49 protein-coding genes and 1 pseudogene (2 of these 50 only partly in view) are annotated in these 57,671 nt (G+C 72.8%); 27 read left to right on the top strand and 23 right to left on the bottom strand.

Going from position 1 to position 57,671, the window contains the following annotated elements; genetic code table 11:
* A protein-coding gene (locus ML5_RS27005; protein WP_041784295.1) for an ABC transporter substrate-binding protein crosses the window boundary here: on the bottom strand, window positions 1-83 show its 5' portion. Its footprint begins 802 nt before the window's first position; 83 of the gene's 885 nt are visible here — the first part of the coding sequence; the start codon lies at window positions 81-83; its stop codon lies beyond the left edge, outside the window.
* A gap of 187 nt (window positions 84-270) precedes the next feature.
* Between ML5_RS27005 and ML5_RS27000 the strand changes: the two genes are divergently transcribed.
* From ML5_RS27000 to ML5_RS26990, 3 genes are all read left to right on the top strand, one after another.
* The gene (locus ML5_RS27000; protein ID WP_013286121.1) at window positions 271-969 is read left to right on the top strand and encodes a hypothetical protein; all 699 of its coding nucleotides are present in this window, start codon (window positions 271-273) and stop codon (window positions 967-969) included.
* Between the two features lie 119 nt (window positions 970-1,088).
* Entirely contained in the window at window positions 1,089-1,739 is a 651-nt protein-coding gene (locus ML5_RS26995) for a fasciclin domain-containing protein (protein ID WP_236619301.1), read from the top strand.
* A 116-nt stretch (window positions 1,740-1,855) separates the two neighbouring features.
* On the top strand, window positions 1,856-2,773 hold the full coding sequence (locus ML5_RS26990) for a diacylglycerol kinase family protein (RefSeq protein WP_369751993.1): 918 nt from the start codon (window positions 1,856-1,858) through the stop codon (window positions 2,771-2,773).
* Here ML5_RS26990 and ML5_RS26985 read toward each other — a convergent pair.
* Window positions 2,736-3,698, bottom strand: a complete 963-nt coding sequence (locus ML5_RS26985) for a DMT family transporter (protein WP_013476941.1) — start codon at window positions 3,696-3,698, stop codon at window positions 2,736-2,738. The two genes, ML5_RS26990 and ML5_RS26985, sit on opposite strands and share 38 nt — an antisense overlap.
* Before the next feature lie 57 nt (window positions 3,699-3,755).
* Window positions 3,756-4,520: an HAD family hydrolase gene (locus ML5_RS26980; RefSeq protein WP_013476940.1), complete on the bottom strand. Its 765-nt coding sequence runs from the start codon at window positions 4,518-4,520 to the stop codon at window positions 3,756-3,758.
* A gap of 85 nt (window positions 4,521-4,605) precedes the next feature.
* On the opposite strand from ML5_RS26980, the gene ML5_RS26975 reads away from it, so the two are divergent.
* Both ML5_RS26975 and ML5_RS26970 read left to right on the top strand, forming a co-directional pair.
* Window positions 4,606-7,386 (top strand): RNA helicase, encoded by a 2,781-nt coding sequence (locus tag ML5_RS26975; RefSeq protein ID WP_013286126.1) that lies wholly within the window; start codon window positions 4,606-4,608, stop codon window positions 7,384-7,386.
* Between the two features lie 165 nt (window positions 7,387-7,551).
* Entirely contained in the window at window positions 7,552-8,442 is an 891-nt protein-coding gene (locus ML5_RS26970; RefSeq protein WP_013476939.1) for an MHYT domain-containing protein, read from the top strand.
* Between the two features lie 8 nt (window positions 8,443-8,450).
* On the opposite strand, the gene ML5_RS26965 is transcribed toward ML5_RS26970, so the two are convergent.
* Window positions 8,451-9,374, bottom strand: coding sequence for a 5'-3' exonuclease (locus ML5_RS26965; RefSeq protein WP_013286128.1), 924 nt, complete (start codon window positions 9,372-9,374; stop codon window positions 8,451-8,453).
* A 99-nt stretch (window positions 9,375-9,473) separates the two neighbouring features.
* Between ML5_RS26965 and ML5_RS26960 the strand changes: the two genes are divergently transcribed.
* The 3 genes from ML5_RS26960 to ML5_RS26950 all read left to right on the top strand — a co-directional run bounded on the left by ML5_RS26960 (window position 9,474) and on the right by ML5_RS26950 (window position 12,290).
* Complete coding sequence (locus ML5_RS26960) at window positions 9,474-10,559, top strand: DUF4037 domain-containing protein (protein WP_013476938.1); 1,086 nt, start codon at window positions 9,474-9,476, stop codon at window positions 10,557-10,559.
* A 128-nt stretch (window positions 10,560-10,687) separates the two neighbouring features.
* A complete protein-coding gene (locus tag ML5_RS26955; protein WP_013476937.1) occupies window positions 10,688-12,040 on the top strand; it encodes a PHB depolymerase family esterase in 1,353 nt (450 codons plus the stop codon).
* 127 nt (window positions 12,041-12,167) lie between these two features.
* Complete coding sequence (locus tag ML5_RS26950) at window positions 12,168-12,290, top strand: 50S ribosomal protein L36 (RefSeq protein WP_013286131.1); 123 nt, start codon at window positions 12,168-12,170, stop codon at window positions 12,288-12,290.
* A gap of 24 nt (window positions 12,291-12,314) precedes the next feature.
* Here the strand turns inward: ML5_RS26950 and ML5_RS26945 are convergent, their stop codons facing one another.
* From ML5_RS26945 to ML5_RS26930, 4 genes are all read right to left on the bottom strand, one after another.
* Window positions 12,315-13,076 (bottom strand): glycosyltransferase family 2 protein, encoded by a 762-nt coding sequence (locus ML5_RS26945; protein WP_013476936.1) that lies wholly within the window; start codon window positions 13,074-13,076, stop codon window positions 12,315-12,317.
* Between the two features lie 83 nt (window positions 13,077-13,159).
* Entirely contained in the window at window positions 13,160-13,798 is a 639-nt protein-coding gene (locus tag ML5_RS26940) for a YdcF family protein (RefSeq protein ID WP_013286133.1), read from the bottom strand.
* 21 nt (window positions 13,799-13,819) lie between these two features.
* On the bottom strand, window positions 13,820-14,089 hold the full coding sequence (locus ML5_RS26935) for a DUF4873 domain-containing protein (protein ID WP_013476935.1): 270 nt from the start codon (window positions 14,087-14,089) through the stop codon (window positions 13,820-13,822).
* Window positions 14,086-14,802, bottom strand: a complete 717-nt coding sequence (locus tag ML5_RS26930) for a TetR family transcriptional regulator (RefSeq protein ID WP_013476934.1) — start codon at window positions 14,800-14,802, stop codon at window positions 14,086-14,088. Before ML5_RS26930 ends, ML5_RS26935 begins: the two co-directional genes overlap by 4 nt.
* Before the next feature lie 48 nt (window positions 14,803-14,850).
* On the opposite strand from ML5_RS26930, the gene ML5_RS26925 reads away from it, so the two are divergent.
* Entirely contained in the window at window positions 14,851-15,741 is an 891-nt protein-coding gene (locus tag ML5_RS26925; protein ID WP_013476933.1) for a diiron oxygenase, read from the top strand.
* Between the two features lie 44 nt (window positions 15,742-15,785).
* Here ML5_RS26925 and ML5_RS26920 read toward each other — a convergent pair whose 3' ends face one another.
* The 5 genes from ML5_RS26920 to ML5_RS26900 form a co-directional block, all read right to left on the bottom strand.
* The gene (locus ML5_RS26920; protein WP_013476932.1) at window positions 15,786-17,252 is read right to left on the bottom strand and encodes a cellulase family glycosylhydrolase; all 1,467 of its coding nucleotides are present in this window, start codon (window positions 17,250-17,252) and stop codon (window positions 15,786-15,788) included.
* Between the two features lie 139 nt (window positions 17,253-17,391).
* Window positions 17,392-17,682, bottom strand: a complete 291-nt coding sequence (locus ML5_RS26915; RefSeq protein ID WP_013476931.1) for a BON domain-containing protein — start codon at window positions 17,680-17,682, stop codon at window positions 17,392-17,394.
* A complete protein-coding gene (locus tag ML5_RS26910; protein ID WP_013286139.1) occupies window positions 17,676-18,242 on the bottom strand; it encodes an STAS domain-containing protein in 567 nt (188 codons plus the stop codon). Before ML5_RS26910 ends, ML5_RS26915 begins: the two co-directional genes overlap by 7 nt.
* Window positions 18,239-18,553, bottom strand: a complete 315-nt coding sequence (locus ML5_RS26905) for a GlsB/YeaQ/YmgE family stress response membrane protein (RefSeq protein ID WP_013286140.1) — start codon at window positions 18,551-18,553, stop codon at window positions 18,239-18,241. The genes ML5_RS26910 and ML5_RS26905 overlap by 4 nt, the downstream gene beginning before the upstream one ends.
* Before the next feature lie 9 nt (window positions 18,554-18,562).
* Window positions 18,563-18,928: an STAS domain-containing protein gene (locus ML5_RS26900; RefSeq protein ID WP_013476930.1), complete on the bottom strand. Its 366-nt coding sequence runs from the start codon at window positions 18,926-18,928 to the stop codon at window positions 18,563-18,565.
* 149 nt (window positions 18,929-19,077) lie between these two features.
* Between ML5_RS26900 and ML5_RS26895 the strand changes: the two genes are divergently transcribed.
* The 4 genes and pseudogenes from ML5_RS26895 to ML5_RS26880 all read left to right on the top strand — a co-directional run bounded on the left by ML5_RS26895 (window position 19,078) and on the right by ML5_RS26880 (window position 22,607).
* Window positions 19,078-19,752, top strand: coding sequence for a response regulator transcription factor (locus tag ML5_RS26895; RefSeq protein WP_013286142.1), 675 nt, complete (start codon window positions 19,078-19,080; stop codon window positions 19,750-19,752).
* Window positions 19,749-21,098 (top strand): annotated as a pseudogene (locus tag ML5_RS26890) (sensor histidine kinase). The gene ML5_RS26895 and the pseudogene ML5_RS26890 overlap by 4 nt, the downstream one beginning before the upstream one ends.
* Window positions 21,095-21,658, top strand: coding sequence for a GerMN domain-containing protein (locus tag ML5_RS26885; RefSeq protein WP_013286144.1), 564 nt, complete (start codon window positions 21,095-21,097; stop codon window positions 21,656-21,658). The pseudogene ML5_RS26890 and the gene ML5_RS26885 overlap by 4 nt, the downstream one beginning before the upstream one ends.
* A 139-nt stretch (window positions 21,659-21,797) precedes the next feature.
* Entirely contained in the window at window positions 21,798-22,607 is an 810-nt protein-coding gene (locus tag ML5_RS26880; protein WP_013286145.1) for a SigB/SigF/SigG family RNA polymerase sigma factor, read from the top strand.
* Between the two features lie 51 nt (window positions 22,608-22,658).
* Here ML5_RS26880 and ML5_RS26875 read toward each other — a convergent pair whose 3' ends face one another.
* Window positions 22,659-24,659: a glycosyl hydrolase family 28-related protein gene (locus tag ML5_RS26875; protein WP_143766959.1), complete on the bottom strand. Its 2,001-nt coding sequence runs from the start codon at window positions 24,657-24,659 to the stop codon at window positions 22,659-22,661.
* Between the two features lie 200 nt (window positions 24,660-24,859).
* Between ML5_RS26875 and ML5_RS26870 the strand changes: the two genes are divergently transcribed.
* From ML5_RS26870 to ML5_RS26840, 7 genes are all read left to right on the top strand, one after another.
* On the top strand, window positions 24,860-25,861 hold the full coding sequence (locus ML5_RS26870) for a LacI family DNA-binding transcriptional regulator (protein ID WP_013286147.1): 1,002 nt from the start codon (window positions 24,860-24,862) through the stop codon (window positions 25,859-25,861).
* A 369-nt stretch (window positions 25,862-26,230) separates the two neighbouring features.
* A complete protein-coding gene (locus ML5_RS26865; protein WP_013286148.1) occupies window positions 26,231-27,607 on the top strand; it encodes an ABC transporter substrate-binding protein in 1,377 nt (458 codons plus the stop codon).
* A 60-nt stretch (window positions 27,608-27,667) separates the two neighbouring features.
* On the top strand, window positions 27,668-28,627 hold the full coding sequence (locus ML5_RS26860; protein WP_013286149.1) for a carbohydrate ABC transporter permease: 960 nt from the start codon (window positions 27,668-27,670) through the stop codon (window positions 28,625-28,627).
* Window positions 28,628-28,630: 3 nt separating this feature from the next.
* The gene (locus ML5_RS26855) at window positions 28,631-29,518 is read left to right on the top strand and encodes a carbohydrate ABC transporter permease (protein ID WP_013476928.1); all 888 of its coding nucleotides are present in this window, start codon (window positions 28,631-28,633) and stop codon (window positions 29,516-29,518) included.
* Between the two features lie 77 nt (window positions 29,519-29,595).
* Window positions 29,596-31,221 carry a glycoside hydrolase family 13 protein gene (locus ML5_RS26850; RefSeq protein ID WP_013476927.1) on the top strand — a complete coding sequence of 542 codons (1,626 nt, stop codon included), beginning with the start codon at window positions 29,596-29,598 and terminating at the stop codon, window positions 31,219-31,221.
* Between the two features lie 148 nt (window positions 31,222-31,369).
* Window positions 31,370-34,252 carry a discoidin domain-containing protein gene (locus ML5_RS26845; protein WP_013476926.1) on the top strand — a complete coding sequence of 961 codons (2,883 nt, stop codon included), beginning with the start codon at window positions 31,370-31,372 and terminating at the stop codon, window positions 34,250-34,252.
* A gap of 99 nt (window positions 34,253-34,351) precedes the next feature.
* Complete coding sequence (locus ML5_RS26840) at window positions 34,352-38,638, top strand: discoidin domain-containing protein (RefSeq protein ID WP_013476925.1); 4,287 nt, start codon at window positions 34,352-34,354, stop codon at window positions 38,636-38,638.
* 169 nt (window positions 38,639-38,807) lie between these two features.
* Here ML5_RS26840 and ML5_RS26835 read toward each other — a convergent pair whose 3' ends face one another.
* The gene (locus tag ML5_RS26835; protein WP_013476924.1) at window positions 38,808-40,199 is read right to left on the bottom strand and encodes a PLP-dependent aminotransferase family protein; all 1,392 of its coding nucleotides are present in this window, start codon (window positions 40,197-40,199) and stop codon (window positions 38,808-38,810) included.
* Window positions 40,200-40,239: 40 nt separating this feature from the next.
* Between ML5_RS26835 and ML5_RS26830 the strand changes: the two genes are divergently transcribed.
* Window positions 40,240-41,235: a DMT family transporter gene (locus ML5_RS26830; RefSeq protein WP_013476923.1), complete on the top strand. Its 996-nt coding sequence runs from the start codon at window positions 40,240-40,242 to the stop codon at window positions 41,233-41,235.
* Here ML5_RS26830 and ML5_RS32995 read toward each other — a convergent pair.
* Both ML5_RS32995 and ML5_RS33140 read right to left on the bottom strand, forming a co-directional pair.
* Window positions 41,173-41,952: a hypothetical protein gene (locus ML5_RS32995; RefSeq protein ID WP_236619300.1), complete on the bottom strand. Its 780-nt coding sequence runs from the start codon at window positions 41,950-41,952 to the stop codon at window positions 41,173-41,175. The two genes, ML5_RS26830 and ML5_RS32995, sit on opposite strands and share 63 nt — an antisense overlap.
* Window positions 41,953-42,018: 66 nt before the next feature.
* Window positions 42,019-42,144, bottom strand: coding sequence for a hypothetical protein (locus ML5_RS33140; RefSeq protein ID WP_255348688.1), 126 nt, complete (start codon window positions 42,142-42,144; stop codon window positions 42,019-42,021).
* A gap of 573 nt (window positions 42,145-42,717) precedes the next feature.
* Between ML5_RS33140 and ML5_RS26820 the strand changes: the two genes are divergently transcribed.
* Entirely contained in the window at window positions 42,718-44,283 is a 1,566-nt protein-coding gene (locus tag ML5_RS26820; RefSeq protein ID WP_013476922.1) for a polysaccharide lyase family 1 protein, read from the top strand.
* Window positions 44,284-44,342: 59 nt separating this feature from the next.
* Here the strand turns inward: ML5_RS26820 and ML5_RS26815 are convergent, their stop codons facing one another.
* From ML5_RS26815 to ML5_RS26795, 5 genes are all read right to left on the bottom strand, one after another.
* Entirely contained in the window at window positions 44,343-46,067 is a 1,725-nt protein-coding gene (locus tag ML5_RS26815) for a cellulose binding domain-containing protein (protein WP_013476921.1), read from the bottom strand.
* Between the two features lie 28 nt (window positions 46,068-46,095).
* Complete coding sequence (locus ML5_RS26810) at window positions 46,096-47,520, bottom strand: non-reducing end alpha-L-arabinofuranosidase family hydrolase (RefSeq protein ID WP_013476920.1); 1,425 nt, start codon at window positions 47,518-47,520, stop codon at window positions 46,096-46,098.
* Window positions 47,521-47,808: 288 nt separating this feature from the next.
* Window positions 47,809-48,873 (bottom strand): SRPBCC domain-containing protein, encoded by a 1,065-nt coding sequence (locus ML5_RS26805; RefSeq protein WP_013476919.1) that lies wholly within the window; start codon window positions 48,871-48,873, stop codon window positions 47,809-47,811.
* 21 nt (window positions 48,874-48,894) lie between these two features.
* Window positions 48,895-50,226, bottom strand: a complete 1,332-nt coding sequence (locus ML5_RS26800) for a low temperature requirement protein A (RefSeq protein ID WP_013476918.1) — start codon at window positions 50,224-50,226, stop codon at window positions 48,895-48,897.
* An 80-nt stretch (window positions 50,227-50,306) separates the two neighbouring features.
* Window positions 50,307-50,897, bottom strand: a complete 591-nt coding sequence (locus ML5_RS26795) for a TetR family transcriptional regulator (protein WP_013476917.1) — start codon at window positions 50,895-50,897, stop codon at window positions 50,307-50,309.
* Between the two features lie 121 nt (window positions 50,898-51,018).
* Between ML5_RS26795 and ML5_RS26790 the strand changes: the two genes are divergently transcribed.
* Together ML5_RS26790 and ML5_RS26785 are read left to right on the top strand one after the other, a co-directional pair.
* Window positions 51,019-52,659, top strand: a complete 1,641-nt coding sequence (locus ML5_RS26790) for an MDR family MFS transporter (RefSeq protein ID WP_013476916.1) — start codon at window positions 51,019-51,021, stop codon at window positions 52,657-52,659.
* A gap of 74 nt (window positions 52,660-52,733) precedes the next feature.
* Entirely contained in the window at window positions 52,734-53,576 is an 843-nt protein-coding gene (locus ML5_RS26785) for a phosphatase PAP2 family protein (protein ID WP_013476915.1), read from the top strand.
* Window positions 53,577-53,583: 7 nt separating this feature from the next.
* Here the strand turns inward: ML5_RS26785 and ML5_RS26780 are convergent, their stop codons facing one another.
* On the bottom strand, window positions 53,584-55,641 hold the full coding sequence (locus tag ML5_RS26780; protein ID WP_013476914.1) for a cellulose binding domain-containing protein: 2,058 nt from the start codon (window positions 55,639-55,641) through the stop codon (window positions 53,584-53,586).
* Window positions 55,642-55,882: 241 nt separating this feature from the next.
* Between ML5_RS26780 and ML5_RS26775 the strand changes: the two genes are divergently transcribed.
* From ML5_RS26775 to ML5_RS26765, 3 genes are all read left to right on the top strand, one after another.
* Window positions 55,883-56,632, top strand: a complete 750-nt coding sequence (locus ML5_RS26775; RefSeq protein WP_013286166.1) for a lytic polysaccharide monooxygenase — start codon at window positions 55,883-55,885, stop codon at window positions 56,630-56,632.
* Complete coding sequence (locus tag ML5_RS26770) at window positions 56,617-57,249, top strand: DUF305 domain-containing protein (RefSeq protein WP_013476913.1); 633 nt, start codon at window positions 56,617-56,619, stop codon at window positions 57,247-57,249. Before ML5_RS26775 ends, ML5_RS26770 begins: the two co-directional genes overlap by 16 nt.
* A 327-nt stretch (window positions 57,250-57,576) precedes the next feature.
* Window positions 57,577-57,671 carry the 5' portion of a DHA2 family efflux MFS transporter permease subunit gene (locus ML5_RS26765; protein WP_013286168.1) on the top strand. It continues 1,495 nt past the right edge of the window, so 95 of the gene's 1,590 nt are visible here — the first part of the coding sequence; the start codon lies at window positions 57,577-57,579; the stop codon falls past the right edge of the window.

Raw genomic sequence — 57,671 nt, 5'->3', positions numbered from 1 at the left:
AAGGTGACGCCTACCAGGTCGTCGCCGAGGCCGAGCGCGTACGCGATCTCGGTGGCGGAGGGAAGCAGGGAGACCAGCCGCATGCCCGCCATCATGCCGGTCGCGCGGACCGCCCCGGTGCGCGGGCAGATCGGGTCGCCCTCGGGCCTTGCCGGGACGCCGTACCCGCTTAGACTCTGCTGACTCCGCCGAGCCCCCCGGGCGGTGTGCCGGGGTGCGTCGGCGCCCCCGTTCCGGTCAGCCCGTCTGACCTGCGCACCGGAGAGCCCGATGAAGAGCCGTACCGCCGCCGTCCTGACCGTCCTCTGCGCGGCCACCGCGCTCACCGCCTGCGGTGACGACGAGCCCGCGCCGAAAGGCCAGCAGGTGCCGGTGACAGCCACCGACACCAGCTGCGAGGTCACCACCACGCTGTTCACCCCGGGCACCGTCACCTTCACCGTCACCAACCGGGGCCGGCAGGCCACCGGGGTCTACGTCTACGGCCGGGAGGGCGACGCCTTCACCAAGGTGATCGCCGAGGTCGCGGACGTGCCGGCGGGCCGTACCGGTGACCTGCGCGCCTCGCTGCAGACCGGCACGTACGAGGTGGCCTGCAAGCCGGGCCGGCAGGGCGACGGCGTCCGGACCAAGATCACCGTCTCCGACGACGGCAACCTCGCCAGCGCCGCCGCCGAGGTGGCCTACGACCGCTCGGTGACGATCGAGCTGACCGACGACGCGATGACCGGCGTGGACGCCCTGATCGCCGAGCCCGGCGAGAAGATCGCGTTCAAGGTGACGAACAAGACCGCCGGGGCCCGGACGCTGTACGTGCTCAACCCCGAGGGCAAGCGGGTCGCCGAGATGAAGGCCGGGGCCAACGGCACCGCCGAGACGGTGGTGACGCTGGGCGCGGCGGGGGACTGGTCGCTGAAGGTCAAGGGCGACGGCGTGCCGTCGGTGAGCAAGCCGCTGGTGGTCCGCTGAGGCACAGGGACGTCGATCCGAAGTCGGTCGATCCGGGTGCATCCACCGGGGACGGTCCGGGCGAAGCAATGGTCGTGACGACAGTCACGGACCTGGTCGCTTCGACGAAAGGCTCCCCGATGAACATCGCTCGTCTCGCCGCCCGGCTGGCCGTGGGCGCCACCGCGGCGGCGGTGGCCACCACCGCCGTCGCCGTGCCCGCCCAGGCCGGTGCCAAGCAGCCGGGTACGCGGTCGCTGGCCGCCGTGCTCACCGCCGACAAGAGCGGCTTCGACCGCAACTCGCGGGACTTCGACGTCCTCACGAAGGCGGTCCTGACGGTGCTGCAGGCCAAGCCGGACTCGCCGGTGAAGGTGCTCACCGACGGCACCGTCGCGCTGACCGCGTTCGTGCCGAACGACTACGCGTTCCGCAAGCTGGTGCGGGACATCACCGCCGCGAAGAAGCTGCCCGGTGAGAAGGCCGCGTTCGAGGCGGTCGCCGGCCTGGGCGTGGACACCGTGGAGGACGTCCTGCTCTACCACGTCGTGCCCGGCGCGACGATCGACCGGAAGGCGGCGCTGAAGGCCGACGGCGCGGACCTGACCACCGCGCTCGGCGCCACCGTCGAGGTGGACGTGAAGCGCTGCTGGTACGGCCGCGAGGTGCGCCTGGTCGACGCCGACACCAGTGACCGCAACGCGAAGGTGGTGCGGTACGACATCAACAAGGGCAACAAGCAGATCGCGCACGCGGTGGACCGGGTGCTGCGCCCGATCGACCTCCCCTGAACCACCCCCGCCACGGCGCCCGGCACCCCCTGCCGGGCGCCGTCGGCGTGTGCCGCCCACCCGCCGTGCGACCTGGCTCTGGTGGGCGGCGCGAGGCGTGCCGTACGGTGCTCGCCGTGACCGCGCACGATCATGTCCCGTCCGGCCCCGTCGCCGTGCTCGCCAACCCGACCGCGGGCCGGGGGCGGCACCGCGGTCTGCTGCCCGGGATCCTGGAGCGCCTCGCCGGAGCCGGCCGCCCGGTCGAGCTGCTGCGCGCGCGTACTCCCGAGGAGGCGGAGGCGGCGTGCCACGCCGCGGTCGCCGGCGGCGCCGGGGCGCTCGTCGCGGTGGGCGGCGACGGCACCGTGCACCGGGCGATGCAGGCGGTCGCCGGCACGGCCGTGGCGTTCGGGCCGGTACCGGCGGGCACCGGCAACGACTTCGCGATGGAGACCGGCTTCCCGGCCGACCCGACGGCCGCCGTCGAGGTGATCACCGCGGCGCTCGCCGCCGGCCACACCCGCCCGGTCGACCTGGCGCGGCTGTCCCGGCCCGGCGAGGCGGACCGCTGGTTCGGCGCGGTGCTCGCGGCCGGCTTCGACGCGATCGTCAACGAACGCGCCAACCGGATGCGCTGGCCGCGCGGCCCGCGCCGGTACGACCTGGCGATCGTGGTGGAGCTGGCCCGGCTGCGGCCGCGCCGCTACCGGCTGGTCCTCGACGGGGTGGCGCAGGAGGTCGACGCGGTGCTCGTCGCGGTGGGGAACACGGCCAGCTACGGCGGTGGCATGCGGATCTGCCCGGACGCCGACCCGCACGACGGCCTGCTGGACGTGGTGGTCGGCGGCCGGTTCGACAGGCGCACGCTGATGCGGGTCAAGCCGCAGATCTACCAGGGCACCCACGTCACGCACCCGCTGGCGCGCGTCTACCGGGCGCGGACGGTGGAGCTGTCCGCCGACGGCATCACCACGTACGCCGACGGGGAACGCTCCTTCGACCTGCCGGTGACCGTCACCGCGGTCCCGGCGGCGCTGCGGCTGCTGCGCTGACCCCCGCCGGGTCCGCCTCGGACGGCACGCCGGGAACGGCCGGCGGCGCGGGAGAAGGCGGCGGCGCGGCGGCGCGGACCGCGCCCGCGCTCGCGGCGACCACGAGCGCGATGGCGAGCACCTCGACCGGGCGCAGCGCCTGGCCGAGGACCAGCCAGCCGGCCACGGCGGCGATCGCCGGACCGAGACTCATCATCACCGCGAACGTCGCGGTCGGCAGCCGCCGCAGCGCGGCCAGCTCCAGGCTGTACGGCAGCACCGAGGCGAGCAGCGCCAGCCCGGTACCGAGTCCCAGCACCACCGGGTCGGCGAGGCGACCGCCGCCGTCGGCCAGCCCGAACGGCAGCGTGAGCAGCGCCGCGACGGTCAGAGCGAGGGCCAGCCCGTCGGCGCCGGGGAACCGCGCGCCGATCCGCGCCGAGCAGACGATGTACGCGGCCCACATGGCGCCCGCCGTCAGCGCCAGCGCGGCGCCGGCCGGGTCGAGCCGGTCGAACCCGCCCTGCCCGAGCAGGACCACCCCGGCCAGCGCCAGCGCGGCCCAGCACCAGGCGGCCATCCGGCGCGCGGCGATCACGGACAGCGCCAGCGGGCCGAGCACCTCAAGCGTGACGGCCGGGCCGAGCGGGATCCGCTCGATCGCCTGGTAGAAGATCGAGTTCATGCCGGCCAGGGCCAGCCCGAATGCCAGCACCGCCGCCCAGTCGCGTCGCCCGTACCCGCGTACCCGGGGGCGGCAGACCACGAGCATCAGCAGCGCGCCGACGGTCAGCCGCAACGTCACCGCCCCGGCCACCCCGGTACGCGGGAACAGCAGCGCGGCGAGCGCGGAGCCGAACTGCACCGACAGCGCCCCGCCGAGTACCAGCGCGACCCCGCCGAGCCGTCCCGGCGCACGCGGCGGCAAGGGGTGGGCACCGGTCATGCCCCTGACGGTATCCGGTGCGCCGCGGCGGGTTCGCGCCGCTGGGCAGGTGAACGCTCAGCCGGCCCCGGCCAGGTCCAGCACCGCGCCGAGCCCGTTCGGGCGGCCCGCGTCGGCGCAGGGCAGCACCAGCACCCCGCACCCGGCCGCCACCGCGCCCGCGTCGGCCGGCGTGTCGCCCACCATGAGCGTGCGCTCCGGGTCCACGCCGAGCATCCCGCAGGCGCGCAGGAAGATGCCCGGGTCCGGCTTGCAGCGCCCCACCTCGTACGACAGCGCGTACGCGTCGACGAGCGCGTCGAGGTCCCAGGCGGCGAACAGCGGCCGCAGGTCGAAACCGATGTTGCTGACCACCGCCACCTTCACCCCGGCGGAGCGCAGGGCACCCAGCACCGGAGCGGTGTCCGGGTACGGCACCCAGCCCTCGGGCACCAGCACCCGCTCGTAGAGCGCGTCGGCGAACCCGTCGATGCCGGTGTCCACGGTCTCGGCCAGCCCGGTGTACGCGCCCCGGTGCGCGTGCGGGTAGAGATCCCGGTCGGCCCACAGCTCGGCCAGCCGGGGCGGCACCCGTGCAGGCAGCGGGCCACCGGCACGCCCGGCGGTGAGCAGCCGGTCGGCCAGCGACGTGGCCCGGATGCGGTCCAGCTCGACGCCGCAGGCGGCCGCGGCGGCGAGCACCCAGGCCAGCGGCTCCTCCACCTGGGCGAGGGTGCCGTGGAAGTCGAAGAGCACCGCCTCCACGGGCCGGCGGGACGGGCCCGGGCGGACGGCGTCGTCGGCGCCGCTCGAGACGTGGGGCAGTTCGGTACGGTCCGGCACGTCGTGCACCCTACCGACCGCTCCGACCGTCCTGCCGGATGGCCTTGACCGGTGCTCCTCGGCGGCACCGATTAATCTTGGATCCATGTCGAGCCCCGCCGAGCGGTACGCCGCGGCGCGCCGCCGGGCCGCGCAGGCCTCCGCCTTCCCGGCCCTGGACGAATTCTCCCTGGATCTCGGGTTCGATCTCGACGACTTCCAGCGCGAGGCGTGCGAGGCGCTGGAGCGGGGCAGCGGCGTGCTCGTCTGCGCGCCCACCGGCGCCGGCAAGACCGTGGTGGGTGAGTTCGCGGTGCACCTGGCGCTGCGGGGCCGGCCCGGCGGCGACGCCCCCGCGACCCGGCGCAAGTGCTTCTACACCACGCCGATCAAGGCGCTGTCCAACCAGAAGTACCACGACCTGGTGGACCGCTACGGCGCCGAGCAGGTCGGCCTGCTCACCGGCGACAACGCGATCAACGGCGACGCGCCGGTGGTGGTGATGACCACCGAGGTGCTGCGCAACATGCTCTACGCCGGCTCGGCCACCCTCGAAGGCCTGGCGTACGTGGTGATGGACGAGGTCCACTACCTGGCCGACCGGTTCCGCGGCGGGGTCTGGGAAGAGGTGATCATCCACCTGCCCGAGTCGGTCACGCTCGTGTCGCTGTCGGCCACCGTCTCCAACGCCGAGGAGTTCGCCGACTGGCTGGTCACCGTACGCGGAGAGACCGCCGTGGTGGTCTCCGAGCACCGGCCGGTGCCGCTGTGGCAGCACATGCTCGTCGGCAAGCGGATGTTCGACCTGTTCCACGACGCCGACGCGGCCCGCAAGCACGACGTGCACCCCGAGCTGCTGCGCTACACCCGCGACACGATGCGCCGTCTGGAGCTGGGCGAGGGCCGCAGCGCCGGCCCCGGGGGCGGGCGGCGCGGCCCTCGCTGGCGGGGCCCGATGCGCCCGGACATCGTCGACCGGCTCGACCGGGAGGGGCTGCTCCCGGCCATCCTGTTCATCTTCAGCCGGGCCGGCTGCGACGCCGCCGTGCAGCAGTGCCTCGCCGCCGGGCTGCGCCTGACCTCCCCGGACGAACGCGCCGAGATCCGCCGGGTGGTCGAGTCGCGGGTCACCGCCATCCCCGGCGAGGACCTGTCGGTGCTCGGCTACTGGGAGTGGCTCGACGGCCTGGAGCGCGGCCTGGCCGCGCACCACGCCGGCATGCTCCCGGCGTTCAAGGAGGTCGTCGAGGAGCTGTTCGTCCGCGGGCTGGTCAAGGCCGTCTTCGCCACCGAGACGCTCGCGCTGGGCATCAACATGCCGGCCCGCTGCGTGGTGCTGGAGCGTCTGGTGAAGTTCAACGGAGAGGCCCACGTCGACCTCACCCCCGGCGAGTACACCCAGCTCACCGGCCGGGCCGGCCGCCGGGGCATCGACGTGGAGGGCCACGCGGTGGTCGTCTGGTCGCCGGAGACCGACCCCCGGCACGTCGCCGGGCTCGCCTCCACCCGCACCTACCCGCTGCGTTCCAGCTTCCGGCCGTCGTACAACATGGCCGTCAACCTGGTCGGCAGCGTCGGCGCGGCGCCGGCCCGGGAACTCCTGGAGTCCTCGTTCGCGCAGTTCCAGGCCGACCGGTCGGTGGTCGGCCTGGCCCGGCAGGTGCAGCGCAACACCGAGACCATCGACGCGTACGGCGTGGAGGCGGCGTGCCACCACGGCGACTTCGACGAGTACTTCGCGCTGCGGGTGGCCATCGCCGACCGGGAACGGGCCATCGCCCGGCAGGGGCAGACCCAGCGCAAGGCGGCGGCCGTCGCCTCGCTGGAGCGGCTGCGGGTCGGTGACGTGATCCGGGTGCCGTCCGGGCGGCGGGCCGGCCTGGCGGTGGTGCTGGACCCGGCCACCGGCGGGTTCGGCGAGCCCCGGCCGCTGGTCCTCACCCAGGACCGCTGGGCCGGGCGGGTCACCCCCGGTGACTTCACCACCCCGGCCGAGGTGCTCACCCGCATCCGGGTGCCGAAGCACTTCAACCACCGCTCGCCCGCGGCCCGGCGGGATCTGGCCGCCGCGGTCAGCGGCACCGGCCTGGACCGGCACGGCGGCCGCCGGGGCGGCCGGTCCCGTCAGGCGGTGGGCGAGGACCACCGGCTCAGCCAGCTCCGCGTGGAGCTGCGCGCGCACCCGTGTCACGCCTGCCCGGACCGTGAGGAGCACGCCCGCTGGGCGGAGCGGCGGCGCCGGCTGGAACGCGACACCGAGGAGCTGCGTCAGCGGGTGTCCGGGCGGACCGGCTCGCTGGCCCGTACCTTCGACCGGATCGTCGCGTTGCTGACGGCACGCGGCTACCTGGCCGCCGACGGCGAGGTCACCGACGCCGGGCGGATGCTGGCCCGGATCTGGACCGAGGCGGACCTGCTGGTGGCCGAGTGCCTGCGCCGCCGGGTGTGGGACGGCCTGTCCCCGGCCGAGCTGGCCGCCGCCGTGTCGGTGGTGGTCTTCGAGGCCCGGCGGGACGTCGACGAGCGGGCGTCGCTGCCGCGCGGCGCGGTGGCCGACGCGGTCGACGAGACGCTCAAGCTGTGGGGCGACATCGAGGCGGACGAGGCGGCGCGCGGCCTGGCCGTGACCCGGGAGCCGGATCTCGGCTTCGCCTGGCCGATCTACCGGTGGGCGCGCGGCGAGGCGCTGGCGAAGGTGCTGGCCAGCGGCCACCAGATCGACGGGGAGATGCCGGCGGGCGACTTCGTCCGCTGGGCACGCCAGGTGGTCGACCTGCTCGGGCAGGTCGCCGACTCGGGTGGCGCCTCGGCCGAGCTGCGCGGCACCGCCCGGCAGGCCATCGCGGCGGTCAACCGGGGCGTGCTGGCCTACCACGCCTCCGCCTAACGGTCACTTTCGGTCATCGGTTGCCGGAGATCGACGCACCGCTGCGTCACGGCGCTGCCACCCCACGAATTGTCGGGGGGCCGATGTGCGCCCTGGTCAGGGCCTATCCCATCATTGCCCGGGGCGCCGTGGGTCGCGCTCGGCCGATGGTGAGGGAAGGGCGTCGTGGGCGAGATCAATCACTTTGAGTACGGGTGGATCACACCCGCGCTCAGCTACGCGTTGTCCGTGCTCGGCTCGGCGCTCGGGCTGGTCTGCGCCGGGCGGATCCGGACCGCCACCAGTGCCGGTCAGCGCGCCTGGTGGGGCCTGCTCGCCGCGTGGGCGCTGGGCGGCACAGCCATCTGGGCCATGCACTTCATGGCGATGCTCGGCTTCGCCGTCGGCGGCACCCGGATCCGCTACGACGTGCCGCTGACGGCCGCCAGCACGGCGATCGCGGTGGCGTCGGTCGGCATCGGGCTGGCGATCGTGGGCACCGGCCGGCTCGCCGCGCCCCGGCTGCTCGCCGGCGGGTTCTTCACCGGCGCCGGGGTGGCCGCCATGCACTACACCGGCATGGCCGCCATGCGCCTGGACGGCTCACTCGGCTACGACCCGCTGCGGGTGACGCTGTCGGTGGTCATCGCGATCGTGGCCGCCACCGTGGCGCTCTGGCTGGCGATGACCGTCCGGCGCGCGCTCGCCATCGCCGCCTCGGCGCTGGTCATGGGCATCGCGGTCAACGGAATGCACTTCACCGGCATGAGCGCGCTGTCGGTGCACCTGCACGAGAGCCGCGGCCCGGCATCCGGCACCGAGGTGAGCGGTCTGCTGGTGCCGATCGTGCTGGCAGTGGTCTTCGGCGTGGTCGGGCTCGTCTACGCGCTGCTCGCCGCGCCGTCGGACGACGACCGGGCCGGGGCCGCGTACGTCAGCTCGCGGCTCGACGAGGCGCCGTACGCGGCCGCCGCCGCCGAGCCCGCGCCGGACCCGGTCGGCCTGCGCGCCCGCTCGACGCTGGCGCAGCCCGGCGCCCAGTTCCCGACCCGCCGGAGCACCGACCGCCCCTCGTGATCAACTGATCACGATCGGTCGCCCGCCAGCGCGTCGACCAGGCGGCGGCACGAGCCGGCCAGGTTCCAGCGCTGCGCCAGCTCCAGTAGCCGGTCCGGGTCGGCGGGAGACGTCGGCAGTGCCGGGTCCAGCTCGGGCAGCGGCACGTCGGTGGCGACCCGGACCACCTTCGGCGCCACGGCCAGGTAGTCGCGGGCGGCGTCGAGCTTGGCCCGCAGCCCCGGCGCGAAACCGGAACGGGGGTCGTCCAGCGCGGCCAGGATGCCGTCCAGCCCGCCGTAGCGGTCGATCAGCCGGGCGGCCGTCTTCTCGCCGACGCCGGCGACGCCGGGCAGCCCGTCGCTGGGGTCGCCGCGCAGCGCCGCGAAGTCGGCGTACCGGTCGGCCGGCACGCCGTAGCGGGTGCGGACCGCCGCGTCGTCGCAGTCGTCCAGCTTGGCCACGCCCCGGCCGACGTAGAGCAGGCGCACCGGGTGCGCGTCGTCGACGAGCTGGAACAGATCGCGGTCGCCGGAGACCACCTCGACCGGGCCCGGCTGGGTCACCGCGAGCGTGCCGAGCACGTCGTCGGCCTCGTAGCCGGTGGCCCCCACGGCCGGGATGCCGAGCGCGTCCAGCACCTCCAGGATCATCGGCACCTGCGGGGACAGCGTGTCCGGCACGACCTCGCCGCCCTCGGGCGCGACCCGGTGCGCCTTGTACGACGGCAGCAGCTCCACCCGCCACGCCGGCCGCCAGTCGTGGTCGAACGCGCAGATCATGCGGTCGGGCCGGCGGGTGCGCACGAGCTGGGCGAGCATGTCGAGGAAGCCGCGTACGGCGTTCACCGGCTGGCCGTCGCCGGTCTTCGCGGCGGACTCGGGGATGCCGAAGTAGGCGCGGAAGTAGAGGCTGGGGGAGTCGATCAGGAGGATCGGCTGTCGGTGTGCCACGCGGACAAGCCTTCCACAGCCCTGTGACGGGATGGGGGAGGCGACCGCCGGACCGGAAACCGGGGCGCGCGACGGGCGTCCGATGCGCAGACTGGCGGGGTGAGCTTCGTACCCGGCCTGATCCTGGCCCGCCGGTTCCACGACGAGGTGGTGGGTCCGCTGCTGGCGCGGCGGCTGCCCGGCCTGCCGTACTCCGCCGGGCTGCTCGACGGCGGCTCCGAGCTGCTCGGCCTCGACACGCCCCGTTCCACCGACCACGACTGGGGTCCGCGTACCCGGGTCTTCGTGGGGAAGGCGCACGACGTCGCGCCGGTACGGGCGGTGCTGGACGCGGAGTTGCCGGCGCGGTTCCTCGGCTGGCCGACCCGGTACGCGGGCGGGCCGTCGGCGCGGCTGGGCACGGTCCGCGCCGACGGCGACCGGCACGGCGTCACGGTGGACGAACTCGGGGGATGGCTGCGGGAGCGGCTCGGCGCCGACCCGCGCGCCGGACTGACGGCGGCGGACTGGCTGGCGACGCCGACGCAGCGGCTGGCCGAGCTGACCGGGGGAGCGGTGTTCCACGACGGGCTCGACGGCGCGCTCACCGGCGTCCGGGCCCGGCTCGCCTGGTATCCGGACGACGTGTGGCGGTACGTGCTCGCCTCCGGGTGGCAGCGGGTCGCGCAGGCCGAGCACCTGGCCGGCCGGTGCGCCGAGGTCGGCGACGACCTGGGCAGCCGGGTCGTGGTCGCCGGTCTGGCCCGGGATCTGATGCGCCTCGGCCTGCTGCTGCACCGCCGCTGGCCCCCGTACGCGAAATGGCTCGGCACGGTCTTCGCGACGCTGCCGGACGCGGCGCCGGTGGTGGACGGGCTCGCCGCCGCGCTCGGCCCGGGTGACTGGGCGGCCCGCGAGCCCGGCCTGGTCCGGGCGCTGGAGACGGTGGCCGGCTGGACCAACGACGCCGCGCCGGCGCCGCCGGTGGACCCGGCCGCCCGGCCGTTCCACGATCGGCCGTTCCTGGTGCTGCACGCCTGCCGGTTCGTCGAGACGCTGCGTGCCGCCATCACCGACCCGGAGCTGCGCGACCGCCCGCCGGTGGGCGCTGTGGACCAGTACGTGGACAGCGTGGACGTGCTCACCCACGCCGACCGCGCCCGCCGGGTGGCCGCCGCGGTTGTCGGCCCGCCGGTGGGGGCCTAGACTCCGATTCGAGTCGCATCGATCCGCGACTGTCTATCTCGTCTCCGAGGGTCCGGGCCGCCCGTCGCAGGCGCCTCGCCGGCGAGAACGCCGCGACACGCGGCGTTCCCACCACCGAGGAGAACAGCATGCTGTCCAAAAGGAGCGGACTCCGGCTGCTCGGCGCGGCGCTGGCCGCCGCCGGGCTCGCCGTCGGGGCGGCGCTCGCCGTCCCGGGGCCGGCCTCGGCCGCCGCGCTGACCGAGGTGACGAACTTCGGCGCCAACCCGAGCAACCTGCGCATGTACCTGTACGTCCCGGACACCGTCGCGGCCCGTCCCGGGCTGCTCGTGGTGAACCACTACTGCACCGGCAGCGGCCCGGCCATGTACTCCGGCACCCAGTTCGCGTCGCTCGCCGACCGGTACGGCTACATCGTGGTCTACCCGTCGGTGACCCGCAGCAGCAAGTGCTTCGACGTCTCCTCGCCGCAGGCGCTGCGCCGCGACGGCGGCAGCGACCCGGTGGGCATCAAGTCGATGGTGGACCACGTGCGGCAGCGCTACCCGGTCGACTCGCAGCGGATCTTCACCACCGGCACCTCGTCCGGCGCGATGATGACGAACGTGCTGCTCGGCGACTACCCGGACGTGTTCCGGGCCGGCGCCGCGTTCGCCGGTGTGCCGTTCGGCTGCTTCGCCACCACCAACGGCTCGGAGTGGAACAGCGAGTGCGCCAACGGCCAGGTGCTGAAGACCCCGCAGCAGTGGGGTGACCTGGTGCGCAACGCGTACCCGGGTTACACCGGCCCGCGTCCGCGGATGCAGATCTGGCACGGCACCAACGACGAGACGCTGCGCTACCCGAACTTCGGCGAGCAGATCGACCAGTGGACGAACGTGAACGGGCTGGGCCAGACGCCCGCGTACACGGACAGTCCGCAGGCCGGCTACACCCGTACCCGCTACGGCGGCACCGGCGGCACCGCGACCGTCGAGGCGATCAGCATGCAGGGCGTCTCGCACAACCTGCCGGTGGACGCGGCGCAGGCGATCCGTTTCTTCGGCCTGGACTCCACCACGCCGCCGCCGACCACCGCGCCGCCGACGACGCCCCCGCCCACCACGCCCCCGCCCACGACGCCTCCGCCCACCACGGCGCCGCCGACCACGCCGCCGCCGTCGGGGGCCTGCCGGGTCGGGTACGTGGTGAACGCCTGGAACAACGGCCTGACCGCCGCGGTGACCATCACCAACACGTCCACCACGGCGATCAACGGCTGGAACCTCGCGTTCACGCTGCCGGGCGGTCAGACGATCACCGGAGGCTGGAACGCCACGTACAGCCCGTCCAGCGGAGCGGTGACGGCCCGCAACGTGTCCTACAACGCGTCGATCCCACCGGGCGGTTCGGTGGACATCGGCTTCCAGGCGACCCACACCGGCAACACCGGTAGGCCCGCCTCGTTCGCGCTCAACGGGAGCACCTGCACGACCGCCTGATCCGTCCCCGCTCGCACGCGGGTGGCGGCGTCCCGGACACGGTGACGCCGCCACCCCGCCGGGCATGGGCGCCGCCCCGGCGGGTACCCGTGCCGGACGGACACCGGCGGGAACCGAAGGAGCGGATATGAAGGTCCGAAGCTCCCTGCGCGGGCTCAAGCGCAAGGCCGACTCGATAGTGGTCCGGCGCCGGGGCAGGCTGTTCGTCCTCAACAAGGCCGACCGGCGGCAGAAGGCCCGGCAGGGCTGAGCCCGTCGTCGCCGCGCGACCCGCTCAGGGAGTCCGAGACGCAGGTGTGGGACGCGACGTCGTGACGGCGGCGGCCGGCACGTCGCCCACCTCGGCGCGCCCGGTCAGGCGGGCGAGCGCGGAGGCGGCCAGCGGCCGGTAGATCCGTACCGAGTCGGCGAGCGCGGAGAAGTGCGAGCCCGAGTTGTCGCCGTGGTAGCGGGTGGCGATCTCCACCTGCTCGACCGGCAGCCCGGCGCGGACCAGCCGCAGCAGCACCGTCATCTCGTACTCGAAGCGGTCACCGGGGACCGTGGTGAGCCAGCCGAGCAGCGCGGCCGGGTAGGCGCGCAGCCCGGTCTGGGTGTCGCGCACGTCCCGGCCGGTCGCCAGGCGGAACGCCACCCGGGTCGCCGCGTTGCCGAACCGGCTGCGCGCCGGGACCTCGCCGTCGAACCCGCGTACGCCGAGCGTCGGCGCTCCGGTGGCGCGCATCCGGTCCGTCACGGCGCACACGTCGGGCACACAGTGCTGGCCGTCGGCGTCCACACAGATCACGTCGCGTCCCGGGTGGTGCGTCGAGGCGTACCGGAAGCCGGTGCGCAGCGCCACGCCCTTGCCCCGGTTGACCCGGCGGCGCAGCACGGTCGCGCCCCGGGCGCGGGCCGCGTCCAGCACCCCGGCGGCGGCCGGGCCGCTGCCGTCGTCGACGACGAGCACGTCCGCCCCGGGCAGGGCGTCCCGCAGGTCGCCGACCAGCGGCGGCAGACGGTCACCCGGTCGGTACACCGGCACGAGCACGATCACGGAACCTCCCGGGTGGACTCGCCCGCCGGCACGGCCCGCCGGGTCGATCGAGGACGCTCGTACCCCGGGCCCGCCCCGGTGAATCACCGCCGGGGCGTGAGGCGTCCGATCCGGTCGGCGGCGCGGGCCAGCGCGCGCTCGCGGCGCAGCGACGCCTCCGGGGTACGCACACCGAGAAAGCCGATCCGGCTGAACGCCCGGGCGGCCCGCTCCCGCCGGACGGGCACCGGGTCGGGCGCGGTCACCGGCACGTCGGCCAGCGCCGGGCCGGACAGGCCGAGCACGCGCGCGGCGAGCAGCCGGACGCGGGGCAGGTGCCACGGGTGGGAGACCAGCCCGAGCGGGCGCTGCGCGGTGAACTCCGCCGCGTCGAGCAGCCCGTCCTGGACGGTGTGCGCCAGGTTCTGCACCGTGGTGCGGGAGCGGGTCTCGGCCGCCGACGAGGCGTACGCGTCGAGTCCCGCCTCGCGCGCCAGCGCCCGCATCAGCTCCGCCTCCCGGTATCCGGCGGGCGGGCCGGGCGCGCCGGCCGGGCCGTGCGGCCAGCCGCCGGTGAACACCACCCGGGCGTCCGGCGCGCGGCGGAACGCCTCGGCGTGCGCGCGGACGTAGGCCACCGCGGCCTCGGTGCGCGCCACGCTCTCCGCGGTGAGCCGGTAGCCGTCGTCCCCGGCCACCACCCCACGGCCGAAGACCAGCAGCACGGTGGCGGGAGACGTCATCCCTTCACGGTACGGCGCGGATCACTCGTCGTCCGGCGGCCAGGGTGGCGTGCCGACACCGGTGATGCGGACGCCGCCCCACGGGTCCACCTCGGCCAGCCGGGCCCGGGTGACCCGTTCGCCGATCCGGACCTCCACGTCGCGGCGGCCGGAGCGCAGCAGCCGGACCAGGCGCGGTTCCGGCTCGACCCGTCCGGCCCAGTGGTAGCGGCCGTCGACCGGCTCGAACCGCCCGCCGCCGTGCAACCGGACCGTGGTGCCGGCGATCTGGGCCGTGCCCTCCCAGGTCACCTGTCGATCCGTTCGTGCGCGCGGGTCAGCTCCGGTGGCAGGTCCGCGCCCCGGCGGACCCCCTCGATGCCGCTCCACAGCAGCGTGGTCAGGTATTCGGTGAGCGCGGCCCGGTGGATCGGCTGCCCGTGCGTGGTCCACCAGTCGCCGACCGCCTGCACGAACCCGACCAGCCCGTACGCCCACGGCTCGGCCGGGCCGGCGTCGAGGCCGAGCGCGCGCAGCCGGTCGCCGATGACCCGGGCCAGCCCGGTCGCGACCTGGCGGCTGGTGCCTGTCACCACCTGCTGGATGCCGGGATGCCCGGACTCGTGCACGAGGAACCGGTACAGCGACGGCTCGTACTCGACCACGCTCAGGTACGCGTCGATGGTCGCCTCGACCAGCGCGCGCTCCTCGCGTACCTGCTCCACGGCTGGGGCGATCGCGGCGACCACGCGCTCCGCGACCACCTCGCTGACCGCCAGCCAGAGTTGCGCCTTGTCGGCGAAGTAGCGGTAGAGCACCGGCTTGCTGACCCCGGCGGTGGCGGCGACCTGGTCCATGTCGACGCTCGGGCCGTGCTGCAGCAGTGCCTGCACGGCGGCGGCGATCAGTTCCTGCCGCCGCTGTTCGCGGTGGTCGGCCCAGCGGTCGCGCCGCCCGCCGGAACGGGGTGCGGCCGGCTCCGGGGGAGTGTCGGGGCCATTGACATCGGTGGTGGTCCGTCGCATGCTACCACTCGTAACAGTTACTCGAAGTTACGTCAATATGGAGGGGTCATGGCCGGATTCCCGCGCGAGGCGGTCGCCGACCGCCTGCTCTCCGCCTCGGTACGCACCAGCTACGACCCGGTGGTCGACATCGACTGGTCGGCGCCGCCGGTGCCCGGCGCGTACTGGCTGCCGCCCACGCGCAGCAGCCTCTACGGCACTCCCCTGTGGGAGGCCATGACCGAGGACCAGCGGGTCGAGCTGACCAAGCACGAGGTCGCCAGCGCGGCCAGCGCCGGCATCTGGTTCGAGACGATCCTCATGCAGATGCTGATCCGGCACTACTACGACGCCGACCCGACCAGCCGGCACGCCCAGTACGCGCTCACCGAGGTCGCCGACGAGTGCCGGCACTCCATCATGTTCGGCCGGCTCATCGAGGCCGCCGGCGCGCCGGTCTACCGGGCCGAGCCGTTCGACCACCTGCTCGGGCGCTGGCTCAAGTCCACGGCGACCGGCCCGCAGATGTACGCGGCCATCCTGATCGCCGAGGAGATCCTCGACTCGTTCCAGCGCGAGATCATGGCCGACGAGTCGTTGCAGCCGCTGATCCGGATGGTGTCGCGCATCCACGTGGTGGAGGAGGCCCGGCACGTGCGCTTCGCCCGCGACGAGCTGACCCGGCAGGTCGAGGCCGCCGGGCCGGTCGCGCTCGCGTACTCGCGACTGGTGATCGGCCGGGCCGCGTACTCGATCACGCGGCGCCTGGTGCACCCGCGGGCGTACGCGGCGGTCGGGATCGACCCGGCGGCCGGCCGGGCCGCGGCGCGGGCCAACCCGCACTGGCGGGCCACGCTGCGCTGGTCCGCGCAGCGGATCGCCGACCACCTGACCGAACTGGGCCTGGTCGCCGGGCCGGGCCTGGTGCTGTGGCGCCGGGCCGGGCTGGTGGAGGGCTGACCGGCGGCGACCCGAAGGGGAAAGGATCGCCGCCGGCCGCCCGGTCAGGAGGTGGGGAAGTTGTCGGCGGTACGGATGCGCTCGCGCATGAACGCGCCGGACTCGGTGAGCACCGACGTCCCGCCGAACGAGCCGGACGCGCAGGTGCCCGGCCGGAGCGCCGCCGAGCCCTCGGGCGCGTCGGAGAGCGTCCAGTTCGCGTAGCTGATCTTCAACCGGTCGAGCAGGTCGAGCCAGGCGTTGCTGCTGGCGGTGTCGACAGCGCCGTCACCGGTGTAGGTGACAGTGCCGAACTCGGTGACGAACAGCGGGAGCCGGCTCGCCGCCCGCTGCACCTCGTTGCGGTAGTTGTCCTTGTGCGACGCGGCGTAGAAGTGGAACGTGTACATGATGTTCTGCGCCCGCACCGGGTTGTTCACGATCTCGTCGGAGTTGCCGCCCTCGGAGACACCCAGCGAGGACCAGCCCCGGGTGCCGACGATGACCACCGCGTCCGGGTCGTTGGCCCGGATCACCGGGATGACCTGCTCGGCGTAGTTGCGGATGGTCGACCAGCTCACCCCGTTGGGCTCGTTGGTGATCTCGTAGATCACGTTCTTCTTGGCGGCGTTGCGCGCGGACACGTTGGCGAAGAACGTCTTTGCCCGGTCCAGGTTGTACATCGGGTCGCCGGGCGTCAGCGTGTGGAAGTCGATGAGCGCGTACATGCCCCGGGCCTCGGCCTTGTCCACGAGCGTGTTCACCTGGTTGGTGAAGCCGGCCGGGTTGGTCTCGTAGCCCTGCTCCTGCACGTACATGGAGATGCGCAGCAGGTCGGACCGCCACTCGTTCGCGAGCACGTCGAGCGAGGCGTCGGTGTAGCAGTTGGCGAACCACTGCAACCCGTGCGTGCTCATGCCGCGCAGCTGGATCGGCCGCCCGTACTGGTTGCAGAGGTTGACGCCGCACACCTGGAGCTGGCCGTTGATCGCCACCGGCGTGGTGCCGGTCGGCGGCGGGGTGGTGGGTGGCGGGGTGGTGGGCGGGGGAGTGGTCGGCGGCGGCGGGGTGCTCGGCGGGGGCGTGCTGGGCGGCGGGGTGCTCGTGCCGCCGGTGCAGACCGTGCCGTTGAGCGTGAACGACGTGGGGCTCGGGTTCGACCCGGTCCACGAGCCGTTGAAGCCGATCGTGGTGCTCGCGCCGGTGCCGAGCGCGCCGTTGTAGTCCAGGCTGCGCGCGGTGACCGCCGAGCCGCTCTGCTGCCAGGTGGCCGACCAGCCCTGGACCACGCGCTGGCCGCCGTCGGGGAAGGTGAAGCCCAGCGTCCAGTTGCTCACCGGGTCGCCGAGGTTGCGCACCGCCACTGTCGCGGTGAAGCCGCCTTGCCAGGAGTTGGTGGTGTAGGTGACGGCGCAGCCGGTCGCCGCCATCGCGTCCGGCGAGGGCAGGACGGCCGTCGCCGCCAGGGCGAGCGCGCCGACCGCGCCGCCGACGAGCAGGTGCCGCCGGGACGGGCGGGGAATCGAGAACATGCGGGAAGGTCCCATCGTCTGGATGGTGAACGGACGGTGCCCGTCGTGAACCTGCCCGGAAAGCCCGACGCGGCGGCCTGGGGGAGCGCTCCCACGGCCGAGCGTAGAGGTGGATGCCGATGCGTGCAACAGTCGCCGCTCAGCGGCCGCCGCGCCGCCCGCCGTAGAGCCGCAGCGCGTTGCAGACGTCGAACACACCCGGCACGTCCCAGGCCAGCTCGGCGGCGACCAGGCGCGTCTCCGGGTCGGCCACCAGGCCGGCGAGGATGACCACGCGGTTCTGCACGGTCACTGTGATCTGCTGCCGGCGGGTGGTCCAGTCGGCGCTGAGCCGCTGCGCGACGAGCGACGCGAGCCGGGTGTCCGCGTCGTCGGGCTCCGGTCCGCCGCCGGTGTACGGAAACTCGGGGTACGGCCAGGGCATCACCACGGGGAGGGCTCCTTCTGTTCGGTCAGGACCGGTTGCCGGGTTGCGGGGCCCGGCGCCGGGACGCGGCCGTCGACGACTGTGAAGACGCCGTCGAGCCGCATGGTGTGCAGCACGGTGAGCACGAACCGCGACGGGGACAGCAGGCACAGCCGGCGGCCGTCGCGCCGGGCGTCCTGGTGCGCGCGCACCAGCAGGCTGAGCCCGGCGGAGTCGATCACCTCCAGCCCGGACAGGTCGACCAGCTCCATGTCGTCGCGGAGGGAACGCTCGTCGAGAGCGCGGCGGACCGCCGTGGCCGGGTCGAGGTCGTGGGCGGCCGGGGTGCCGGCGACCTGTTCCAGCTCGTCCAGGCCCAGACCGTCGTCGGCGATGGCCGCCCGGGCGCTGCACCGGGGGCAGTGATGCGGTCCGGACGCGAACGGCGAGCCGACCCAGTCGTGCTCGAACACGAGCGTCCACACCACCTCGGCGTCGGGCAGCGTGGCGCCGGTGCCGGTGACGCTGTCGCCGCAGGCGTCGCAGATGAGCATCATGAGGTGGTCCGCGGGAACGACGGTCACACCTCCTCCTTCCGCCGGCCGCCCGTACCGGGCGGCGTCTGCCCCTCCGCCTCCGGCCGGCCCGCGGCGACCACCGCCAGCACGACCGCCACGGCGGCGAAGCCGGTCTGCACCATCAGCGGCAGCACGGGCGATCCGTCGGTGCGGTGGTCCACCAGCCCGACCACGATCGCGCCGAGCAGCGCGGACGCCACGCCGAGCGCGAGTGTCAGCCACACCGGGACGGCCTTGCGCCCCGGCAGGACGAGGCGTCCCAGCCCGCCGACGGCCAGACCCACCACGAGCGCTCCGACGAGCGTGCTGCCGGTCACCACTCCTCCTCAGCGTGATGCGGACGCGACCCGAGCCCGGCCGCGCGCGGCCGGACGGGGCGTGTCGACGACGGGTACGGCGCCGAGCCCGGAGTTCTCCAGGATGCGCCGGATCCGCGGATGTGGATTGCTCAGCGTGAGCAGGCCGCCCTGCCGCGCCAGCCGGCGGTGCACGTCCAGCAGCAGCGCGACGGCGGCGGCGTCCACATGCCGGCACCCGGCGAGGTCGATCGTCAGCTCGCGGGGCCGTAGCGCGAGGATGCGGTCCAGCACGTGGGCGACCTCGGGCAGCCCGGCGAGGTCCAGCTCGTCGGTGATGTCCACGCGCACGTGCGGCACGGCGGACTCCGGCGGGGACGGCAGGCTGGCAGGCATCTGGTCGCTTCCGTGGTGGGATCGGGTCAGACCCCACTCTGCGCAGGGATCTTGGAGGTCACCGGACGGTTGTATGACGGTTCGATGACAAAAACCACGAACGGCCCACGCGATTGGGCGACCCGTGCCGGGCCGGTCATGATGCCCATATGACGGCCGTACTGGTGATCGAGGACGACGACCGCATCCGGCTCGCGCTGCAGCTCGCCCTGGAGGAGGAGGGCTACGAGGCGTACGGCGCGCCGACCGCCGAGGACGGCCTGCGCCGGCAGCGGGAGAAGCCGGCGGACTACGTGCTCGTCGACCTGATGCTGCCCGGCATGAACGGGTTCGACTGCATCCGTCAGCTGCGCCGCGACGACGACGTGCCGGTCGTGGTGATCAGCGCCCGCGACGACACCCACGACATCGTCGCCGCGCTGGAGGCGGGCGCCGACGACTACGTGGTGAAGCCGGTCGCGATCAAGGAGCTGTCCGCCCGGCTGCGGGCGCTGCGCCGGCGCGTACGCACGGTGGCCGGGCCGGTGCCCGCCCAGTTCTTCGGCGACCTGGAGATCAGCGCGGAGGCCGGCGAGGTGCGGCGCTCGGGACAGCCGGTGCCTGTCACCCGCACCGAGTTCCGGCTGCTCTGCGAGCTGGCCGAGCACGCCGGGCGGGTGCTGTCGCGCCAGCAGCTGCTCAGCCGGGTCTGGGGCTACGAGACCGGCGACGAGCGGCTCGTCGACGTGCACGTGGGCCGGCTGCGGCAGAAGATCGAATCCGACCCGGCCAACCCGCGCCACCTGGTCACGCTGCGCGGCCTCGGCTACAAGCTCCAGCGATGACCCGGCCCGGCCTGCGCGCCCGGGTCACCGCGGCGTTCGCCGTCGGGGCGTTGCTGCTGTCCGCGCTGATGGCCCTCTTCTCGTACGACCTGACCCGGCGCTCGCTGCTCGACGAGCGGGAGCGCACCGCGGTACGGGCCGCCTACTACGACGCCGCCGTGGTCCGCTCCGGCCTGGACACCGGCACCCCGGACGTGGTGGCCGTGCTGCGCTCGCTCGACACCGGCAGCGCGCGCCGCCCGCTGCTGCACCTGCCCGACGGCTGGTACGCCCGTACCGCGGACGTGGGCGCCAGCTCGGTGCCGGTGGAGTTGCAGCGCGTGGTGGCCGACGGCAAGCCCGCGGTGCAGCGGATCCGGCTCGACGGGCAGCCCGTGCTGCTTGTCGGCGTGCCGCTGCCCGGCGCGCTCGGCTAATACGAGCTGACCTCGCTGCGGGAGGTCGAGGAGACGTTCCAGGTGGTGGGCCTGGCACTGATCGCCGTGGCGATCATGGTCGCCGGGGCGGGCGCGGCGCTCGGCTGGTACGCCACCCGGCACAGCCTGCGGCCGCTCACCGCGGTCGCCGACGCGGCGGAACGGATCGCGGCCGGCGACTTCGCCACCCGGCTCGACCCGACCACCGATCCCGACCTCACCCGCCTGTCCAGCTCGTTCAACGAGATGGTCGACAAGCTGGTGCACCGCATCGAGCGGGACCGGCGCTTCGCCGCCGACGTGAGCCACGAGCTGCGCTCGCCGTTGCAGACCCTGGCCGCTGCCGCGAGCGTGCTCCACCGCCGCCGGGAGCACCAGGACGAACGCACCGCGACCGCGGCGGGCCTGGTCGCCGACGAGGTGACCCGGTTCCAGCGCCTGGTCGACGATCTCATCCAGCTTGCCCGCACCGAGCAGCCGGCGCACCGCGAGACGGTCGACGTGCTGGAGCTGGCCCGGACCGTCTGCCGGGAGCGGTCGCTGCCGGAGAGCCTGGTGACGGTCGAGGGTGACGCCCCGCGCCTGTGGTGGGTCGACCGGCGCCGGTTCGCCCAGACGCTGCTGAACCTGGTGGAGAACGCCGAGCGGTACGGCGGCGGGCCGGTCGCCGTACGCCTCGGCGGGCGCGACGGCGTGGGCGTGCTGGAGGTCGACGACGACGGTCCGGGCGTACCGCCCGGTGACCGCGAGATCATCTTCGACCGGTTCGTGCGGGGGCGGGCGGCGCACGACCGGGCCGGCACCGACGGCACCGGTCTCGGGCTCGCGCTGGTGGCGCAGCACGCCGCCGCGCACGGCGGTACGGCCGCGGTGCTGGACCGCGAGCCCGGCGCCCGGTTCCGGGTCGAGCTGCCCGGAGCGCTGCGATGAGCCGCCGGCGGCTCCTGCCCGCCCTGCTCGCGGCCGTGCTGCTGGCCGGCTGCGGGGTGCCGGTGGACGACGAGCCCCGCCTGGTGCAGACGCCACCGGGCGCGTTCCCCACCCCCACGGTGTCCTCGACCGCCGACGGCGACGGGCGGGTGGACGAGCCGTTCTGCTTCGTCCGGGACGACGGGCTGGTCGTGGTCAAGCGCCGGGTGGACGGGCTGCCGGAGGTGGATGCGCACCTCCAGCACCTGCTGGCCGGTCCGGACGGCGGCGAGCGCCGTCAGGGACTGGCCACGGCGCTGCCCGGCACGGTCGCGGTGGCCGGGGCGACGCTGGCCGGCACGCTCGCCACGGTCGACGTACGCCAGGCCGGGGAGGAGACCGGCCGCAACGACGAGGTGCTGGCCTTCGGGCAGATCGTGTGCAGCCTCACTCAGCGGCCCGACGTGTTCAGCGTGGCCTTCCGCCGGGACGGTCAGCCGCTGGAGGTGCCACGCGCGGACGGGAGCCTCTCCGCGCTGCCGCTCACCGCCGCCGACTACCGGCCGCTGTTACCTCGCTGACACCCTTCCTCGCCGCTGTGTCCGTATATGAACCGAAATCTCCATCGTCCGTTCGGTTGATTTGGTGGTGACCTTTGGTCTAGTGTGGCTGGCACGACCGGTGGGAGGCCACCCGTTCTCCGAGGACAGGAAGGGCAGCATGACCACGATGACCATGGGATCGACCGCCACCGAGGTGCACCGCGCGCCGCAGACGGGCGAGGAGACCCGCGCCAGCGAGCTGATCGCGGCGCTCGCCGCACTGCCGGCCGACCACCCGCAGCGGGCCGCCCTGCGCAACCAGGTCATCGAGGCGTGGCTGCCGCTGGCGAACCACCTGGCCGCCCGCTACAGCGGTCGCGGCGAGCCGGCCGGTGACCTGGCCCAGACCGCGGCGCTCGGCCTGATCAAGGCAGTCGACCGGTTCGACGCCTCGCGCGGTGTCGACTTCGCCGGCTTCGCCATCCCGACCATCCTCGGCGAGATCAAGCGGCACTTCCGCGACCGCACCTGGAACATCCGGGTTCCCCGGCGCCTCCAGGAGCTGCGGCTGCGCATCTCCGAGGCCAACAGCACGCTGACCCAGACGCTCAACCGGGCCCCGACCGTCGCCGACATCGCCGCCCACCTCGACGTCACCGAGGAAGAGGTGCTGGAGGGCCTGGAGGGCGCCCGCGCGTACAACGCGGTCTCGCTGTCCACCCCGATCGGCGACGGCGACAGCGCCACCGAGCTGGGCGACACGCTCGGCACCGAGGACAACGAGTACGAGCTGGCCGACCTGCGCGCCTCGCTCGGCCCGGCGCTCGCCACGCTCGACGAGCGGGAGCAGAAGATCCTCACGCTGCGCTTCTACGGCAACCTGACCCAGAGCGAGATCGCCGCCCGGGTCGGTGTCTCCCAGATGCACGTGTCCCGGCTGCTCGCCCGCGCCCTGACCAAGCTGCGCGGCCAGCTCACCGAGGCCTGATCGACCCTTGACGCGACCCCCGCCGGCCCGTCCGGCGGGGGTCGCGTCGTGTCACCAGCGCGAGGGCGGGGGCGGCGGCACCACCGGCGGCCGGTCGTCGCAGGTGATGGTGTTCGGCAGCAGCCACGGGGCCAGCCACCCGCCGTCGTTGCCACCCAGATCGGTCAGGGCGAACTCCGACCCGGCGGGTGTGAAGTGGAACGACCCGCAGTTGTTGACGCCGACCGCGCCCACGTTGCGGGCGTCGACGTTCGCGAAGCTCGCCCCGCCCGCCGTACGCGCGCTGACCACCGACGTGCCGGTGCCGTCGACCCGGATGTCGCGGAAGCGGACGTTGTCGATGCGGACGCTGTCCTTCACCGGCCAGTCGCTGACCAGCATGATCGCGTTGTAGGTGCTGTCCAGGTACGCGTCGCCGGTCACCTGGATGTCCGCGGCGTCGATGCTGCGGTCCAGCGCGTAGAACCAGATCGCGCCGAGGCCGATGTTCCAGTTCAGGTCGTACGTGCCGGCCCGCACAGTGGTGTTGCCGGTGATCCGCAGTCGGCCGGTGAACGGCTCGGCCCCGAACCGGGAGCCCACCTGGATCGCGCTGCCCTCGCGTACCGGGTCGGCGATCAGGTTGTGCGCGACGGTCAGGTCGGCGCCGCCGTACAGCGCGATGCCGTTGGCGAGCACCGGCGACTGCACCGTGTTGTAGGCGAACGTGTTCGACGCGTTCGCCGTACCCTCCGACCACATCGCCAGCGCGTCGTCGCCACTGTTGCGGACCACCGAGTTCGTCACCGACGAGTGCGTGACGCCGGTGTGGAAGTTCAGCCCGTCGGCGATCTGGTCGGCGATCACCGTGTTCGTGACCCGCAGGCCGGTCATCGGCCCGTCGAACCACATGCCGACCTTCGTGTGGTGCAGGTAGAGGCCGTCGATGGTGCTGTGGTTCAGCGCCCCGCCGACGGCGTTCACCTGGTCGGTGTCGATCCGCTCCCGCACGTCGCCCTCGATCGCGAAACCGGACAGGTGCACGTCGCTGCTGCCGCCGTCGGCGGCGTCGCGGCCGTAGAAGCCGACGCCCGTGTGGCGGGAGCCGTCGGGCGCCGGGGTGTCCAGGGCGACCTCGCGCCCACGCACGATCGTGTACCAGCTCCCGGCCCCGGCGATCGTCACGTCGTCGACGATTATGTGCCGGTTGACCTGGTAGGTGCCCGGCGGCAGGTAGAGCGGGCGGTCCACCCGGCGGGCGTACGCGACGGCCCGGTCGAACGCGTCGGCGGACTCCCGGCGGCCGGTCGGGTCGGCGCCGAAGGACAGCGCGTTCACCGCGCGGGGGACCACGCGGGGCGGGGCGACCAGATGCGCGTCCACCAGGTCGATCACCGTCCACGCGGCGGCCGTGCCGCGCGGCGCGGTCAGCCGGACCACCTCGCCGGCCCGATGGGTACGGCCGAGCAGCAGGCGCTGCTCGTCGTAGAAGTGGTGCGGCCGGAACGGCTTGCTGATCACCGGCGCGGGCGTGGTGGCGGCCGGGACGCAGGAGCACTCGGTGATCCACCAGTCCGGGTGCAGCAGGTCGGCGCCGGGATCGTTTGTGAACGGGTACTGGTTGTAGAGCCAGGCGTACTGCGAGGTCAGCGTCATGGTGCGGGCGGGCGCGTGCCCGACTGACACCCGCAGCGGCGCGGTGATCCCGCCGCCGCCCGGCGCGTCCGGGATGCTGTAGCGCACGGTCAGCGCGTTCGTGGCCCGGGGGAGCGTGAGTTCGACGTACTGGCCGGGCAGCAGGCGTACGGCCCGGCGGCCGGACGCCTCACCGGCGAGTGTGTACGCCGACCGGTCCGGCCCGATCACGGCGCCGGTGGTCCGGCCGTGTTCCGCCTCCTGTTCGACGTAGTCCACAGTCGCACCGCGACCGGCCACGAGCGCGGGGTCCAGCCCGGCGCGGGTCACCACGGGAGCCGGTCCGCGCGGCGGGCCCGCAGTGGCGGCACCGGGCGGTACGAGCAGGGCGGCGGCGACGAGCGCCGCCGCGAGGATCCTCGGCACGCTCCGCGACATCGGAGCACCCACTTTCTCGGGGGACGGGTGGCCTCGGCGGCGCAGGCCATCGACAAGGTTCCTCATGTTATTCCGGTGCTCTGTTGCCTTTCAAGCATCAATCTGCTCGCATCTTTCGGACCGCATGCCTCCGTACGCGGCAAGAACCGACCCACTTCGGCTGTTCATTTCTTGCAAGAATCCGACGTACGATTGCCGCCGTGACGAAGCGCCTGACCGAGGTGGCCCGCAAGGCGGGCGTCAGCGAGGCGACCGTGAGCCGGGTGCTCAACGGCCGCGGTGGCGTGTCCGAGGCGACCCGGACCGCCGTGCTGACCGCCCTCGACGTGCTCGGATACGAGCGCCCGACGAAACTGCGCGGCGAGCGTGCCCGCCTGGTCGGCCTGGTGCTGCCGGAGTTGCAGAACCCGATCTTCCCGGCCCTGGCCGAGGTGGTCACCGGCTCCCTCGCCCAGCGCGGCTTCACCCCGGCGCTCTGCGCCCGCACCATCGGCGGCGTGCCGGAGTCCGGATACGTGGAGATGCTGCTCGACCACCAGGTCAGCGGCGTCATCTTCGCCGGCGGCTCGTACGCCCTCGCCGACGCCTCGCACGAGCACTACCGGCGCCTGACCGACCGCGGCCTGCCCGTGGTGCTCGTCAACGCCGGCGTCGAGGAGCTGGGCTTCCCGCGGGTGTCCACGGACGACGCGGTCGCCGTCGAGCAGGCGTACGGGCACCTGCGCTCCCTCGGCCACGAGCGGATCGGCATGGTGCTCGGCCCGGCCGACCACGTGCCCTCGCGCCGCAAGCTCGACGCCATGGTCCGGGCCGCCGGCTGGGGCGAGGACCGGTCCCTGGTGGAGCGGTCCAGCTTCTCCATGGAGGGGGCGCGGGTCGCGGCCACGAAGCTGATCGAGCGCGGCGCGACAGGGATCGTCTGCGCCAGCGACGTGCTGGCGCTGGGCACCATCCGGGCCGCCCGCCGCCTGGGCTGCGCGGTGCCGGCCGACGTCTCGGTGGTCGGCTTCGACGACTCGGCGTTCATGACCTGCACCGATCCGCCGCTGACCACTGTGCGGCAGCCGATCGAGACGATGGGCCAGGCCGCTGTGGACCTGCTCGTGACCCAGATCGAGGGCGCCGGCGTGCTGCACGACGAGCTGCTGTTCGAGCCCGAGCTGGTGGTACGCGGCTCCACCGCCCCCGCCCCTCGCCGCTGACCCCCGGCGGCTTCCGCCGCCTCGCCCTGCCCCGCCTCGCCCTGCCCCGCCGCGCCGCGCCCCGCCTCGCCACGTCCGTCGATCTTGGAGTAATGGCGCCCGGAATGCGGCCTACTTCCGTTATCTGAGGTGCCACAACTCCAAGATCGACGGACGACTGACGACGCAGTCGAGTTCTTGCATTCTTGCGTCCGCATCTTGCTGGGTTCGGTTCGCGTCGCTACAGTGACTCCACTCACACCTGACCCGGGGCGCGGTTTCCGGAGGCAGGGCGCGCGCCGGTTGCCGTTCCACCACCTGAGGGCAGCCGCGCGGTCACCGCACATCAGTGAAGGCCATGGATACACCCGTTCCCGAAGGGATGGACAGATGTCCGTACCGCAGTATCGGAAGGTCGCGGCCGTGGCGCTCGCGGCCGGCCTCGGGCTCAGCCTTGCGGCGTGCTCCACCAAGAGCGACGACAGCAGCGACGCCGGCGGCAAGGTCACCATCACCGTCGACTGCCAGCCGGTCGGCGCGCAGAAGGAACTGCTGAAGAACTGGAACGACGACGTCGCCGAGTTCCAGCGGCAGAACCCGGACATCGTCGTCAAGAGCGTCAGCGTCGGCGAGCAGTGCAACAACCCGCCGGACTTCACCGCCCGCCTCGCCGGCGGCACCGTCACCGACGTGTTCTACGGCTACATGACCGACCTCCAGCAGGTGCTGGACTCCGGTCAGGCGATGGACATCGGCCAGTACGCCACCAAGGACACCATCCCCACCTGGGACAGCGTCGACCCGGCGCTGAAGGAGGTCTTCACCGACGGCGGCAAGCTCTACGCCGTACCGGTGAAGAACTACTCGATGGGCCTGATCTACAACAAGGCGCTGTTCCAGCGGGCCGGGCTCGACGTGAACAACCCGCCGAAGACCTGGCCCGAGGTGCGGGCCGCGGCCAAGAAGATCTCCGCGCTCGGCGACGGCATCGCCGGGTACGCCGAGTACAGCGCCGGCAACACCGGCGGCTGGCACTTCACCTCGCTGCTCTACTCCCAGGGCGGCCAGGTGCTCAGCGCCGACGGCAAGAAGGCCGACTTCAACAACGCGATGGGCAAGCAGGTCCTGCAGAACCTCAAGGACATGCGGTACGGCGACAACAGCATGGGCAGCCGGCAGCTGCTCCAGTGGGGTGACCTGCTCACCAACGCCGGCGCCGGCAAGGTCGGCATGTTCATCGGCGCGCCGGACGCGACCCAGGCGATCGTGAGCCAGTTCCAGGGCAAGTACCAGGACTGGGCGATGGGTCCGCTGCCCGGCCAGGACGGGCCGGCCAAGGCCACGCTCGGCGGCGGCGAGGGTTACTTCTTCAAGAAGGGCCTGAGCCCGGAGCAGGTCAAGGCCGGTCTGAAGTGGCTCGCCTACCAGAAGCTGACCCCTGGCAAGGGCCAGTTCGACTACGTGCGCGCCAAGCCGCAGAACTACCCGGTCGGCCTGCCCCAGCCGCTGCTGTTCACGAACGGCAGCGACGCGCAGAAGCAGGAACTGGAGCTGCGCAAGGCCAACGCGAACGTGGACACCACCAACTTCGCGGTCTTCGAGGCCAACCCGGTGCCGATCAAGGGGGAGCCGCGCAACGCCCAGGCCGTCTACGCGGTGCTCGACGCCGCGATGTCCGGGGTGCTGACCAACCCGAACGCGAACATCGACGCGCTGCTCAAGACCGCCGAGGACAAGGTCAACCAGCTTCTGGCCGCGCAGAGCTGACCCGACTGGAGGTGGGGCCGGCGCACCGGCCCCACCTCCCCGAGCACCGCAGGAGTCGCCTTGGCGCTCACCACCGCCCCCGGTGCCACCCGCCGTCCCGGCCCCGCCGCGCCGACGCCGTCGCGTACCGCCGGACGCCGCGCCGGACTCGGCCGCAAGGTCCGGGACAACCTCACCGGGCACGCGTTCCTCATCGGCGCTGTCGTCTGCTTCGCCGTCTTCTCCTGGTACCCGATGGTCCGCGGCGTCGTGATGAGCTTCCAGCGCACCCGCCGGGGCGAGACCACCTGGGTCGGCTGGGACAACTACAGCCGGATCATCGCCGATCCGAGCTTCTGGACCGCCTGGAAGAACACGTTCGTCTTCACCGGCCTGGCGCTCGTCCTCGGCTACCTGGTGCCGTTCTTCGTGGCGATCCTGCTCAACGAGCTGCGCCACGCCAAGGGCTACCTGCGGGTGCTCGTCTACCTGCCGGTGATGCTGCCGCCGGCGTCCGCGCTGTTCCTGTTCAAGTTCTACGCGTACGACCCGAGCGAGGCGGGGCTGTTCAACGCGATCCTCACCGCGCTGGGACTGCCCACGTCGGAGTGGATGCAGTCGCCCACGATGACGATGCCGGCCATGGTGATCGCGTCGACCTGGATGAACATGGGCGGCGCCGTGCTGATCTACCTGGCCGCGCTGCAGAACATCCCCGGCGAGCTGTACGAGGCCGCCGAGATCGACGGCGCCGGGGTGTGGCGGCGAATCCTGCACGTGACGGTCCCGCAGACCCGGCTGATCCTCGCGCTGCTGGCGATGCTCCAGATCGTCGCCACCATGCAGCTGTTCATCGAGCCGCTGATCCTCGCCAACGGCGCCGGTACGCAGGACTCGGCGACCTCCGTGGCGTACCTGATCTACCAGCACGGGTTCTTCCAGAACGACCTCAACGGCGCCGCCGCGCTCGGCGTGATCATGCTGGTGGTGCTGGCCGGGTTCTCCGCCGTCTACCTGCGACTGACCGCGAGACAGGACTAGGACATGGCCGCCGACCCCACCACCCGTACCCTCGTCTCCCACGCCCAGCTGCGGCGCGGTCGCGGCCGCGTCCTCTACTGGCTCGTGCTCTCCGTGGTCGTGGCCGGGTTCACGCTGGTGTTCCTCGGCCCGCTGTACTGGATGGTCACCGGCGCGCTGAAGTCCGGCCAGGAGATCGCCCAGACGCCGCCGTCGCTGTTCCCGCGCGACCCGCAGCCGGGCAACTACGTCGACGCCTGGAACAACCTGGATCTCGCGAAGCTGCTGTTCAACACGTTCTACTACGCCACCGGCGCGGTGGTGTTCCAGCTCGTCCTCGACACCGCGGCGGCGTACGCGTTGTCGAAGCTGCGCCCGGTGCTGGGCAAGCTGATCCTCGGCATGATGCTGGCGACGCTGATGATCCCGGCGATGGTGCTGATCGTCCCGCAGTACGTCACGGTGATCGACCTGCCGATCGTGCACATCAACCTGCTCGACTCGCCGTTCGTGATCTGGCTGCCGCTGGTGGCGAACGCGTTCAACATCTTCCTGCTGAAACGGTTCTTCGACTCGATCCCGGAGGACCTGATGGCAGCCGCCGTGATGGACGGCGCCACCCCGCTGCGCACGCTCTGGTCGATCGTCCTGCCGATGTCCCGCCCGATCCTCGGCGTGGTGGCGATCTTCGCGGTGACGGCGGTCTGGAAGGACTTCCTCTGGCCGAAGCTGGTCATGCCGTCGCCGGAGACGCGGACCGTCAGCGTCGGCATCTACGCCTTCGCCGGCGGCACCCCGATGAACGTGGTCATCGCCGCGTCGGTGATCGCCGCGATCCCCACAGTCGTGCTGTTCCTGATCTTCCAGCGCAACATCATGTCCGGCCTGACCACCGGCGGCCTCAAGGGCTGACCCCGCGCCACCGCCCGCACCCGGGCCGCGAGCCCGCCGCAGCAGAACCGACCCGCAGAAAGCAGGTGCCCGTGTCCATGGCCGACAACAGCCCGTGGTGGCGCTCCGCGGTGATCTACCAGGTCTATCCGCGCAGCTTCGCCGATGGCGACGGCGACGGGATCGGCGACGTCGCCGGCATCCGGTCCCGCCTGGATCACCTCGCCGCGCTCGGCGTCGACGCCATCTGGTTCAGCCCCTGGTACCCGTCGCCGATGGCCGACGCCGGCTACGACGTGTCCGACTACCGCGACATCGACCCGGTCTTCGGCACCCTCGCCGAGGTGGAGGCGCTGATCGCGGAGGCGCACGCGCTCGGCATCCGCAGCATCGTCGACGTGGTGCCCAACCACTGCTCCGACGCGCACCCCTGGTTCCGGGCCGCGCTCGCCGGCGGGCCGGGCGCGCCCGAGCGGGACCTGTTCTGGTTCCGCGCCGGCCGGGGACCGGGTGGCGACCTGCCGCCCACCGCCTGGACCGGCGAGTTCGGCGGCCCCACCTGGACCCGCACCACCGACCCGGACGGCACCCCCGGCGACTGGTACCTGCACCTGTTCGCCCCGCAGCAACCCGACCTCAACTGGGACCACCCCCGGGTCCGCGCCGAGTTCGAGGACATCCTGCGCTTCTGGTTCGACAGGGGCGTGGACGGCATCCGCATCGACTCGGCCGGGCTGCTGGTCAAGGACGGCACGCTGCCCGAGGTGTACCCGGACCGACCGCACCCGTTCCGCGACCAGGACGGCGTGCACGACGTGTACCGCGCCTGGCGGCGCATCGCCGACTCGTACCCGGGCGGGCGCGCGCTGGTCGGCGAAGTGTGGTTGCCCGACCGGCAGCGGTTCGCGAACTACCTGCGCCCGGACGAGCTGCACACCGCGTTCAACTTCGACTTCCTCGGCTGCGCCTGGGACGCCACGTCACTGCGGGAGAGCATCGACGGCACGCTCGCCGCGCACGCCCCGGTCGGCGCGCCGGCCACCTGGGTGCTGTCCAACCACGACGTCACCCGTCACGTCACCCGGTACGGCCGCGCCGACACCCGGTTCAGCTTCGCCGCCAAGCGCGAGGGCATCCCCACCGACCTGGAACTGGGCACCCGCCGCGCCCGCGCCGCCGCGCTGCTGTCCCTCGCACTACCTGGCGCCGCCTACGTCTACCAGGGCGAGGAGCTGGGGCTCTGGGAGGTCGAGGACATCCCGTACGAGTTGCGGCAGGACCCGATGTGGGAGCGGTCCGGGCGGGTCGACCCCGGCCGCGACGGCTGCCGGGTGCCGCTGCCCTGGCAGGGCGACACCCCGCCGTTCGGGTTCAGCCCCGACGGCGCGACTGCCGCGCCGTGGCTGCCGCAACCGGCCGACTGGAAGGACCGCACGGTCCGCGCCCAGACCGGCGATCCGCACTCGATGCTGGAGCTGTACCGGGCCGCGCTGACGCTGCGCCGCGCCGAACCCGCGCTCGGCGACGGCACGCTCACCTGGCTGCCCGCACCGGACGGCGTGCTCGCGTTCGCCCGCGAACCCGGCTTCACCTGCCTGGTCAACCTCGGCGACGCAGCGGTGCCGCTGCCCGCGCACGACCGGCTGCTGCTGGCCAGCGGCCCACTCGACGACGACCGGCTGCCACCGGACACCGCGGTCTGGCTGCGTACCCGATCGGCCTGACCGCGGCGCCGGCGGTCCCGTCCCGCCGCCGGCGCCGCGACACCGGCGGCCCGTCCCGGCCGCCACCACGCGACACACCTGGGGAGGAGGAAGGAGAGGCAACGCCGCACGGGGGATCTGGCCACCGACGAAAGGGAGCACACCCCGCATGGCCGAGCACCGCACCGAGCACCGCACCGCGCACCGCCACCGCAGCACCGGCGTGGCCGCCCTCGCCGCCGCCGCGCTCGCCGCCTCGACACTCGTCGTCGTGGCGCTCACCACGACCGCCACCCCGGCGCGCGCCGCCGGACTGTCCCCGTTCGACATCACCGGACGCGGCGCCACGGTGCCGTTCCGGGAGCAGGAGGCCGAACAGGCCGCCCACACCGGCACGAAGATCGGCCCCGACCGGCGCTACGGCACGCTGCCGTCCGAGGCGTCCGGCCGGGAGGCGGTCACGCTCGACGCCGTCGGCGAGTACGTCGAGTTCACGCTCACCGCCCCGGCCAACGCGGTCACGTTCCGGTACAGCCTGCCGGACAACGCCGCCGGCACCGGCCGCGACGCCACCATCGACCTGCGCGCCAACGGCACGCTGGTCAAGTCGGTGCCGGTCACCTCCCGGTACGGCTGGTACTACGGCGGCTACCCGTTCAACAACAACCCGGGCGACACCAACCCGCACCACTTCTACGACGAGACCCGGACCATGTTCGGCACCACGTACCCGGCCGGCACGAAGATCCGCCTCCAGGTCTCCTCGACCGCCCAGTCGCCCACGTTCATCATCGACCTGGCCGACTTCGAGCTGGTCGGGGCGCAGATCACCAAGCCGTCCGGCGTGCTGGACGTGGTGACCGACTTCGGCGCCGACCCCACCGGCGCCACCGACTCGACGGCGAAGTTCCAGGCCGCCGTGGACGCCGGCAAGGCGCAGGGCCGGGCGGTGTGGATCCCGGCCGGCACGTTCACGCTCTGGGACCACGTGGTGGTCGACGGCGTGACGCTGCGTGGTGCCGGCCCCTGGTACTCGGTGCTCGGCGGCCGGCACCCCACCGACCGCAAACGCGCCGCCGGCATCTACGGCAAGTACGTGCCGGGCGGCGGCTACTCCGGCGAGATCCGCCCGCACGAGGCCGGCGGGCCCAGCCGCAACGTCACGCTGCGGGACTTCGCCGTCATCGGCGACATCCGGGAACGCGTCGACGAGGACCAGGTCAACGCCATCGGCGGCGCGATGACGAACTCCGTGGTGGACAACCTGTGGTTGCAGCACACCAAGGTCGGCGCCTGGATGGACGGGCCGATGGACAACTTCACCATCCGCAACAGCCGGATCCTCGACCAGACCGCCGACGGGGTGAACTTCCACTGGGGCGTCACCAACTCCACAGTCACCAACACGTTCGTCCGCAACACCGGTGACGACGCGCTGGCCATGTGGGCGCAGAGCGTGCCCAACGTCGGCAACTCCTTCACCCGCAACACCATCGGCGTGACGATCCTGGCCAACCATCTGGTCACGTACGGCGGGCGGGACATCACCATCGCCGACAACGTCACAGCCGACTCGGTCACCAACGGCGGCGGCATCCACGTGGCGAACCGCTATCCGGGCGTCACCGGGCCGACCGCCGTGTCCGGCACCATCACGGTGGCCCGCAACACGCTGATCCGCAACGGCAACTCCGACTACAACTGGCAGTTCGGCGTGGGCGCGATCTGGTTCTCCGCGCTCAACGAGCCGATCCAGGGCGCCGCGATCAACGTCACCGACACCGACATCCTGGACAGCTCGTACGCGGCACTGCACTGGATCGAGGGCCAGACCAGCGGCATCTCGTTCGACAACGTCCGCATCGACGGCGCGGGCACGTACGCGCTCCAGGTACAGGCGCCCAGCCAGGTCCGGTTCACCAACGTCCGCGCCACCGGCATCGCCCAGTCCAACCCGATCCACAACTGCGTCGGCAGCGGCTTCCAGATCACCCAGGGCACCGGCAACTCCGGCTGGTATACGCCCACCCCGTACTGCGGGCCGTGGCCGCAGCCGCAGTGGGGCAACGGCCCGTCCAGCCCGCCGCCCACCAGCCCGGCGCCGACCACGGCAGCGCCGACGACAGCAGCGCCGACCACCGCGCCGCCGACCACGCCGCCGCCGGCCGGCGGGAACCTGGCCCTGGGCCGGCCGGCGACCGCCACCAGCACCACCCAGACGTACGCCGCCGGCAACGCCGTCGACGGCAACCCGGCCAGCTACTGGGAGAGCGCCAACAACGCGTTCCCGCAGTCGCTCACCGTCGACCTCGGCGCGTCGCGCACCGTCGACCGGGTCGTGCTGAAGCTCCCGCCCGGCTGGGAACGACGCACCCAGACGCTGTCGGTGCTCGGCTCCACCGACGGCTCCTCGTACACCACGCTCGCCGCGTCGGCGGGCCGCGTGTTCGACCCGGCCGCCGCCAACAGCGTGCCGATCGCGCTGCCGTCCGGCGACCGGCGGTTCGTCCGGGTCACAGTCACCGGCAACACCGGCTGGCCGGCGGGCCAGCTCGCCGAACTGGAGGTGTACGGCGGCGGCACCACCACACCGCCGCCTGCCACGACGCCGCCGCCCACCACCGCGCCGCCGGCCGGGAACCTTGCGGCGGGCCGGCCGGTCGCGGAGACCAGCCACGCCGACGTGTACGGCGCCGCGAACACCGTCGACGGCAACGCGAACACCTACTGGGAGAGCGCCAACAACGCCTTCCCTCAGTCGGTGACAGTCGACCTGGGCAGCGCCCGGCCGGTCGCCCGGGTGGTGCTGAAGCTGCCCCCGTCGTCGGCCTGGCAGACCCGTACCCAGACCGTCTCCGTGCTCGGCTCCACCGACGGCTCGTCGTTCTCGACCCTCAAGGCGGCGGCCGGCTACACGTTCGACCCGGCGGGCGGCAACAGCGTGTCGATCGCGCTGCCCGCCGATGACCGCCGCTTCGTGCGGCTGACCTTCGCCGGCAACACCGGCTGGCCGGCCGGCCAGCTGTCCGAGTTCGAGGTGTACGCCTCCTGACCCGGCGCGGCGGGGGCCACCGCTGGTCCCCGTCGCGCCACCGCACCCCCACCCCCGAACGCCTCTCCACCTCCCCCGGGAAGAAGGTGTCCGTCCACCATGTCCAGACTCCGTACCGGAATCGTCGCGGTGCTCGCCGCGGTCGGCCTGGTCGTCACCGCGGCCCCCGCCCCACCGGCACTCGCCGCCGGCGGCCCGAACCTCGCCGCCGGACGCACCGCCACCGCCAGCAGCGTCAACGGCCCCTACGTCGCGGCGAACCTGACCGACGGCAGCCAGGGCAGCTACTGGGAGAGCAGCGGCGCGCTGCCCCAGTGGGCGCAGGTCGACCTCGGCACCAGCCGCGCCGTCGACCAGGTCGTGCTGAAGCTCCCGGCCGCCTGGGAGGCGCGCACCCAGACGCTGTCCGTGCAGGCAAGCGCCGACGGCAGCGGCTTCACCACAGCCGTCGCGTCCGCCGCCCGCACGTTCAGCCCGGCCGCCGCCAACACCGTTACGCTCGGCTTCACCGCCACGAACGCCCGCTACCTGCGGGTGGTGATCACCGCGAACACCGGCTGGGCCGCCGCGCAGCTCGCCGAGCTGGAGGTGTACGGCACGGCCACCTCCTCGACCAATCTGGCGCTCGGCCGGACCATGACCGAGAGCGGCCACGCCGACGTGTACGGCGCGGGCAACGCCAACGACGGCAACGCGGCCACCTACTGGGAGAGCCCGAACAACGCGTTCCCGCAGTGGATCCAGGCCGACCTGGGCGCCGCCACCGGCGTCAACCGGCTGGTGCTGCGGCTGCCGTCCGGCTGGGGCGCGCGCACCCAGACGATCACCGTGCAGGGCAGCACGAACGGCTCCACGTTCGGCACGCTCGTCGGGTCCGCCTCGTACGCGTTCGACCCGGGCGGCGGCAACACCGTGACTGTAACAGTGCCCACCGCGTCCACCCGGTACGTGCGGCTGCTGTTCACCGCGAACAGCGCCTGGCCCGCCGGGCAGCTCGCCGAGCTGGAGATCTACGGCCCGGCCAGCGGCGACACCCAGGCGCCGAGCGCGCCGGGCAACCTCGCGTTCACCGAGCCCGCGACCGACCAGGTGCGGCTGACCTGGACCGCGTCCACCGACAACGTCGGCGTCACCGGCTACGACGTGTACGCCAACGGCGTGCTGCGTACCAGCGTCGGCGGGTCGACGCTGACGTACACCGACACGCAGCCGGCCGGGACCACCGTCTCCTACTACGTGCGGGCGCGGGACGCGGCCGGGAACGTGTCGGCGAACAGCACCACGGTGACCCGTACCGGCAACACCGGTGACACGGTCGCGCCCACAGCGCCCGGCAACCTGGCCTACACCCAGCCGGCGAGCGGGCAGATCCGGCTGACCTGGACCGCGTCCACGGACAACGTGGGCGTCACCGGCTACGAGGTGTACGCCAACGGCACGCTGCGTACCACAGTCAGCGGGTCCACCCTCACCTGGACCGACAGCCAGCCGGACAGCGCCACCGTCTCGTACCACGTGCGGGCCCGCGACGCCGCCGGGAACGTGTCGGCGAACAGCAACACCGTCACCCGCACCGGCAGCGGCACCGGCGGCACCAACCTGGCGGTCGGCAAGCCCGCCACCGCGTCGTCGATGGTGCACGTGTTCGCCGCCGCGAACGCCGTCGACAACGACGTCTCCACGTACTGGGAGGGCGCGCCCGGCGCGTACCCGAGCACGCTCACCGTCGCGCTCGGTGCCAACGCGAGCATCAGCGCGGTCGTCGTGAAGCTGAACCCGGACCCGGCGTGGGGCGCGCGCACCCAGACGTTCCAGGTGCTCGGCCGGGAGCAGTCCGCGTCCGGGTTCACCAGCCTGGCCGGCTCCGCGACGTACTCCTTCAACCCGAACAGCGCCAACACGGTGACCGTCCCGGTCTCCGCGACCGCCGCCGACGTCCGGCTCCAGTTCACCGCGAACTCCGGCTCCTCCAACGGGCAGGTCGCCGAACTCCAGGTCATCGGCGTTCCGGCACCGAACCCGGACCTCACAGTCACGGCCGTCACCGCGTCACCGTCCGCGCCGGTGGAGACCGACGCGATCACGCTGTCCGCCACCGTGCGCAACGCCGGCACCGCGGCCTCCGCCGCCACCACCGTCACCCTCTACCTGGGTACGACGAAGGTCGGCACCGCCGCCGTCGGCGCGCTCGCCGCGGGCGCGTCGAGCACCGTCTCGGCGGCCATCGGCGTACGCGACGCCGGCAGCTACCCGCTCACCGCGACTGTCGACGAGTCGAACACGGTGATCGAGCAGAACGAGGCGAACAACTCCTACACCAGCCCGACCCCGCTGACTGTGAGGCCGGTCGCCAGCTCCGACCTGGTCGCCTCCGCTGTCACCTGGTCACCCGGCACGCCGAGCGCCGGAGCGAGCGTCTCCTTCGCGGTGACGCTGCGCAACCAGGGCACCATCGCGTCGGCGAGCGGTGCGCACGGCATCACGCTGACGGTGCGCGACCAGTCCGGCGCCGTGGTCCGTACGCTCACCGGCTCGTACAGCGGTACGATCGCCGCCGGTGCCACCGCCGGACCGGTGTCGCTCGGCACCTGGACCGCCGCCAACGGCCGGTACACGGTGCGGGTGGTGGTCGCCGACGACGCCAACGAGCTGCCTGTCAAGCGGCAGAACAACACCAGCGAGCGGTCGCTGTTCGTCGGACGCGGGGCCAACCTGCCGTACGACGCGTACGAGGCCGAGGACGGCACGACCGGCGGCGGCGCGCAGGTGATCGGGCCGAACCGCACCATCGGCGACCTCGCCGGGGAGGCGTCCGGCCGCCGCGCGGTCACGCTCAACACCACCGGCGCGTACGTCGAGTGGACCACCCGCTCGGCGGCCAACGCCCTGGTCGCCCGCTACTCCATCCCGGACGCACCGGGCGGCGGCGGGATCGACTCGACCATCAACGTGTACGTCAACGGCGTGCTGCACAAGCCGATGAGCCTCACCTCCAAGCACATCTGGCTCTACGGCGCCGAGGCCGGGCCGAGCGACTCGCCGAGCGCCGGCGCGCCCCGGCACCTGTACGACGAGGCGAACGTGCTGCTCGACACCACGGTCCCGGCCGGCAGCCGGATCCGGCTCCAGAAGGACCCGGCGAACACCACCACGTACGCGATCGACTTCGTCGACACCGAACTGGTGTCGCCGCGCGCGAACCCCGACCCGGCCCGCTACAAGGTGCCGACCGGGTTCAGCCACGCCGATGTGCAGAACGCGCTCGACGCGGTACGGATGGACACCACCGGCACCCTGGTCGGCGTCTACCTGCCCGCCGGCACGTACGAGACCGCGCAGAAGTTCCAGGTGTACGGCAAGGCGGTCAAGGTCGTCGGCGCCGGCATGTGGTTCACCCGCTTCCAGACGCCGCGCAACCAGCAGAACACCGACGCCGGTTTCCGGGTCGAGTCCTCGGCGAGCGGGTCGACCTTCGCCCACCTGGCGTTCTTCGGCAACTACACGAACCGGATCGACGGGCCCGGCAAGGTGTGGGGCGAGCTGAAGGACGTGGACGACCTGACGCTCGACAGCGTCTGGGTCGAGCACACCGTATGCGCGTACTGGGGGGTGAGCGTGGACGGGTTGACCATCAGGGACAGCCGGTTCCGCAACACCTTCGCCGACGCGGTGAACATGACGAACGGCAGCACCAACAACCTGGTCACCAACTCGGAGGGCCGCTCCAACGGCGACGACGCGTTCGCGCTGTTCTCCGCCACCGACCAGGGCGCGTCAGGCGGCAACCACGGCAACGTGTTCGAGAACCTGACCGCCACGCTCACCTGGCGTGCGGCGGGGCTGGCCGTGTACGGCGGCTACGACAACGTGTTCCGCAACCTGTACATCGCCGACCAGCTCACGTACTCGGGCATCACGATCAGCTCGCTGGACTTCGGCTATCCGTTCGTCGGGTTCGGCGCCAGCCCGCCCACCCGGTTCGAGAACATCTCGCTGATCCGGTCCGGCGGGCACTTCTGGGGCGCGCAGACGTTCCCGGCGATGTGGTTGTTCTCCGCGTCGAAGGAGTTCCGCGGCATCCGGGTGAGCGACGTGGACATCGTCGATCCGACGTACTCGGGGATCATGTTCCAGACCAAGTACAACGGCAGTCAGCCGGAGAACCCGATCACCGACACGGTGCTGACGAACGTGTCGATCTCGGGGGCGCGGCGCAGCGGCGACGCGTTCGACGCGAAGTCCGGCTTCGGCATCTGGGTCAACGAGATGCCCGAGGCGGGTCAGGGCCCCGCGGTCGGCGCGGCGACGTTCACCAACCTCCGCCTGACCGACAACGCCCAGGACATCAAGAACACCACAACAACCTTCACCATCACCCGCAACTGACCCCCGCCCCCGCCCCCGCCCCGCCCCTTCCGCCCCGCGATCTTGCACTTTCGGCCCCCGTGATGCCGGATTACTCCTGCTATGAGGGGCACCAAACTGCAAGATCGCGGGCGTGGGGCGGGGCGGGGCGCGCGGGGGCGTGGTCGAGCGGCGGCGTCAGCTGCCGCGGTCAGTGGGGGAGGGCTGTGGAGAGGCGGCGGATGGCCTCGTCCATCTGCTCGGGTGGGGCGGCGGCGTACGTCAGGCGCAGGTGGGGGGCGGGGGGTTCGGCGGCGTACCAGGGGCGGCCGGGGAAGACGGTCACCCCCGCTGCCGCGGCCGCGGTGGTCACCGCTACGTCGTCGGTGTTGTCGGGCAGGCGTACCCACAGGTGCAGGCCACCGCGCGGGACGTCGCGCGGTGTCAGCGACGGCAGGTGCCGGTCCAGCGCGGCGAGCAGAGCCTCCCGGCGGGCCCGCAGCCGGACGCGCAGGCTGCGGCGGTGCCGGTCCCAGGCCGGCGCGGTGAGGAACTCCAGCGCGGCCTGTTGCAGCGGCCCGGCCACGAAGAGGTCGTCGAGCAGGCGGGCGGCGCGCAGCCGTGCCCCGGCCGGCTCGCGCGCGCCGATCGCGGCGATCCGCAGGCCGGGCGCTGTGGACTTGGTCAGCGAGCGCAGGTAGACGACGTGCCCGTCCGGGTCGTCCGCGGCCAGCGGAGGCGGGGCGTCGCCGTCGACGGTGAGGTCGCGGGCGTAGTCGTCCTCGACCAGGAACGCCCCGGCCTCGCGCACCGCCTCGGCCACCTCGCCGCGCCTGGCGGCGGCCAGTGTCGCGCCGTGCGGGTTGGCGTACAAGGGCTGGCAGTAGAACAGGCGGGCGCCGGTACGGGCGAACGCGGCGGCGAGCTGGTCGGGCCGTACCCCGTCGGCGTCGGCGGGCACGGGCACCACCCGCAGCCCGGCGGCGCGCGCGGCGGCGAGCGCGCCCAGGTAGGTGGGGGACTCGACCAGGATCGTGTCGCCGGGGATGGTGAGCGCCCGCAGCGTGGAGGAGAGCGCTGCCTGCCCGCCCGGGCAGATCACCATGTCCTCGGCGCGCAGGCCGCCGCCCGCTTCGCGGGCGAACCAGGCGCGCAGGTCGGCGCGTCCCTCGACCGGACCACGCTGCCACGCAGCCGGCTGCCGGGCCGCGCGGGCGAGCGCCGCACCGAGCGCGGCGGCCGGCTGCAGATCAGGGTCCAGATAGCCTCCGGTCAGCGGGATCGCGCCCGAGGGCGGTAACGCCAGCAGCGCCTGCATCTCCTCCTCGCCGCCCCGCCGCGGGCCGAGCGCGACTGTCTGCCACGACAGGTCCGCCCGCGGTGGGGCGGCGCGCCGGGCCGCCACGTACGCGCCACGGCCCGGCCGGGTCTCCACCAGCCCGTCCGCGACGAGCCGCCGGGTCGCCTCGGCGACCGTCACGGGGGAGACGTGATGGTGCGCGGTCAGCTCCCGCACCGACGGCAGCCGCGTGCCGGGCGCGGCGTCGGCTGCCAGCGCACCCAGATGCCGGACCACACGGTCGATAGCGCTACCATCGTTCATGACGGCACAGAGTAGCGCTACTGCCCCGACCACGGTAACGGTGAGACCGGGCGCCGGCATCGCCCTCGGCGCGCTGGGCGTACTGGCCTTCAGCATGTCGCTGCCGGCCACCCGCGTCGCGGTGCACACACTGGACCCCTGGTTCGTCGCGTTCGGACGGGCCGTGGGCGCGGCGCTGCTCGCGTGGGCCTACCTGCGGCTGACCGGCGCGCCGCGCCCCACCCGGGACCAGTGGCGACGGCTGTCGATCGTCGCGCTCGGCGTCGTGGTCGGCTTCCCGCTGTTCACCTCGCTGGCGCTCACCACGCAGACGTCAGCGCACGGTGCCGTGGTCGTCACGGTGCTGCCCGCCATGACCGCGGTGTTCGCGGTGCTGCGTGCGGGCGAGCGGCCGCCGCCGCTGTTCTGGATCGCCGGTGCCGCGGGCCTGGCGCTGGTGCTCGCGTTCCTGGCCGCGAGCGGCTCGATGCGGGGGACGCTGTCGCTCGCCGACCTGTTCCTGCTCGCCGCCGTGGTGCTCTGCGGCCTTGGGTACGCCGAGGGCGGCCGGCTGGCCCGCGACCTCGGCGGCGCCCGGACGATCTGCTGGGCGTTGCTGCTGTCGCTCCCGGTCACGGTGCCGGTCACGGTGGTGGCCGCGCTTCTCCATCGCCCGCAGGGCGGCGTCGCCGCCTGGACCGGGTTCGGCTATCTCACGGCGGTGTCGATGTTCCTCGGCTTCTTCGCCTGGTACGCCGGGCTGGCCCGGGGCGGCATCGCCAAGGTGGGCCAGATCCAGCTCGTCCAGCCGGTGCTCACGCTGATCTGGTCCGCGGTGCTGCTCGGTGAGGCGGTCACGCCCGGCGCGCTGGTGGTGGCGGGCGCGGTGCTCGCCTGCGTCGTGCTCATCCAGCGCACCCGGGGCGGCGCCACACCGGCGCCCACCCCGGGCGAGCCGGCCTCAGCGGGACGGCCCACCCCGGGCGAGCCGGCCTCAGCAGGCCGCGATCGTGCCGGTCACGCCGGAGACGTACGCGTGGCTGACGAAGTGTCCTGACGCGAGGCGGTTCCACTGGCTGGTGGTCCGGTACGGGCCGCTCACCGACTGGCCGGTGACCGAGCACTCGATCGGCACGTTGGCGTAGGTGGCGGCCAGGCCGACGACGGGATTGCTCGTGCCGGGGCCGGACCGGATGTTGAGCGGGCCGCTGCCGATCCGGCCCCGGGCGCCGGTGCCGGTCCAGAGGTAGGCGACGTCGACCCAGGCGTTGTCGGTGAGCAGCAGACCGTCCCAGAACGTGCCGTCGGCGAGGTCGATGCCGGCCGGGCTGCCCACCACGCGCCCGAACTGGTCCCGGCCGCCGTTGTAGCCGCTCTGGTACGCGGCCTGCGCCTCGGGCCGGCCCTGCGGCAGGTCCTTCCACATCTCCCGGACACCGCCCGGGTTCCAGTAGTCGTCCCTGGTGTTCCACGGTCCGATGTCCCAGACCGGCGCGTACTCGCAGCGGCTGCGGGTGGTGGTGCAGACCCGCACGGTGTAGTCGCCGGTGTTCTTCGGCGCGAGGCCGCGGGCCGACGGCAGCGCGACGAAGTGGTCCCGCGAGACGATCACGTGCCCGTTGGCGGTGGTGCCGCCGACCAGTCCCTCCCGCGTGGCGTACACCCGGTAGGTGAGGCCCGGGGTCGCGGCCGTGACGGCGGCGACCGAGTCGGCGACGAGCCGGACCGCGCGCACTGTGGGCGCGGCGGACGGCCGTTCGGCGGTGAGGGCCACCCGGACCTGGACCCGCGTGACCGGCTGGTCGAAGACGGCCTCGGCGGAGACGGACCGCCACTCGGTCTACGCGCCCGATCGCCAGCCGCGCGCCGCCACCTCGACGGCGCCGCCGGTGCCGGGGGTCGCGTCGATGTCGGCCCGGACCCGGTTGGCCGGCGCGGCGAGCGGGTGGGGCGCGGTGACGAGCATGCCCCCGGCCGTCTGCCGGCGCTGGGCGGCCGGTCGGCCCGCCGTGTCGGCGAGGCGCAGTCCGGCGCCGGTCCAGCGGACGCCGACGTCGTCGGCGTCGACGACTGTGATGTCGGCGCTCCACGCGTTGCCGGTGGCCGTCGGTTCAGCCGGGGGTGCGGCGGGCGCCGGGGAGACGGCCAGGACGGCGGCGAGCGCGCCTGGCGACAGCGGCCGGCGGGGTCGTGCGGGGATGGGGCATGGCGCTCCTCGTGGGGGCGGGAAGTAGGCGAACGTCGATCTTCAGGTGAGGTGCAGGCAACCATCGATCGCGCGTCCCGTCAAGAAGGCGTCCGCGGCCTCCGGCCGCCCGGAGTAGTGCAAAAAACCTGCAAACGCCAGGCCTTGCCTTCCTGGAAAGCGCTTTCATACGATTGCGTTACATCGATGTTTCATTTGCGGGCCGGGCATCGCAGATGAACGACATTCGCTGGCGGCGCGCCTGATCGCGTCGCGGCTCCTCATTATTCCCATTCGGTGACTGCCGTTCGCTCGGCGGCAATTCCCGCATGCTCGAAAAAGGAATGAGGCGACATGAGAAGACCAGTCGCGCTGCGACTCCACGCGGCACTGGCCACGGCGGTCGTGGGTATCGCCGTCGCCGTGGTGCTGCCGTCCCCGCAGGCGTCGGCGGCGGCCGGCAGCGCCACCGGCTACGCCACCCAGAACGGCGGCACCACCGGCGGCGCGGGCGGGCAGACCGTACGCGCCACCACCGGCACCGCCATCCACGCCGCGCTCTGCGGTCGGGCCAGCAGCAGCACCCCGATCATCATCGAGGTGACCGGGACCATCAACCACGGCAACACCAGCAAGGTCTCCGGGTCGAGCTGCAACACCGCGGACGGTGTGATCGAGCTGAAGCAGATCAGCAACGTCACCATCATCGGCGTGGGCAGCGGCGCCGTCTTCGACCAGCTCGGCATCCACATCCGCGACTCCCGCAACATCATCATCCGGAACGTGACGGTGCGGAACGTCAAGAAGTCGGGCTCGCCCACCTCCAACGGCGGCGACGCGATCGGCATGGAGAGCAGCGTCCGTAACGTGTGGGTCGACCACGTCACGCTCGAGGCGTCCGGCGGGGAGTCGGAAGGCTACGACGGCCTGTTCGACATGAAGGACGACACCCAGTACGTGACGCTGTCGTACAGCATCCTGCGCAACTCCGGCCGCGGCGGCCTCATCGGCTCCAGCGAGAGCGACCGCGGCAACGGCTACATCACGTTCGAGCACAACCTGTACGAGAACATCGACTCCCGTACGCCGCTGCTGCGCGGCGGCATCGCCCACATGTTCAACAACCACTACACCGGGCTGCACGAGTCGGGCATCAACTCCCGGGCCGGGGCGCGGGCCAAGGTGGACAACAACTACTTCCGCAACTCCAAGGACGTGCTCGGCACGTTCTACACCAGCGAGCGCGGCACCTGGCAGGTCAGCGGCAACATCTTCGACAACGTGACCTGGTCCTCGCCCGGGAGCGACAACTACCCGGCGGGTCCGAACGTGACGTCCACGACCACAGTGAGCGTCCCGTACTCGTACCGGCTCGACGCGGCGAGCTGCGTGCCGGACATCGTGCGGCAGACGGCGGGCGCGAACACCGGCCTGCGCGTGTCCGACGGCAACTGCACGCCGCAGTCCCCGCCCCCCACCACGCCGGGGCCGACCACGCCCGCCCCCACCACGCCGCCGCCCGGGACGACCACCCCGCCGCCGTCCGGCGGGACCAACCTGAGCCTGGTCTCCGGCGCCGGGGCGGACGGGTCCAGCAAGGCCGGCGGCACCAGCTACGGCAACGTGCGCGACGGCAACCTGAGCACGTACTGGTCGCCGTCCGGGTCGACCGGCACCGTCTCGATCAAGTGGGGCTCGGCCACCACCGTGTCCCGCGTGGTCATCCGCGAGCCGTCCGGCACCTCGGGTTCGATCGGGTCGTGGCAGCTCGTCAACAACGACACCGGCGCGGTGCTCGCCTCCGGCAGCGGGGCCGGCCAGATCACCTTCGGCGCGACCTCGCTGAAGAAGATCAACTTCAAGATCAACAGCTCCGGCGGTACGCCGAGAGTCGGCGAGTTCGAGACGTACGCCAGTTAGCAGGCGCGACGAGCGGGGGCGGCCGATCCGGCCGCCCCCGCCCTTGTTCGTGTCACCGGTCAGAGGGTGAGCACGACGGTGGAGATGCTCCGCGCGCCGACGTTCACCGTCACCTGGTTGCCGTTCACGCCCACCGGCTGGCTCGCCGCGCTGGCGTTCTGCGACGTGGCCACGTACTCCGCCCGGCTCACGTTCTGCGGCGCCTGGATGATCGCGTTGTTCACCGCGCTCGTGGACCGGTTGAGGATGACCAGCGTGACCTTCCCGTCGCCGGAGTAGGCGGTCACCTCCAGCGGCGACGCCTTGGAGCTCTTGGTCAGGGCGACCCGCTGGTAGCCGGGCCGTACGTACTTCGCGTACTGCGAGAACGCGTACCCGCGCTTGAGCGGCGCCCCCGCCACGGTGCCGTACGCGGACTCGCCGTCACCGATGAACGAGTAGTAGCGCTTGCCGTACCACCAGACGTACGCGCTCCAGTTCGACTCCATCGACTTGTGCACGGTGCGCATGATGTCGTCGAGCGTCTCGTTCCAGGCCGCGGCGTTGGCCGGGTTGCCCCAGATGTTGGAGCCGCCGCCGTCGGCCTCGTGCAGGTTCCACTCGGTCATCCACACCGGCTTGTTGTACTGCTGCGCCAGCGTGTACGGCTTCAGCCGGCCGGACGCCTCGGTGCCGTACAGGTGCCCGCCGATGTAGCCGATGTTGTTGCGGGCCGCCGCGTCGTTGAGCGTCGGGTCGGTGTACCCGTAGTTCAGGTTCACCGCCTCGGCGACCATCAGCTTGGTGTTCTGCACCTTGGCGCCCTGCTCCCGCACGAAGGTCTGCAGCTCGGTGCCGCTCCAGTCCATCGAGTCGTAGTCCGGGTGCCAGTCCGGCTCGTTCTGCACGGACGTGACGTCGATCGTCACGCCCTGGTTGCGCATGTACTGGACGTAGCTGTTGAGGTGGTTGGCGTAGTCGTCGTAGTAGTCGGTGCGCAGCTTGCCGCCGTTGATCCGGCTGTTGTTCGTCTTCCAGGCCGCCGGGGCGGTCCACGGCGACGCCATGATCTTCACGTTCGACCCGTACGACTTCGCCGTCCGCAGCGCGCTGACCTGGGTTCCCCACTCGCCGGACACCGGCGAGACGCCGGTACGCACGATGGACAGGCCGAGCTGGTTGGGGCCGAGCCCGACGAGTGTCTGCGTCTCGGCCGTCGACCAGGCGCCGCCCCAGATCGACACCGCGGCGCCGAACCCGTCGATGGTCTGGTAGCGGCTGGCGGTGTTGACGGTGATGTCCGCCGCCCCGGTGGGCGGCGGGCTGCTGGGCGAGGTGGTCGGCGAACTCGTCGGGGAGGTGGACGGTGACGTGGTCGGCGTCGTCGTGCCACCGGTGCAGGTCACCCCGTTGAGCGCGAAGCTGGTCGGAGCGGGGTTGCTGCTGGTCCAGGCCCCGTTGAAGCCGAACGACGTGTTGCCGTTGGTGGGGATGGACCCGTTGTAGTCGACGTTGCGGGCGCTGACCGCCGCTCCGCTCTGGGTCACTGTGGCGTTCCACGCCTGGGTGACTGTCTGGCCGGCGGCGTAGGACCAGGTGAGCGTCCAGCCGTTGACCGGGTCACCGAGGTTGGTGACCGTGACGTTCGCGCCGAAGCCGCCCTGCCACTGCGACGACACGGCGTAGGTGACCGCGCAGCCGGCGGCTGCCGCCCCGGCCGGCAGCGCCGCGGCCACCGCGGTCGACGCCAGCAGGACGGCCCCGGCCGAGAACACCGCGGTACGGGTCGTCTTGTGCCTTCTCATCGGACCTCTCTCTTCTCGATCGGCCGGCTCAGCGCTGGAGGGTGAGTAGTCCGGGTCGGTAGGGCAGGAGGCCGTAGTCGCCGCCGGAGTTGGGGGAGCGGCCTTGGTAGAGCAGTTGGAGGTTGCAGGGGTCGACGGTGAAGGTCTGGTCGGCGGTGGTGCGGATGAGTTCGCCGTGGCTGATGTCGTTGGTCCAGGTGGCGCCGCTGTTGGCCTTGCCGGCGAACGGGTTGGACTCGGTGGCCGCCTGCGGCGTCCAGGATCCGTTGAGGCTGGTGGCGGTGAAGGAGCGGAAGTAGCGGCCCTGGGAGCCGATCGCCTCGACGATCATCAGGTAGCGGGTCTGGCCCTGGAGCTTGTAGACCTGCACGGCTTCGAACAGGTTGTTCGTCGAGTCCGACATGATGGTGGTGTAGTTGGAGCCGAAGCTGCCGGGGAAGTTGCCCAGGGGCATGCTGGAGCGGTAGATCTTGCCGTTGTCACCGGCGAAGAACAGGTACATGTTCTGGTCGTCGGCGATCAGGGTCTGGTCGATCGGGCCGGTGCCGGAACCGGAGATGCTGCCGGTGAACAGCGGCTGCGCCGACGACCACCCGTTCGGGTTGGTCGGGTCGTTCGAGGTGCGGTAGGAGAACGCGGTCGGTCCCCACTGGTAGGCCAGCACCCAGATGTTGCGCGGCGCGAAGTAGAACAGGGTCGGTGCCACAGTCCCCGACGACATCGCGTTCTGCGACGCGGAGGCCATCTCGGACCAGTTGGTGAACAACCCGAAGTTCATCGACCCCCACCGCGTTCCGGTGTCATGGGTGGTGGCGTAGACCAGGTGCCGGCCGTTGTACGGCACCACAGTGAAGTCCTTCAACGACACCCAGCCCGACCGCGGCTGCGCCAACGCACCCGTCGAGGACCACCGGTACGACGACGGCAGGTTGCACGTCCCGCCCGGCGGCGGGGTCGTGGGCGGTGCAGTGGTCGGCGGTGCCGTGGTCGGTGGGGCCGTGGTGGGCGAGCCGGTCGGGCCGCTCGTCGGCGTGGTGCCGCCGGTGCAGGTCACCCCGTTGAGCGCGAAGCTGGTCGGCACCGGGTTGCTGCTGCCCCAGGAGCCGTTGAAGCCGAACGACGTGTTGCCGTTGGTCGGGATCGACCCGTTGTAGCTGACGTTGCGGGCGGTCACAGCGGCTCCGCTCTGGGTCAGCTCGGTGTTCCACGACTGGGTCACCGTCTGCCCGGCGCCGAACGACCACGTCAGCGTCCAGCTCGACACCGGGTCGCCCAGGTTCGTGATGGTGACGTTGGCGCCGAAGCCGCCCTGCCACTGCGACGAGATCGCGTAGTTGACCGAGCAGCCCGCGGCGGCGGCTCCGGCGGGCAGCGCTACGGCGACCGACGCCGACGCCAGCAGCGCGGCGCCGGCCGATGCCCATATGGCATTGACTGACCTGGATCTGGACATGAATTGACCTCCTGCGGGGGCAGCGGCTCTGGCATTGGCGGTGGCGATTGTGTTGTGAGCGTTAACAGCCGCGTCAGGGATGTTACGGGAGCGCTCCCACGCACTCAACAACTCATTTCCGCACCCACCGAATCAGCCCCCGCGCCCCTCCACCCCACGCCTGCGCACTGTCCGTCCGGGTCGGCCTGGGTCGATCATGAAGTTGACCGCCCTCAATGCGGGCAAATCCGCGGTCTAACCTCATGATCGACGCGCTTCAAGGGTGGGGGGAGGGGGAGAGGGAGGGGGTCAGGCGGGGGTGCAGGGGGTGTTGTCGGCGGTGCACGCCGCGGGGGAGTCGTGCTGGGGGTCCGGGTCGCGGACGTCGAACCGGATGGTGGCTGACTCGCCGCCCGGCAACGCCCCACCGGTGAACGTGACCACGGTGCCGTCCTGGGTGGCCTCGGCCCCGCTCACGCTGCCCACAGTGGCGCCGTCGTGCAACGTCACGGTGACCGTCCAGCCCGGACGCGGGGACGGGCCGGGATTGCGCAGCACCACCTCGCCCCGGTAGCCGAAGACCCGGTCGGTGACCGTCTCGTAGGTGGCGGTCAGCGGTGCCGCCGCCACCGTCGAGGGCGTCGCGCTCGGCGTACGGCTGGGGGTGGGTGACGGCGTCGGCGAGGGCGACGCGCTGCGGCGGCTGGCACTGGGCGTGGGCCGCGCGGTCGTGGGCCGGGCCGACGGCGTGGCGCTGGACGGCATCACCAGCGAGGTCGTGGGCGTCGGCGCGGCCGGCGCGGGCGGCTCGTCGGCGGTGGCCCACACCGTGGCCCCGGCCGCGGCGGCGATCAGCGTCACCGTGCCGGCTGCCAGCAGCACCCGGCGCCGCCCGGGACGGCGCTTGTCGTCGCCGAGCAGCCGGACCACAGGCAGTTCGGCGGTCAGTCCGCCCTCGGCGCGGCGCAGGTCGACGTTCTGGAACGCCAGCCAGTCGAGGATCGCGGGCAGCCGTCCGGTGACTGCCTGCTCGTGCTGCTCGGCGCGGGCGTCGGCGTCCCAGTCGCCCTCTTCGAGCACCTCCCGCACGGACAGCCGGGTGCCGTGCGCGGTGGGGGTCAGGTCGCAGGCGAGCCGGGTGGCCCGCCCGGCCTCCCGGCAGCGGACCACCAGCCGGTGCGGCGCGCGCAGCTCGACGGTCTCCACCTCGGTGTCGCCGTCGTAGCCGGGCAGCGCGGCGGTGGCGAGGATCCACCTGTCGGACCCGGGCGCGCTGTCGGCGAACCACTTGGCCAGCAGCGCGCGTTCCGTGAGCGCCCGCCAGGTCCGGGCGGGCGGGTGGAACAGGTCGACCTCGGTGACGATCTCGATCACGCGGAGACTCTAGGGCCTGTGTCAAGGTCGGTGCGGGGCACTGTCGCCGTCGTCGCGCCAGCGAGCCCGCCAGGCGGCCTCGCTCTCCTCGGCGCTGGCCTTCTCCTCGTGTATCAGCCGGCGCAACGCGACCCGGGAATCGGCGAAGATCACCAGCTCGACCGCCACCAGTGCCACGCAGATGGCGGTGAGCAGACCCAGCGCCCCGAGCGCCGGCAGGTGCCGGCCGACCGGTAGCGCCACGGCGAGCAGCACCACGGTGCCGACCCGGGACCAGGACAGCGTCCGCAGCGCGCGCCACTGGAACGCCATGTTGGCGGCGAGGTAGAGGAGCACGCCACCGAAGAGCAGCGGCACGGCCGGCCCGTGGCCGCGCTCCATCGGGCCGCCCGCCGGGTCGGTGACGATGCGGACCAGTTCCTCGGCGCCGATCGCGAACAGGATCACCCCGGCGATCATGGGCAGGTAGAGATAGGCGTACGCATCGCGGGCCAGCGCCACCCGCGCGGGGCCGTGGGCGGCGTGCAGCGCGATCCGGGCGGCCGGGCCGATCATGTCGAAGTGCGCCCACCAGAGCGCCGCGGTGAACAGGATGCCGAAGATCGCCGCCGGGATCGCCGGCCAGGTCACGGGCTGGCCGAGCAGGTTGCCGCCGACGCCGACCGAGATGACCGACTCGCCGAGCGCGATGATCAGGATGAGGTCGTACCGCTCGGTCCAGTGCTCGGCCGAGGTGATCTTCCAGCCGTCGGTGCCGGCCAGCAGGCCACTGCTGTACTGGATGGCCACCACCGCGATCCACAGCCCGTCGCGCAGCCACGGGCCGACCTCCGGGGACACACGCGGCGGCAGCAGCGCCGCCACCAGCAGCAGGCCGGCCGAGATCACCGCCTCCGGAAGGAACAGCCGCAGCTTGCGCCGGGCCGGCGGGTCGTCGCGCGTGGCGTACCAGTACAGGGCGGTGTGCACGAACCGGATCACCACGTAGCTGATCGTGACCAGGATCGGGCCGGCGCTGCCCTTGTCCAGGTCGCCGAAGGTCTGCGGCAGCGCGAGCGCGAACGTGAACAGCGCGATCATGCCGACCACCATGAGGATCGGCACGAAGCCCTCGCCGAGGCGCAGCCGGGCGGCGACCGCGCTGTGCACCACCCAGCACCACCAGAGCACGGCGAGCACCAGCAGCGCGTGCAGCAGTTGCTGCGGGGTCACGTTCGCGGCGGTGGCGCGCGTGATGATGAAGAAGGACACCACGAAGACGAGGTCGAAGAAGATCTCGAACCGGTCGACCCGGGTGGCGGGGGCGACGCCGGTCGCGGGCCCGAGCCCTTTGCGCCACCGGTCGCCACCCACCGGGCGAGTGTGTCAGCCCAGGTCAGGCCCGGTGCCGCTTTCGCCGGCCATTCCACCGGTCCGACGGGGAAGCCGCGCGCTCAGCCCGCCGCCGGGGCGGCCAGGGCGAGCACGTCGCGCAGCACGTCGCGCAACGACCGCCCCGGGTGCTCCAGCCACTCGTGGGCGGCGATCCGCAGGGACGCGAGGAACGTCGCGGCGACGATCCGGGCCCGCAGCGCCGCCTCCGGTCCGGTCAGCCGGCGGGCCAGCTCCGCGGCCATCTCCCGCTCCAGGGCCGCGTACGCGCCGACCTGGTGAGCGGCCAGGCTCGGGTGGCCGTGCAGCCGGCGGCGCCGGTTGAGCCAGGGCTCGGCCGGGTCGTCGTAGCCGTCCTCGGCCTGGACCAGGGCGGCCCGGGTCAGCGCGGCCCACGGCGACAGCTCCGCCGGTTGGTCCGCGACGAGCCTGAGGAGCCGTCGCAACCGCAGCGTGTCGCCGTGGAAGAGGGCCTCCTCCTTGCCGCCGAAGTAGTTGGAGAACGTCCGCCGGGAGACGTTCGCGGCGTCGGCGATCGCCTCCACGGTGATCCGGTCGGGGCCGTGCTCGACGGCGAGGGACAGCGCCGCCTCGTGCAGCGCCAGGCGGGTGGCCGCCTTCTTCCGCTCCCGCAGCCCGGTGCACTCCTCCATGGGCCAAGCGTAGGTGACCCATTTCTCAATGGGCAAACTTGCCTGCCGGGCAAGGTTTAGTGTTGATTGCTTGAGGCAACGAAGCGGCCACCCGAAATCGACACATCTGGAGGACGCGCGCATGAGCGCACCCACCACGACGGCTGCGGCCGCCCCCATGAGCAAGCGGAAGACGCTGGAGGCGCTCAGCGGTCTGCTGCTGGTGCTCTTCGTGGCCATGCTGAGCAGCACCGTGGTCTCGACCGCCCTGCCGAAGATCATCGGCGCGCTCAACGGCTCGCAGACGCAGTACACCTGGGTGGTCACCGCCACCCTGCTCACCGCCACCGCGACCACCCCGATCTGGGGCAAGCTGGCCGACCTGTTCAACAAGAAGCTGCTGATCCAGATCGCCATCGTGGTGTTCCTGGTCGGGTCGGTCGCGGCCGGCTTCGCGCAGAGCGCCGGGCAGCTCATCGCCGCCCGCGCGTTCCAGGGCATCGGCGTCGGCGGCCTCCAGGCGCTCGTGCAGGTCGCCATCGCGGCCATGATCCCGCCGCGTGAGCGGGGCCGCTACAACGGCTACCTGGGCGGCGTCATGGCGCTGGCCACCGTCGGCGGCCCGCTGCTGGGCGGCCTGATCGTGGACACCTCCTGGCTCGGCTGGCGCTGGTGCTTCTTCGTCGGCGTACCGGTCGCGGCCGCCGCGCTGTTCCTGCTGCAGATCACCCTGAACCTGCCCACCGTGCGCCGGGACAACGTCAAGATCGACTACCTGGGCGCGACGCTCATCGCCGCCGGCGTCAGCGTGCTGCTGATCTGGATCTCGTTCGTCGACGACTCCTTCGCCTGGGTCTCCTGGCAGACCGGCGCCATGGTCGGCGGCTCGGTGCTGCTGCTCGCGCTCGCCGTCTGGGTGGAGGCGCGGGCTGCCGAGCCGGTGGTGCCGCTGCACATCGTCCGCGAGCGCACCACCGCCCTGGCGATCCTCGGCAGCCTCGCGGTCGGCATGGCCATGTTCGGCGGCGCGGTCTTCCTCGGCCAGTACTTCCAGATCGGCCGCGGCTACAGCCCGACCGAGGCCGGCCTGCTCACCATCCCGATGATGGCCGGTGTGCTGATCTCCTCGATCGTGGCCGGCCGGATGATCACCGCCACCGGGAAGATCAAGCCGTACATCGTGTTCGGGTCCGTCGTGCTGGTCATCGGGTTCGCCATGCTCGGCACCATCGACCACGAGACCTCGCTGGTCTTCGTCGGCCTCGCGATGTTCATCGTCGGCGTCGGCGTCGGCATGACCATGCAGAACCTGGTGCTCGCGGTGCAGAACACCGTCGCGCTCAAGGACATCGGCGCGGCCAGCGCCAGCGTCGCGTTCTTCCGCTCGCTCGGCGGCACCATCGGCGTGTCCGTGCTCGGCGCGGTGCTGGCCCGCCGGGTCACCGACCGGATCACACACGACCTCGCCGCGGCCGGCATCCCCACCACCGGCGGGGGCGGTGGCAGCACGCTCAACCTCGACGCGCTGCCCGAGCCGGTCCGGCAGATCGTGCGGGCCGCGTACGGGGACGCAACGGGGCACATCTTCCTGATCTCGGCCGCCATCGCGGTGGTCGGTATCGTTGCGGCGCTGCTGCTGCGCCCGGTCACCCTGCGTTCCAGCCTCGACCTGCCGGACACCGGCCGTTCGGTGGCGGTGGGAGCGGACGCCGTCGACGGCGCGCCCGCCTTCGACGAGGTGAGCGTGGACTCGGCCGGCCGGGAGGAACGCGCCCGCCGCTGAGCCCGTACCCCCAGGGCCGTCGCCGACCCCGGCGGCGGCCCTGGTCCATGCGGGGACGAACCGAAGGAGGAGCCGTGGACGTCACGCGGACCGCGCACGCCCGCCTCGCCGCATGGCAGCGGGCCGCGCGCGAGCTGGCGCTCGTCGCTGTGCTCTTCCTGGCCTACAAGGCGGGCCGGCAGGTGGTGGCCGGGCACGCCGAGGTGGCCCTGGCCAACGGCGAGTGGGTCTGGCGGCTGGAGCGGCTGCTGCGCCTGCCCGACGAGACGCTCGTGCAGGGACCGCTGCTGGCGCACGATCTGCTGGTGCGGGTGGCGAACTCCTACTACGCCTACGTGCACTTCCCGGCCACAGTGCTCTGCCTCGTCTGGCTCTGGCTGCGCCGCCCGGCCCACTACGTGCGGCTGCGGCGGGCCCTGGCAGCGCTCACCGCGGTCGCGCTGGTGCTGCACGTCTGCGTCCCGCTCGCGCCGCCACGGCTGACCGCGCTCACCGGGCTGGTCGACACCGGCACCCGGTTCGGGCCGAGCGTCTACGGACCTCCCGACACCGACCAGCTGAGCAACCAGTACGCGGCCATGCCGTCGCTGCACGTGGGCTGGGCGCTGGCGATCGCGGTGGCGCTGATGGCGGTCACCACCGGACGCCGCCGCCGGCTCTGGCTGCTTCATCCGCTGGTGACCGCGCTCGTGGTGGTGGTCACCGGCAACCACTACTGGCTCGACGGCGTCGTCGCGGTGGTGCTTCTCGTGGTGATCCTGGCCGTGCTGCCGACACCCGCACCGGACCTGCCCACGCTGCCGCCCGGACCGCTGCGCCCGCACGTGGTGCCGGCGCCGCGCCGGGCCGGCCGCCGCCGGAACCCGAAGGTCCCGGCGGCGGCCGACGTGCGGCTGCGGCCACCCGGCCGGGGCTGACCGCCCCTCAGCGCAGCGTGCAGACCGTGCCGTTGAGGCGGAACGCACCCACCGGCACGTTCGGTCCGCTGTACGCGCCGACGAAGCCCACAGTCGTGCTCCCGCCGTCGGCGGCGAGCCGCCGGTTGTCGGCGGTGGGCGTCACCCGGACGTCGCGGCCCTGCTGGTCCCAGGTGGCGCTCCACCCGCTGCTCACCTGCTGCCAGGCGGTCGGCCAGGTCCAGGTGAGCGTCCAGCCGTCGACGGCCTTCGCACCCGTGTTGATCACCTCGACGTTCGCCACGTACCCGTTGCCCCAGTCGTTGTCGTCGTCGAACCGCACCGCGCAGGAGCTCTCGGCGGGGCTGCCGGTGGCGAACGTCAGCGGCGGTGACGACCACGAGACCCGCCCGGCGGTGTCCCGGGCCAGCACGTTGACCGTGTAGCGGGCGCCCGGTTCGAGGTTGCCCACTGTGAGCGAGGTGCCGGCGGTCTCGCCGAGCTGCTCGCTCACCGCGCCGTACTGGCGGTGCACCTCGTACTTGGCGATCGGGGATCCGCCGGGCGTGGCCGCCGGCCAGGAGATGGTCGCCGCGCGGTCGGTCACCGCGCTCGCCGTCGGCCGGCCCGGGGCGCCGGGCCGCCCGGCCGAGCTGCCGGCCGGTCGCAGCACGAGCGTGGTCAGCGAGTACGGCGGCAGCGTGCGGGCGGTCGCGTCGCCCGAGCGGCCGGTGCTGATCGCGGTCGCGCCGTTGGTGAACGTGTGCACGGTCGGTGCCTCGTCGGCCGGGGTGAACCCGGCGTAGTCGAGCGCCACCGGGTACGCGTTGTCCGGATCCTTGTTGAGCAGCAGGACCGCGACGCTGCCGTCCGGCCGGCGGACCGCGTGCGCGGCGACCAGCGGCTGGTCGGTCCCGGCGCGGACGAGCTGGTCACCGGGCCGGACGAACAGGTTCATCATGGACAACGCGTGGTACGGCGCGAACGGGGTGTTGAACGCCGGCTGGCACACCTCGCCGTCGCTGGTGCAGTTGCCGCTGGAGAGCAGCCCGAAGTCGCCGTAGTCGGTCTGCCCGGCCACCTCGGAGACGGTGCCGATGCCGTTGTGCACGTTCCACCACTGCACCGTGAACACGCCCTGCTCCAGCAGGCCGCTGTAGGCGTCGGCCAGGAACAGCGCGCCCGGCGCGGTGGTGCGGCCGGCGTCCACGTTCAGCTCGGTGAAGCTGATCCCGATCCGGTCCGCGCCGGGGCCGGCGTACCGGGCGATCTGCTGGCGCAGCAGCCAGGCCGCGTCGGGCAGGTGGTTGGTGCGGGCCAGTGAGTCGGCGGCGCTGCCGCCCGGGTACCAGTGCACGTCCACGAAGTCGATCTTCGGGCCGGCGATGGACAGCACGGTCTGGTTCCACGGCCCCGGATCCGATCCGGCGGTGATGCCGTCCGGCCAGTTGCCGGGCATGGTGAGCACCGCGCCGACCTTGATGCTCGGGTCGACCGCCTTCATCGCGTCGGCGTACTCGACCACCAGCCGCGCGTACTGGGAGGCGCTCTTGTCCGGGTGGTCGTCGGCCTCCCAGGCCGAGCCGTAGTGGCCGTTGCCGTAGTTCTCGTTGCCGACGGTCCACCACTTGGCGCCGTAGCCCTTGGTGACGTTGGCGTAGCGGACCCACGCCGCCGCCTCGGCGGGCGTGCCGGTGCCGTAGTTCGCGATGATCATCGGCTCGGCACCGACGCGGCGGGCGCCGGCCATGAACGTGTCGAAGTCGGTGTTCGGTGCGACGTAGCCGCCGGGCGCGGTGTGCGTCTCCCAGTGGTAGATGTCGGCGTACGAGCCGCCGGGGTAGCGCAGCATCTTCACGCCCGCGGCCTTGAGCAGGTCGGACGTCTCGGCGCTGCCGAGCTGCGAGTCCCAGATGGCGTGGTTGACGCCGAGTGCGGTGGCCGGGACGGTGGCCAGCCCGGCGCGGGTGTTGACGGTGACGGTGACCGGGTCGGTGGGGTCGGCGGCGGCGACCGGCCCGCCGACGGTGCTGAGCGCGGTGGCGAGCAGCAGCAGGCTGGCCGCGAACGCGGTGGTTCTCCTCATGCGGGGGTGTCCTTCGGAGTGGGACGACGAGGCGATGCCCGGTCTGCGTCGTCCTCCCGGAGCCGTGACGGCGACGGGTGCCCACGAACGACGATCGGCTCCGCGCGGCGAGCCATCGATGAGGATCATACGCCCGGCGCGGGGGAGTGCAGGGCTTAATTTATAGACAGGAGTCTTTACTGTTAACAATGTTTAATTTATGTTCGGGGCACCTTCCGTTCCCCCCGAAGGAGTTGCCACCATGCGCCGAAGAATCACCCTCCCGCTGCTCACCGCCGGTGCCGTCACCGGGACGCTGGCGCTCGCCGCGCCCGCGCAGGCCCACGGCTACGTCTCCTCGCCGCCCAGCAGGCAGGCGCTCTGCGCGCAGAACCGGGTGCCCGACTGCGGTCAGATCAAGTACGAGCCGCAGAGCGTCGAGGGCCCCAAGGGCCTGCGCAGCTGCCACGCCGGCATCGCCCAGTTCGCGGTGCTCAACGACGACAGCCGCAACTGGCCGGCCACATCGGTCGGCAGCACCGTCACGTTCACCTGGGTCAACACCGCCCGGCACGCCACCGCCAACTGGGAGTACTGGATCGGCGGCACCCGGGTCGCCGTGGTCGACGGCGGCGGCCGCCAGCCCGGCGCGACCGTGTCGCACACCGTCAACCTCGGCGGCTTCTCCGGCCGGCAGAAGCTGCTCGCCATCTGGAACATCTCCGACACCGCCAACGCGTTCTACTCCTGCGTCGACCTCCAGATCGGCGGCGGAGGCGGCAACCCGACCCCGCCGCCCACCCCGACGGCTGCGCCCACCACGCCCGCGCCCTCGCCCACGCCCACCCGGACCAGCACCCCGGCACCGGGCGGCACGTGGACCGCCGGGCGGGCGTACCAGGTCGGTGACACGGTCACCTACGACGGCCGTAGCTACCGCTGCCGCCAGGCGCACACCGCCATCGCCGGCTGGGAACCGCCGAACGTACCGGCGCTGTGGCAGCAGATCTGAGCCCGCGTACCCGCGCGGCGGAGCCGGCCGGTCCCCGGCTCCGCCGCGCGTCCGCCGCGGCCCTGCTCGGCGTGGCGCTGGCCCTGCCCGGGTGCGGCGGGCCGCCCGCCGCCGATCCGTCCCCGCCGGTCCCGTCCGCCACGACCTCGGTCCCGGCCGGCGCGGACGCCACTGTCAGCGGGATCGACGCGCTGTTCCTGGCCATGATGGTGGCGCACACCGAGCAGACGCTGGAGATCGTCCGGCTCGGCCTCGACCGGGCCACCGACCCGCGGATCCGCACGCTGATCGCCGCCGTCCGGGCCACCGAGACCGACGAACTGGCCACCATGCGCGGCTGGCTGCGCGAGGCCGGTCCGTCGGCCGCCGCCGCGGCCGCCCGGCACGACCACTCCGGGCACAGCGAGGCCGCCGCCGGACTGGCCCGCCTGCGCGCCGCCGCGCCCGCCGACGCCGACCGGGTGCTGCTCGACGTGCTCAGCCGGCACCAGCGCACCGCGGCCGACCTGGCCCGCGCCCAGGTCGCCGCCGGGACCAGCGAGCGGGTACGCGACCTCGCCCGCCGCATCGACCGTTCGCGTACGGCCGAGGTCGACCTGATGGCCGGCCTGGGCTGATCGGCGGCGTGCCGAAGCGCCGGAGCTGCCCGGACGGGGCATGACCTTCGTCACGGTCGTCGCCGCCGGTGACCGGCTCGACAAGAGCGGCGAATCGGCGCGCACCAGCCCTTTCCGCGAGCCGCCGGAGCGGATCGGCGCCGGCGGCGCGGCCGGTTCGCGTGCCGCCGTGGTTCTCCCGTCGGCAAAACCGGCCGCGCCTCGTCCCTGGTCATGGCTACGCTGTCGCCCGGACGCCGCCCCGCCGCGCGTTCCGCCCGCGCTCCGCAGACGGCGCGCGGCGCCGCCGCCGACACCCAGTGCCGGACCGGATCCAGGAGACCGTCAGTGACCCAGCAACCCGTCGCGACGTCGACGAAGCTCGACGCCGCCGTACTCAAGGTGGCCGGCGTCGTCGTGCTCGGTGCGATCATGTCGATCCT

Source organism: Micromonospora sp. L5 (assembly GCF_000177655.2).
Taxonomy (GTDB): Bacteria; Actinomycetota; Actinomycetes; order Mycobacteriales; family Micromonosporaceae; genus Micromonospora; species Micromonospora aurantiaca.
Note: the sequence above shows the minus strand (reverse complement) of the source record. Positions and strands in the feature narration are given on the sequence as shown.

Excerpts from the sequence above, each read along its gene's own strand:
- ML5_RS27000 (WP_013286121.1), top strand. The coding sequence starts at position 271 with ATGAAGAGCCGTACCGCCGCCGTCCTGACCGTCCTCTGCGCGGCCACC.
- ML5_RS26995 (WP_236619301.1), top strand. The coding sequence starts at position 1,089 with ATGAACATCGCTCGTCTCGCCGCCCGGCTGGCCGTGGGCGCCACCGCG.
- ML5_RS26985 (WP_013476941.1), bottom strand. The coding sequence starts at position 3,698 with ATGACCGGTGCCCACCCCTTGCCGCCGCGTGCGCCGGGACGGCTCGGC.
- ML5_RS26975 (WP_013286126.1), top strand. The coding sequence starts at position 4,606 with ATGTCGAGCCCCGCCGAGCGGTACGCCGCGGCGCGCCGCCGGGCCGCG.
- ML5_RS26955 (WP_013476937.1), top strand. The coding sequence starts at position 10,688 with ATGCTGTCCAAAAGGAGCGGACTCCGGCTGCTCGGCGCGGCGCTGGCC.
- ML5_RS26950 (WP_013286131.1), top strand. The coding sequence starts at position 12,168 with ATGAAGGTCCGAAGCTCCCTGCGCGGGCTCAAGCGCAAGGCCGACTCG.
- ML5_RS26940 (WP_013286133.1), bottom strand. The coding sequence starts at position 13,798 with ATGACGTCTCCCGCCACCGTGCTGCTGGTCTTCGGCCGTGGGGTGGTG.
- ML5_RS26930 (WP_013476934.1), bottom strand. The coding sequence starts at position 14,802 with ATGCGACGGACCACCACCGATGTCAATGGCCCCGACACTCCCCCGGAG.
- ML5_RS26925 (WP_013476933.1), top strand. The coding sequence starts at position 14,851 with ATGGCCGGATTCCCGCGCGAGGCGGTCGCCGACCGCCTGCTCTCCGCC.
- ML5_RS26920 (WP_013476932.1), bottom strand. The coding sequence starts at position 17,252 with ATGTTCTCGATTCCCCGCCCGTCCCGGCGGCACCTGCTCGTCGGCGGC.
- ML5_RS26900 (WP_013476930.1), bottom strand. The coding sequence starts at position 18,928 with ATGCCTGCCAGCCTGCCGTCCCCGCCGGAGTCCGCCGTGCCGCACGTG.
- ML5_RS26895 (WP_013286142.1), top strand. The coding sequence starts at position 19,078 with ATGACGGCCGTACTGGTGATCGAGGACGACGACCGCATCCGGCTCGCG.
- ML5_RS26885 (WP_013286144.1), top strand. The coding sequence starts at position 21,095 with ATGAGCCGCCGGCGGCTCCTGCCCGCCCTGCTCGCGGCCGTGCTGCTG.
- ML5_RS26880 (WP_013286145.1), top strand. The coding sequence starts at position 21,798 with ATGACCACGATGACCATGGGATCGACCGCCACCGAGGTGCACCGCGCG.
- ML5_RS26875 (WP_143766959.1), bottom strand. The coding sequence starts at position 24,659 with ATGTCGCGGAGCGTGCCGAGGATCCTCGCGGCGGCGCTCGTCGCCGCC.
- ML5_RS26865 (WP_013286148.1), top strand. The coding sequence starts at position 26,231 with ATGTCCGTACCGCAGTATCGGAAGGTCGCGGCCGTGGCGCTCGCGGCC.
- ML5_RS26855 (WP_013476928.1), top strand. The coding sequence starts at position 28,631 with ATGGCCGCCGACCCCACCACCCGTACCCTCGTCTCCCACGCCCAGCTG.
- ML5_RS26850 (WP_013476927.1), top strand. The coding sequence starts at position 29,596 with ATGGCCGACAACAGCCCGTGGTGGCGCTCCGCGGTGATCTACCAGGTC.
- ML5_RS26845 (WP_013476926.1), top strand. The coding sequence starts at position 31,370 with ATGGCCGAGCACCGCACCGAGCACCGCACCGCGCACCGCCACCGCAGC.
- ML5_RS26840 (WP_013476925.1), top strand. The coding sequence starts at position 34,352 with ATGTCCAGACTCCGTACCGGAATCGTCGCGGTGCTCGCCGCGGTCGGC.
- ML5_RS26835 (WP_013476924.1), bottom strand. The coding sequence starts at position 40,199 with ATGAACGATGGTAGCGCTATCGACCGTGTGGTCCGGCATCTGGGTGCG.
- ML5_RS33140 (WP_255348688.1), bottom strand. The coding sequence starts at position 42,144 with ATGCTCGTCACCGCGCCCCACCCGCTCGCCGCGCCGGCCAACCGGGTC.
- ML5_RS26820 (WP_013476922.1), top strand. The coding sequence starts at position 42,718 with ATGAGAAGACCAGTCGCGCTGCGACTCCACGCGGCACTGGCCACGGCG.
- ML5_RS26815 (WP_013476921.1), bottom strand. The coding sequence starts at position 46,067 with ATGAGAAGGCACAAGACGACCCGTACCGCGGTGTTCTCGGCCGGGGCC.
- ML5_RS26810 (WP_013476920.1), bottom strand. The coding sequence starts at position 47,520 with ATGTCCAGATCCAGGTCAGTCAATGCCATATGGGCATCGGCCGGCGCC.
- ML5_RS26795 (WP_013476917.1), bottom strand. The coding sequence starts at position 50,897 with ATGGAGGAGTGCACCGGGCTGCGGGAGCGGAAGAAGGCGGCCACCCGC.
- ML5_RS26790 (WP_013476916.1), top strand. The coding sequence starts at position 51,019 with ATGAGCGCACCCACCACGACGGCTGCGGCCGCCCCCATGAGCAAGCGG.
- ML5_RS26780 (WP_013476914.1), bottom strand. The coding sequence starts at position 55,641 with ATGAGGAGAACCACCGCGTTCGCGGCCAGCCTGCTGCTGCTCGCCACC.
- ML5_RS26775 (WP_013286166.1), top strand. The coding sequence starts at position 55,883 with ATGCGCCGAAGAATCACCCTCCCGCTGCTCACCGCCGGTGCCGTCACC.